Here is a 57,671-nt window from a genome sequence, read left to right as displayed (position 1 = left end):
CGGCACTTCGCGAGCTGAGCCAGCACCGACGAACGATGGTCGCGCCTTACGCCCGAGTACGGACGCGTACTGCGGCGTAACGAGCGACTGTCGCGCCTTCGTGCGCGGGCATGACGAAGCCCCTCAGCCGCGAACGGCTGAGGGGCTTCGGTTCAAGCTGTGCCCTTGCGGGCGAGGATCACTTGGTGATCTTGGTGACGCGGCCTGCACCGACGGTGCGGCCACCCTCACGGATCGCGAAGCGAAGACCCTCGTCCATGGCGATCGGAGCGATGAGCTCGACCGACATTTCGGTGTTGTCGCCCGGCATCACCATTTCGGTGCCTTCCGGCAACTTCACGACACCGGTCACGTCCGTGGTACGGAAGTAGAACTGGGGACGGTAGTTGTCGTAGAACGGCGTGTGGCGGCCACCCTCGTCCTTGGACAGGATGTAGACCGACGCCTCGAAGTTGGTGTGCGGGGTGGTCGTGCCCGGCTTGGCGATGACCTGACCGCGCTCGACGTCCTCGCGCTTGATACCGCGCAGCAGGAGGGCGGCGTTGTCGCCGGCCTGGCCGCTGTCCAGCATCTTGTTGAACATCTCGATCGAGGTGACCGTGGTCTTGACCGCAGCACCCTCACGAAGGCCGACGATCTCGACCTCCTCGTTGACGTTCAGCACACCGCGCTCGATACGACCGGTGACGACGGTTCCACGACCAGTGATCGTGAAGACGTCCTCGACGGGCATCAGGAACGGCTTGTCGGTGTCGCGCTCCGGCTCCGGGATCGCCTCGTCGACGGCGTCCATGAGCTCCAGAACGGTCTTGCCCCACTCCTCGTCGCCCTCGAGCGCCTTCAGAGCCGAGACCTTGACGACCGGCAGGTCGTCGCCCGGGAACTCGTAGGAGGACAGCAGTTCGCGGACCTCCATCTCGACGAGCTCGAGGATTTCCTCGTCGTCCACCATGTCGGCCTTGTTCAGGGCGACAACGATGTAGGGAACGCCGACCTGGCGAGCCAGCAGGACGTGCTCCTTGGTCTGCGGCATCGGGCCGTCGGTGGCGGCGACCACGAGGATCGCGCCGTCCATCTGGGCCGCACCGGTGATCATGTTCTTGACGTAGTCAGCGTGACCCGGGCAGTCGACGTGCGCGTAGTGACGCTTTTCGGTCTGGTACTCGATGTGCGCGATGGAGATCGTGATACCGCGCTGCTTCTCTTCGGGAGCCTTGTCGATCTCGTCGAACGCGAACGCCGGGTTGACGTCCGGGTACTTGTCGTGCAGCACCTTCGAGATGGCAGCCGTCAGCGTCGTCTTACCGTGGTCGATGTGACCGATGGTGCCGATGTTGACGTGCGGCTTGGTCCGCTCGAACTTGGCCTTAGCCACTGCGGGTCCTCCTAAGGACTTGATTGCTGACGCCGGGGCGGCGTCGGTGATTACTTGATTCTGGTGGAAACTAGCGGGTCAACCGATGAAGGGACAAATCCCTTATCACTCGCCCCGGACCTTCTTGATGATCTCTTCCGCGACGTTCCGGGGAACCTCGGCGTAGGAGTCGAACTGCATCGTGTAGTTGGCGCGACCCTGGGTCTTGCTTCGCAGGTCACCCACATACCCGAACATCTCGGACAGCGGCACGACGGCGCGAACGACCTTCGCACCACTGACGTCCTCCATGGCCTGGATCTGGCCACGGCGGCTGTTGAGGTCGCCGATGACGTCGCCCATGTAGTCCTCGGGCGTACGCACTTCGACGGCCATCATCGGCTCGAGCAAGCAGGGGTCCGCCTTGCGGGCGGCTTCCTTGAATGCCATCGAACCGGCGATCTTGAACGCCATCTCCGAGGAGTCGACGTCGTGGTAGGCACCGTCGACCAGGGTGGCCTTGACACCCACGACCGGGTAGCCGGCGAGGATGCCGAGCTGCATCGCGTCCTGGATACCGTGGTCGACCGACGGGATGTACTCGCGCGGGACGCGGCCACCGGTGACGGCGTTGTCGAACTCGTACAGCTCGCCCTCGGCGGTGTCGAGCGGCGCGATCGAGATCTGCACCTTCGCGAACTGACCCGAACCACCGGTCTGCTTCTTGTGCGTGTAGTCGAACTTCTCGACCGACCGGCGGATGGTCTCGCGGTAGGCGACCTGCGGAGCACCGACGTTGGCCTCGACCTTGAACTCCCGCTTCATGCGGTCGACCAGGATGTCGAGGTGGAGCTCACCCATACCGCCGATGACGGTCTGGCCGGTCTCCTCGTCGAGGTGGACGGAGAAGGTCGGGTCCTCCTGCGCGAGGCGCTGGATGGCGGTGCCGAGCTTCTCCTGGTCACCCTTGGTCTTGGGCTCGATGGCCACGTGGATGACCGGCTCCGGGAACGTCATCGACTCCAGAACGATCTGCTCGCTCGGGTCGGACAGCGTGTCACCGGTGGTGGTGTCCTTCAGACCGATGGCGGCGTAGATGTGACCCGCCACGGCCTCGTCGACCGGGTTCTCCTTGTTGGCGTGCATCTGGAACAGCTTGCCGACGCGCTCCTTCTTGCCCTTGGTCGTGTTGACCACGGCGGAGCCGGCGGCGATGCGTCCGGAGTACACACGGATGAAGGTGAGCGAACCGAAGAACGGGTGCGCGGCGACCTTGAACGCCAGGGCCGAGAACGGAGCGTCCTTGGACGGCTCGCGGGTGATCTCGGTCTCCTCGTCGCCCGGCTTGTGGCCGATCATCGGCGGCACGTCGAGCGGCGACGGCAGGTAGTCGACGACGGCGTCCAGCATCGGCTGCACACCGCGGTTCTTGAAGGCCGAGCCACACAGGATCGGGTAGACCTCGGAGTTGACGGTCAGCTTACGGATGCCGGCCTTCAGCTCGTCGATGGTGAGTTCCTCGCCACCGAGGTACTTCTCCATCAGGTCGTCGTCAGCCTCGGCGACGCGCTCGACGATGCGGTTGCGGTACTCCTCCGCCTTCGCCTGCATGTCGGCCGGGATCTCCTGGACCTCGTACTTCGCGCCCATGGTGACGTCACCCTTGGCGTCGCCCGGCCACACGAGTGCACGCATGTAGAGCAGGTCGACGACACCGATGAAGTCGGACTCCGAACCGATCGGCAGCTGGAGCACGAGCGGCTCCGCGCCGAGGCGGTCGATGACCGTCTGCACGGTGAAGTAGAAGTCGGCACCCATCTTGTCCATCTTGTTGACGAAGCAGACGCGCGGGACGTCGTACTTGTCGGCCTGGCGCCAGACGGTCTCGGACTGGGGCTCGACGCCCTCCTTGCCGTCGAACACGGCAACGGCGCCGTCCAGGACGCGCAGCGAACGCTCCACCTCGACGGTGAAGTCGACGTGACCCGGGGTGTCGATGATGTTGATCTGGGTGCCCTCCCAGAAAGAGGTCACAGCAGCGGAGGTGATCGTGATGCCACGCTCCTTCTCCTGCTCCATCCAGTCGGTGGTCGACGCACCGTCGTGGGTCTCACCGATCTTGTGGTTGACGCCGGTGTAGAACAGGATCCGCTCGGTCGTCGTGGTCTTACCGGCGTCGATGTGCGCCATGATGCCGATGTTGCGGACCTTCTTCAGGTCGGTCAGCACGTCCTGTGCCACGGTGTCTGCCTCGTTCTCTCGGTATCCCGAGTTAGGAGATGAGTTCTGGGGTGCCGGGCGGACCCGGCGGGTGGTGCATCAGGTGCACCCCTGGTGCGTGAGGCGGATAGCTGCCCCACGCACCGACGGGGATTACCAGCGGTAGTGAGCGAACGCGCGGTTCGACTCGGCCATCTTGTGCGTGTCTTCACGACGCTTGACGGCGGCACCGAGACCGTTGGACGCGTCCAGGATCTCGTTCATGAGGCGCTCGGTCATCGTCTTCTCGCGACGCTGACGGCTGTAGCCGACCAACCAACGCATGGACAGCGTGGTGGCGCGGCCCGGCTTGACCTCGACCGGAACCTGGTAGGTGGCACCACCGACGCGGCGGGACTTCACCTCGAGGCTCGGCTTGATGTTGTCGAGCGCACGCTTCAGCGTGACGACCGGGTCGGTGCCCGTCTTCTCACGGCAGCCCTCGAGCGCGCCGTAGACGATGCGCTCGGCGATGGACTTCTTGCCGTCCAGCAGGATCTTGTTGACCAACTGGGTCACGACCGGCGAACCGTAGACCGGGTCGACGACGAGGGGGCGCTTCGGAGCAGGGCCCTTACGAGGCATTACTTCTTCTCCTTCTTCGCGCCGTAACGGGAACGAGCCTGGTTGCGGCCCTTCACGCCCTGCGTGTCGAGGGCGCCGCGGATGATCTTGTAGCGGACACCGGGAAGGTCCTTCACACGGCCGCCGCGCACGAGCACGATCGAGTGCTCCTGCAGGTTGTGGCCCACACCCGGGATGTACGCGGTGACCTCGATGCCGGAGGTCAGCTTCACACGAGCGACCTTGCGCAGCGCCGAGTTCGGCTTCTTCGGGGTGGTGGTGTAGACGCGGGTGCAAACACCGCGTCGCTGGGGGCTGCCCTTAAGTGCCGGCGTGGTGACCTTGGTGGTCTTGTCCTGCCGACCCTTACGGACGAGCTGGTTGATAGTAGGCAACCTGTTCTCCGTACTGATTCGTAGTCTTGTCTGCTCGATCGCGCCCATGACGCACACCGGCCGAACTCCTTGGATTGACCGCCCGCCACAACCCGAGGTCGGGAGTGTCGAAGCGGCGCTCTCCCCCGCACTTTCGCACTGCAATGATGCGAACAGGCGACTGCCCGGCGAGAGCGTGTGGTGGGCCTGGTGAACCCGGCGCGACCTGGGGCCGATACCGAAGGCAGGGCAGAGCCCACGCACGAGCGTCAAGACTACCGGGCACACCGAATGCGTCCAAATCATGCAGAAGTGGCTGCCCCGGAGCTCCGGGGCAGCCACTTCGCGGCAGAACGATCAGCGCGTCGGGCGGGCTGCCGCTCGAGCGACGACCTGCTCGGCCGCCTTCTGCTTGGCCGCGAACGCGGGCAGGTCGATGGTGAGGCCGAAGTACGCGGTGCGGTCGACGATGACGTCGGTGGCCGCGGCGGCGTTGTAGATCGCGAAGCCCGGGTCGGAGTCCTCGGTCTGCATGCCGTAGGAAAGCGTCATCCCGTTGGCCCGGTTGACGCCCTTGACCAGGTTGAGGCTGGACGTCGTCGGACGGTACGGGTCACCGCCCCACGCGGTGAGCCAGGTCGTACCGAGCGGCGCGGCACCGGTGATGGTGCCCTCGAAGCCGAGCGGGAAGATCCAGTCCAGCTGCGGTGCGGCCTGACGGATGGTTCGTCCGGCGGCCACCTTCGCCTTGGGTGCGCCGACGCCGTACCGGGTGTCGATGATCCGCGAGGGTCCGGTGGGGATGCGCACCGAGAAGGGCCCGTCGGTCGACGTGACGTACAGACCCTCGATGTCGACGAGTGCATGCATCGTGGTGTTCGAGGTGTTCTTGACGGTGAACCCGTATTCTCCGGCGCTGTCCTTGCTCAGCGCGACGACCGTCGAGTTGGGCGAGACCTCTCCCTTCACGACGTTGACAGTCGAGGTCGCGGGAGCCGCCCCCACGCCGCTCCAGGTCGCCAGCCAACCGGACGCCGAGGACGACAGGGCGGTGACGTTCGTACGGACGGCGCGCGGCACCATTGCGTCGGTCGTGTCCCAATCCCCCAAGGACACCCGCACCGACTGTCCCGGACGCAGTGCGACCGTCTCGCGGGTGTCGACCATCCTCGTGCCGTCCATCGGGACGAAAGACGCACCGGCGGCACCGGTTCCGGACGCGCTGCCGTAATAGCCGATGATGTCGACAGCCAGGTCGAGCGATCCGGTGACGTCCAGCTTGATCCGTCCGTCGGCGCCGACGTCGACGGTGGACGTCGTCGCTCCGGTCCAGTTCGCACCGAAGTTCAGGCTCGAGGTATTCGGCTTGGCGGTGCGCGACGCGTACGCCGTCACCCAGCCGGAGGTGGAGGTCTTGATCGCGGTCAGGTTGACGACGACGGCCGACACCCCGGTGGCGGGCACGCCCGAGCGACCCAGGACGGGGATCGAGACCGATGATCCGGTCACCAGCCGCGCCTTCGGCATGCCGCCGGTGCCATACCGCGAATCAGCGATGCGACCGGGGGTGGCGTTGTAGTAGGTACCGGAGTTCTCGGCGCCGGCAGCCTGTGCCGGCGCGGCCGTCAAGACGGTGCCGGTGAGCACGGCCGCGGTGCAGACGGAGACGACTGTGGAGAGCTTCATGTTGATCTCTTCTCGAGGGTTGGGTTGATTGCTCAGTTGAGGATGTGGGGTTTGCCGGCGACCGGAGCGAGCGACGGCGCTGCACCGCTGCGAGCCGGTGACTGGGTCTTGACCTGCGCGATGGCCTCGTCGGTCAACTCGAAGCGTCCGGTGATGTCGAGGACGAGGTCGACCGAACCGCTCTGATTGAAGACCGACAGCCCTGGCGTGCACGTCGTCGCGCCGGACGGGGTCAGGCAACCGGGGATGGAGACGAAGGAGTTCGAGCGGTTGTGTGCCGCCTTCGTGTTCAGCGTGCTGGTCGTCGGCCTGGCCTCGCCGGCGCCGAAGAGGGTGAGGAAGGTCGCCCGGGTGGGGTTCGCGGCGGTGAGGACGCCCTCGAAGGAATGCGTTCGGTCGGAGTCGACCGTGCTCGGAACCGCGGCACTGACGGTCTGCTGCGCGCCGACCTTTGCCTGCGGGAAGCGCAACCCGGTGCGGGTGTCGCCGATGCGGGTCGGCCCGACCGGCACCCGCACGGTGCCGACGTTCCCCGGGTCGGTGACGAAGCTGCCGACCGCGTCCAGGATCAGGTGCGCGCTGGAGTTCGAGGTGTTCTCGAAGTGCACCGCGTATTGGCCGTAGCCGGGCCTGGCGGAGTCGGCACCGATACGGCGGACGGGGACGGTGACCAGATTGGCCGAGGTCTCCGCCTCGACGAAGTTCACCGACGAGGTCGACGGCGGCTCGCCCGCACCGCTCCACGCGGTGAACCAGCCCCTGTCGTATCCGCCGGTGGCGGTCATGTTGAACTGCATGGCGGTCAGGCGACGGCCGCCGGATTCGTTGAGCGACAACGGGATTCCGATACCCTCACCCGGCGCGAGACGGGAGCCACCGACCTCGTAGCGGCTGTCGAACCAACGCTCGGGCTGGTTGACGGTGTAGAGCGATCCCGCGGCGACGGTCGAGGACGAAGCGGCGAACCAGCCGAGCACGTCGACGGCCAACTGCACCGATGCGCCTCCGGCGGCGAGTCGAATCGTCCCGTCCGCACCGACCGGGACCGTGGCCGTCGTCGCGCCGGTCCAGCCCTTCGGGTAGGTGAGAACGGAGGTCCACGGCTTCGTCGCGCCGCCCGCGTACGCGGTCACCCAACCGCCGGACGTCGGGTCGATCGCGGTGATGTTGACGACGACCGCCTGCACCCCGGAACCCGGGACCCCGCCGCGGCCGGCCACCGCCAGCGAAGCGGACGTGTCCCGCCGCACCCCGCCCATCGGTAGCGCCCAGCCGGTGCGACTGTCGGCGATGCGCGAGGGCGTCACCGGGTGGTACTTGCCGGTGGGGTCGGACGCGGTCGCCCCGGCGTCCGGGGTGGCGGCGAGGAAGGACGTGGCAGCGATGATCGAGACGACGACGGTGGCGAGTTTCTTGGTACGCATGAGGTTCGCTTTCCCTTGAGCGGTCGTCATCCCTGACCGTGACGAACCGCTGAGCATGGCGGACGCTAGTGGCAAAGGCCGGCCGGTGTGCCACGTTTCAGCACAATCGGCAGATCACGGTTCGGGCAGCCCGTTTCATTCGAGGACCCGCCACCGCCGCTCCGGGGAGTCGACCCGCCGATCCGGACGAGGCCGGTTGCTAGGGTTGCCGCGCCTATCCGCCCCCGAAGGAAGCTCGCGACCGTGAACCAGACCCCCGTGCAGCGCTCGCTCTGGGCTCGCTTGGTGGCGCTCGCACCGCAGCTGATGAGGTTCGGGGCCATCGGCCTGCTCGGGCTCATCGTCGACGTCGGCGGCTTCAACGTGCTGCGCTTCGCCGGACCGGGCGGCGAGGGCGTGATGCACGAATACGTGCTGCTGGCCAAGGTGTTGTCGTCGTTCGCCGCGACGGTCGTCGCCTGGACGGGCAACCGTTACTGGACTTTCCGTCAGACTCGCCGGGAAGAGAAGCACCACGAGTTCGCCTGGTTCTGCGGCGTCGCGCTGATCGGCATGGGCATCGCCCTCGGCTGCCTCTGGGTCTCCCACTACCTGCTGGGCTTCACCTCACCGATCGCCGACAACATCGCCGCCAACGGCGTCGGCCTGGTGCTCGCGTCCGGCTTCCGTTTCTGGGCCTACCGCAAGCACGTGTTCAACAACCGCTGACCGCCGTCGACCGACGAAGCAAGCAACGCGCGCGAGACCCGGTGCGGTCAGCGATCGACCTGCCCGGCGCGAATCTTGTTGCGCTTCAACCGCATCCTGGCCGCCAGGCCCATCATCTCGAACCCGAGATCGAGCGTCTTGCGGAAGTCGCCGGTCACCGAGGACTCCCCCACCCGCGGCAGGTAGTTGACCGGCACCTGCACGTACTTGTGCCCACTCATCACACCGATGAGCAGCATCTCCAGACCGAAGGCCGAGCCGTCGAGGGTGGCGCGCTCGAGCACGTACTCCTTGTGCCGGCGGGTCATCACCCGGAAGGTGCATCCGACGTCCGAGAGGTAGGCGGAGTTGTACGACACCTCGATGCCCTTGGCCACGGCCCAGTTTCCCCAGCGCAGAAACCAGCCCATGTTCGAGCCGTCCCAGATGAAGCTCTGGACGGTGCGCGAACCGACGACGAGGTCGCATTCGGGAACGAACGCGAGCAGCTTGCGGATGTCGTCCGGGTCGAACGTGCCGTCCGGTTCACACACGGCGACGAGGTCGGTGTCGGCCTCGCGCAGTCCGCGCTGGATCGCGGCGCCGTAGCCCTGCGTGGTCTCGATGACTTCGCGTGCACCGGTGGCGGCGACCTCCTCGGAGGTGCCCTCGGCGGCGTTGTTGTTGACGACGATGACCTCGTCCACCTCGGGAATCGCCTCGAACCTGCGGATGCACTCCGCGATGCTGTCCTTCTCGTTGTAGGTCGGAAGGACAACGGAGAGCGTCATGCCGTTGTACACGCGAAAGTCCTTGTCGAATTCGGTTGTCAGTCTTCGGGATTGGCCACGACGAGCATCTGCCCGGCGAGCGGCTTGATCGGTGACCGCAGGTACCACGGCACAAGGAAGGTGAGGTTCGCGCCGGACGACTTCATCGTCAGCGGCATGAACTTGGCGTGCATCTCCTCGATGGCGTAGCCGCGAGAGACGAGGTAGTCCGACAGCGACTGGTCGGTGAAGATCGCGACGTGGGTGTAGTCGTCGAAGTACCGGCCGGGGTTGAGGCGGAAGTTCGGCTGCATGAGCATAAGTCGACCACCGGGACGCAGCACGCGGCGGGCCTCGTCCAGCAGACGGTTGGACTGGTCACGCTCAAGGTGTTCAACGAGGTTGGAGGCGAACACGACGTCGAAGGAGTTGTCCTCGAAGCGGCTCAGGTCGGTGCAGTCGCCGACGGCGGTCTCGACGTGCGCAGCAGCAGCACGCTCGACGACGGCGTCGATGTCCATGGCGACCACGCGGCGGGCCTTGATCTTGTTGGAGAAGTCGCACCAGCCGGCTCCGAGTTCGAGCACGTCGTGGTCGGGCTGCACCCAGGTGGCGAAGTGCTTGGCGAGGTGCACCCACACCTTCTCGCGGTTGGCGTCCTGAGCCAGGCGGGTCTCGAAGTAACCCTTCTCGTAGACGCCTTCGGGCGTCGAGGCGTCCTGCGCGTTGGTCACAGCAGAGGTCCTTGTCGGTGTGTGCTTCCGCGCCGGCCTGCGCGAAATGCGATGCGACTCTAACAAGCACCTGCGGGAATGCAGCGCCGACAACAAGCACCTGCGGGGATGTAGCGCCGACAGACCGTACGATGGCCGCGTTCTCCGCGGGCCCACGCTGCCCGCACCAGCCCATCGCACCCCCTTGCCGGAGGCACCTTCACGTGACTGCCCGAACGCAGGCAATCCGCACCGGATCCGGCCTCGGCTCCCTGATCACGTACGCGACCTTGTTGCTCGCGCTGCTGGGTTGGATGACCTGGGCGGTGATGGACCAGTTGCCGATCGGCAGCCTGGTGAAGGCGGTGGCCGCGACGGGTGTGTTCCAGGTGCTGCCGGGTGCGATGGTCTGGCGTGCGATTCGCCCGCGCAACGGCTGGCTGCTCGAGGACCTCGCGATGGGCTTCGCGATGGGCTTCGCGATCGCCGTGCCTGCTCAGACCATCGCCGGGCTGATGCACTCGCGCATCCCGGCGTACGTCGTCCCGCTGCTGTTCGTGGCGGTTTTCGCCGCTGTCCCCGTGCTGCGTCGCCGGGTGCTGGAAGCGCGCTGGTCGCCGCTGCCGTGGTGGCTGGGACCGGCCCTCGGGTTGATGACGCTCGCGGCCTACCCGCAGACCGAGTGGTACTTCAAGCAGAACCTGCTGTGGTCGGACAAGCCGTGGACGCCGTACATCGACACCTACCTCCACCAGGCGTTGGCCGCGCAGATCCTGACCCGTGGTCCGGTGAGCTGGCCGACGGTGGCCGGTGAGGACCTCGGCTATCAGTGGTTCGCGCACGCCTGGATGGCGCACGTGACGGCAACGTCCGGCGTCCCCCTCGATCACGTCCTGATGCGCTTCCTGCCCGCGATCATGCCGATCGTCGCAGTGGCGAGCATCGCCGTCCTGGGCCTGCGCCTCAGCGGCAGCCCGGGGGTCGGCGCGCTGTCGGCCGCGTTCTCTATGCTGGTCGGCAGCGGTCAACCGTGGGGCCTGCTCGGCCTGCAACTGCCGATCACCCCCCTGTCGCCCACCCTCGGCCTCGGCATCCCGACCCTGGTCGCGATGGTGCTGGTGCTTGCCACCAGATGGCGCGGCGAAGCACTGCGGGGTGCCTTCTGGTTGATTCCCTGGCTGACCGTGATCGCGACCGGGACGAAGGGGTCGACCTCCCCTGTGGTGATCGCCGGCCTCGGCCTCGCCGCAGCCGCAATGCTGATCTGGAACCGGCCGATGTTCTGGCCGGTGGTTCGCGACGCCGTGGTCATCGGGGTCTCGCTCATCGTGACGATGGTCGTCGTCTTCCACGGGTCGGTGGCCGGTCTGAAGCTCGGTGTCACCAACTCTGCGAAGCAGACCAGCCTGTCGTCCGTCATCGGTGGTGTGGCGTCGCGCGAGCAGGTGCTGTTCGTCTCCGCCGCCGTCATCATCGCGGGCCTGACCCGGGCTGCGCTCGCCTTCGCGTTGCCGTTCCGCCGCGAGAGCCGGCTGGACCCGGTCTCCTGGGTGCTCATCGGAGCCGCCATCGCCGGAGCCGCCGCTCTCGGTCTGTTCTCCCACCCCGGACGCAGCCAGAGCTACTTCACACTGACCGCAATTCCGTTGGCTGCCACCGGTTCTGCCATCGGTGCGCGTCACCTGTGGCTGGCGCTCGGACGCCGCCGCGCACTCTTGCTCGGAGCCTTGAGCGCGGTCGCAGCGTTCGTGTTCTTCAAGGGCATCCTGATGTGGACCGGACGCATCGTGCCGCGCAAGTACGACCAGTTCTGGCAGATCACCACCATCGCCGCGGTCGTCGTCCTCGTGGCCGCTGTGATCGGCGCGTTGGTGGTGCGGCGGCAGTGGTGGCGTGGCGCGCTGACGACGGTCGCGCTGATCGGCCTGTTCGCGGGCGCCGGTTCGTGGATCGACACCTATCGCACGTCGGTGCCGGTGCCGGACGAGCGGCCCGCGACTTTGACGTCGCAGAACGCGACGACGGTCGGCATGCTGCGTGCCGCGCGATACATCCGGGAGCACTCCGAGCCGACCGACCTGGTGATGACCAACCGTCACTGCACGACGGTGCGTGAGCCGCGCGGGGGGTGCGACAGCCGCCGGTGGCTGGTCAGCGCTTTCAGCGAGCGGCAGATGCTCGTCGAAGGATGGACCGCCACGCCGCGAGCCACGAAGATTGCTCCGAACGGCCGGGACTCGATCACCGTCGACTACTGGAAGCCGGAGATCCTCGAACTCAACGACACCTTCATCGCGGCGCCCACGGCGGACGCACAGCGCAGGTTGTGGGACCTCGGCGTGCGGTGGGTCTATGTCGAGACGACGAGACCGCACGCCGACGATCTAGCCCCGTACGCAACCCTCGGAATCCGTACGCCCACTGCTGCTGCATGGAAGCTCAGTCCGCCGCGATGACAACCAACTTCGACAGGAGAAAGAGCGGACGCCGGCGTTCACCACTGATCGGTCGGCTGTCCTCACAGCGGGGGCCGTTGCTTCGCGTCGTGCGCGACCCGAAGACGGCGTTCCTGGTGGTCGGCCTGATCAACACAGTGCTCGGCGTAGCGCTGTTCGCCGGCTTCGACCGGCTCTTCGGTCCGAAGCACTACCTTCTGACGTTGCTGTGCATGCACGTGGTCTCGGTGATCGTGGCCTTCGTGCTGTACCGACGGCTGGTCTTCCGGGTGCGCGGCAACCTGCTGCGTGACGCGCTGCGTTTCGAGAGCGTCTACCTGACCGGGTTGGCAATCAACGTCGTGCTGCTGACCGCGACCGTCGAGTTGCTGCACTGGCGTCCGCTGGCCGCGCAGGTCGCCATCGTGGCGTTCAACGCATTCTGGAGCTGGTTCGGACACGGACGGTTCTCGTTCCGTCGTCCGGGATCCTCGGGTGACCCAACCCCGGTGACCACCGGCGGCGCCCCTCAGGCCGAGTCGGAAGCCGCCACCGGGTCGAAGGTCACGGACGCCGAGCTCGAAGCACCAGGCTGACGCCCGGCAACTTGTCGACCGGCAGGTAGCGCTCACTAGCCACGATCATCCGAAGCCCTTGATTCACAACGGGATTCAGGTCATCGAGGTCGCTGCCACTCGATTTCTTACGGCGCCAGGCGGCGATCGGACGCAGCAGCACGTTCCACGAACCGACGGACTCGATCTCGAAGCCGGCACCGTCGAGCAGGTTCACCAGTTCCGGACGCGTGTAGCGGCGGACGTGGCTGACCGCGACGTCGTGTGCCGACCACAGCTTCGGGTCGGCCGGCACGGCGACCAGGAATGTGCCGCCGGGACGCAGAACACGGAACACCTCGGACACGGCGCGACCGTCGTGCGGGATGTGTTCGAGCACGTCGAACGCAACGACCATGTCGAGCGACGCGTCCTCGAAGGGCAGGCAGGTCGCGTCTCCGCGCAGCACCTGCAGTCCGCGTTCGCCGGCGACCTCCGCTCCTTCAGCGGTGTACTCCAGGGCGACGGCCTCCCAACCGTTCGCACGAAGGACCCGGGTGTTGCCGCCACCCGCGGCGCCGACATCCAGCACCTTGCCGGGCTTCATGCCCTTGATCTGACGGGCGAGCAACGAGCGCCGCTCGGCGTACCACCAGTGCTTGTCCTCGAGGGCGGCCAGTTTCCGGATCTCAGTTGCTTCCACGCCGCCAATAGTGCCCGCCCGCCGCCAAACGTGCAGCACAACCGCATGGCGAGTTGCGGTGTCGCCACCCCGAAGCACTACCGTTTGGCGACCGCCTCAGCCGGAAGGACACCTGATCTCGTGACCGTCGCGCACCCCGCGCCGTCGTTTTCCTCCCGATTTCGTGCAGCGAACGGCAACGGGGGGCCCTTCCTGGCCCTCGCCTACCTGCTGTTCTGCGCCTACGCGGTGTCGTCGGGCATGTCCCTGCTCAGCGTCGTCACGGCGTCGCTCGCAGTCGGGATCTTCCAATTGTTCCCCGGCGTGCTCATCTGGCGGCTGGTACGGCCACAGCGCGGTTGGCTGTTCGAAGACCTCGCGTTCGGATTCGCCTGCGGCTTCGCATTGTCGGTCGTCATCCAGTGCATCGCGGGTCTGCTCGGCAGTCGCCTGCTGAGTGTGCTGCTCCCACTGTTGGTAGCCGCAGCGATCCTCGCCGTGCCGCGCACCCGCGCACGTGTCCGTTCGGCCCGGCGCGAGCCAGTGCCCGCCTGGTTGGGTGCGGTCATCGCAGTCTCGACGGCCTCCGCCGTCCCGAGCGTGATCGGCTACTTCCGGCAGAACCTGCTCTCCTGGTCCGGATACCGGGCACCGCACGTCGACCAGTACTTCCAACTGGCGATGAGCAAGCAATTGCAGCTGCGTGGCCCGGTGAACTGGCCACTGCTGGACAACGAGGGCCTCTACTACCACTGGTTCACCCACGCCTGGATCGCACATGTCGCGCAGACCTCCACCGCGTCCGCAGACGAGGTGCTGCTGCGTTTCGCGCCGATCGTGGCACCGTTCCTGGTCGTGCTCAGCGTCGCGAGCCTGTGCCTACGTCTCACCGGAAAGGCGCTGGTCGCAGCCCTGGGGGTCACGCTGACGATGATGGGAGGCGCCGCGTCCGTCTGGTTCGGTTTCGCGTCGGCCCCACTCAACCCCGAGTCGCCCACGCTCGCCATCTCCGTACCGGCACTGTTGGCGATGGTGGCGGTGATGGCGATGCGCTGGCGCGGCGAGGACATCCGTCTGCCGCTCGTCCTGCTGGGCGTGTTCGCGTTCGTCGCGGCCGGCACGAAGGGTTCGACCACTCCGTTGATCATCGCCGGTTGTGCGCTCACGCTCGTGGCGATGCTGCTGTGGCGTCGGGAGATGGCGAAGGTGGTCGCCATCGACCTCGCCGTGGTCGTCGCGGCACTGCTGATCAGCATGATCGTGGTGTTCCACGGGTCGTCCAACGGTCTGGTGCTCGACCCGGCGGCGGCATTGAAGTCGAGCTGGCCCTCGTCGTCGACCCGCAGTACCGACATTTGGGTACTACTCATCGGCGCAGTGACGATGCTGTTCACCGGGCTGTCCTGCGCCGCGTTCGGTTTCGTTGCCCTGCACCGTGATTCGAAGGAGTCCGGACGTCGCGACCCCGTCCTGTGGATGCTGCTCGGCGCGACCATCGCCGGTGCTGCCGCTCCGTTGGTGTTCGTACAGCCCGGCAGCAGCCAGTTCTACTTCCGCCTGTCGGCCATCCCGCTGGCCGCGACCGCGTCCGCCATCGGCTTGGTGGCCTTGTGGGAGGAGCGCGACGCCCGACTGCTCAGGCTGCTTTGGCTCGCGGCCGGTTTCGGGCTGCTCGCGTGGTGGCTGCCGAAGCAGGTCGTGCCTGCCGGCAAGTTGTCGGGCGTGCAGATGTTGACGGTGCTCGCGATCGGTGGGCTGCTCCTCGCGGTCGTGCCGCTCATGGCTGCCGTCGTCCGAGCCGGGCACACAGCCGTGGCGGCAACGATCGCAATGGCCGTGCTTGTCACGGGGGTCGCGTCCGCCGTCCACAACCGCACCTCCGACCTGCCGGAGCCGGGTCCGGTGCGGCAGGAAACGTACGGAGCCATCGGCGCCGGTCAGTTCCAAGCCGCTCGCTACCTCGGCAAGCACGCCGACCCCGATGCGATGGTGATGACCAACCGGCACTGTCGCCAACTGCGCGGCAAGGTCTGCGACAGCCGCTACTTCATGGTGTCCGCCATCAGCGGACGCCGGATGTTGGTGGAAGGATGGGGCTACTCCCCGACCATCGCCGCCAAGTACCCCAAGGGTCGTGAATCCATCACTGCGCCGTTCGGCGATCAGGCACTTCTGCGCCTGAACGACGGATTCATCGCCCGACCGACAGCCGACGCTGCCAAAGCCCTGTGGGACAAGGGTGTTCGCTGGATCTACATCGACAAGTCGCGCCCGTTCGCTCAGACCCTCGCGCCGTACGCGACACCTCAATTCAACAACGACCAGGCACAGGTATGGAAGCTGAACTCGCCCCGCACATGACAGTCCCGCACGACGATCCGTCGGCGCCCGAACTGTCCGTCGTCGTCCCCATGTACAACGAGGAGGACGTACTCCCGCTGTTCGCCGACCGGCTGCGTCCGGTGCTCGACGGCATGGGCGTCACCTACGAGGTCGTCGCGGTCGACGACGGCTCGATGGACAACACCGCGCTGCTGGTGCAGAAGCTGCGTCGAGAGTGGCCCCAGTTGCGACTGATCTGCCTGCGGGCCAACTCCGGCCACCAGGCGGCGATCTCCGCCGGACTGGGCCTGGCTACCGGGCACTGGATGGTGACGATCGACGCCGACCTGCAGGACCCGCCCGAGGTCATTGCCGAGATGCTCGACACCGCGCGCGCCGAAGGTGCCGACGTCGTCTACGGCGTGCGCACCGACCGCAGCACCGACACCGTGTTCAAGCGGCAGACGGCCGGGCTGTTCTACCGGCTCATCCGTCGGCTGTCCGGGCTGGACGCCCCTTTGGATGCGGGCGATTTCCGACTGATGTCGCGCGCCACGGTTGAGGCGGCACTGTCGCTGCCGGAGCACAACCGCGTGCTCCGCCTGACGATCCCCTCGCTGGGCTTCCCGTCGGCCGAGGTCGGCTATCGCCGCGAGGCACGAGCGGCGGGCGAGTCGAAGTATCCGCTCGCCAAGATGCTGCGTCTGACCGCCGACTCGATCACCGGATTCAGCGTCGCGCCGCTGCGGTTCGCGACCTGGTTCAGCCTGCTCGGTTTCCTGTTCGCAACGGTGCTACTGGCATATGTGCTCGGTAGCTGGATGACCGGGCATACCGTGTCGGGATGGACCTCGATGATGGCCGTGATCGTCGGATTCTCCGCCGTCCAGCTGCTGTGTCTGGGCATCCTCGGCGAGTACGTAGGACGGGTGTTCAGCGGTCAGCAGGCGCGTCCCACGTTCTACGTTGCGTACGACTCGGCCGCCGACCGCGCCCGCTGACGCTCTGGACAGAGCGCTCTTATTCAGTTCGTTCGTCATCACCGCAATGGTTGCGCACACGATGGACGCTGGAACATAAGATCGCCTCTGCGTCGCGGGCTGAGTTAATGGACCTCGCCGTCGAACTAAGCGATCACGGCACGACAGTGACTCGTAAGGTGTCGCCGCTGCGGCATGTTCAGCTCATCGAGGCAGTGAGCGACCACCTGGCACCACCCGCCCCCCAAGATCACATCAACGGGTGGCGCGTCGAGCGTCAGCCGCCTGAATGAACCCAGGGTCGCTACAAGGCAGCGTTGAGGCCGGCATGCACTTCACATCTGCGTTGGGACATGTCAACTTCCCGAGTCCTCGGGATGTTCGAATGGCCGGATGAGCGCATCGCACACCCGCCGCCCGGTGACCCACGCGTCGGCGGGCACTGACGTCGCTTGGGTGGTGGTGTCGGCGATCGTCACGATCCTGGCGACCCGCGCCCTACCTCGTCGCCACCGGCTTCCCCCAGGTCGGCGGCAAGATCATCCACATCGCCCACGCCGTATGGGGCGGATTGCTGCTCATGATCGGTCTCGCGATCGCACTGGCCTTGTCGAACCGGTGGACCGGCGCGCTCGCTGCAGTCCTCGGCGGCGTCGGCGCCGGACTGTTCGTCGACGAGATCGGCAAGTTCATCACCCAGGACAACGACTACTTCTTCCCGCTCGCTGCCCCCATCGCGTATGCCGTCCTTGCAGTCTTGGCTTACCTCGCCTACCGCGTCGGGCAACGCCGTCGGCGCAGCGTCCGCGCCCATCTGTACGCCGCACTCGAACTCATGCAGCCGGCGCCCGACGGCCCACTGAACCAGCACCAGATCGACCTCATCGACGAACACCTCTGTCGTGCAAGTGAATTCGACACCGACACCCAAACCGAAGCGATCATCGAAGGTTTGAACCATGCTCTCGACGAAGCCAAGCAACATGTCGTCGCCGCCGACACCGCCTGGGCCGGACGCCAACTCACCCGTCTGCAGTCACTAGAGGAACGACTGCTGCCGACCGACCGCGTCCGCCGCCTGACCCGGTTCGCGCTTGCCGTCCTCGGGACCGTCGGCGTCATCGGCGGCCCGGGTGTGTGCGCGCTCGCCCTGTGGCACCTGTTCGGTCCGCCGTCGCTGCAGGGCAACAACAGCCTGCTCGGCGACGACTTCGGCCCTGTCGCCTGGACGGCCGTCGCGGTCACCGCGGCGATCGGACTCGCTGCGGGCGTCCACGCCTGGCGCGCCGTGCGCAGGCTGGGCCCGGACGGCGACGAACACCGATCCGGCACCCGCTCCGGCGTCGGTTCGGTCATCCTGCTGCTCGGCGGCGTTAACCTCATCAGCGCCTACTTCAACCAGTTCCTCGTGCTCGTGCAGGCCACCGCGCAAGCTGCCGTGCTGGCGGCACTGGTGCGCCTCGACCACCGAACCGGGTCACCGCCACACATCTCGGACCTTGGGGCTCCAGCACCAATCCACCGTCGCCAAGATCCAGGATTTTCATCAGCATCGCCATCTGTTTCTGGACCTCGGCGCCATCGTCCACGTCACTGAGCCAGAGATCCGTTGCTTTACACCAGTCCTCGCAAAATATGTCGACTCGCAACTGAAGTACCTCGTCGAACTGGTTGCAGTGGATCAATCCACCAACTGGCGGCTGTACGAAGTGAAAACGGTCGAGCGCCTGACGCGCGCGCTGGTGCAGAATCCCATCGGGAGAGGGTAGGGGACCTAGGGACCTTCCGAGATGCACATGGAACCTCCCCCCACCGCCTCGAACTTTGCCAAGTCCATACCGACTGCTGGTTGTGCGCCAGAACGTTCGTGCGCGGCAATGGACCGTGACCCAGGGGCCGATCACTCATCCAGGTTTCGTCGCCGGTCGAGCGCAGGTGACTGTTCGGGCCGCCGACGCTGAGAATCCCGTCCACTTCGTCCGCTCGCACCTGCAGCTCGAGCTCGGACGGTTCTGGATCTGGCCGACGCAACTGTCGTCGTATCCACGGGTGTCCATCTACGAGGCCACGACGCGATCGCTGCTCATCGCCTGCGCTGTGATCTGTCTGTCGCTGGCCGCAGCGTCCGGGCGACCGTCGTCCGTAACTGTTGCGTTGGGCATCGTGCTGCTCGGTTCGTTGCTCGTGATGGCGCGTCGTGCGACCCGCGTGTTCGGGATGGCCGGACTGTTGCTCGGCCTGTGCTTGACGCCGCTCGCGGGTTTCGCCAACGCATCGCAACTCGTCGGACTCGCGTTCGCCCTGATCGCCTCGCAACTTCGCATCGTCCCGGCTCTGGTGGTGCTGACGACCTGGTTCGGGTGCTTCGTCGCGGCGTACCTGAGCTCGCCGTACGCCGCCGACACCGCCATGCTCGTCGACCACGGCGTGCTGAGCCTGGGGTGCATCATGGCCATCGCCATCTGCCACCACCTGCTGGTGCACAGGATCGTCCGGCTCGATCGGGTGCGCTCGCGGGAGTTCGAACTCGAACTAGCCCAACGATTGCGGGACGACGAGAAGCGGGCCGGTGAATCCGCGCGTCGGGTGCTGCACGACCAGGTGCTGTTCACGCTGATCCGTATCGCCGACTCCGGAGGCGTGGAGTGCGATGTCGTCCAGCGAACGCTCGGCGCGTTCGATCTGCCCGTTCGGGCGCGTGGTGATGTCGCGGTCGATTTGTTGTCGCTCGTCGACTCGTGCGTGCCGTCGGGTGTGAGTGTCACGCCGTCACCCCGTGCTCGTCGTCCGGTGCCGACACACGTTGCTGATGCATTGCGGCGCGCGCTGGGTGAAGCGCTGCGCAATGCAGCCAGGCATGGCAACGGACCGGCGCAGGTGGAACTCGCGTTGCGCGGCGACGGCGTCGAGATTCGAGTGCGCAATCGGATTGCGTCGCCGGGCTCGCTGCGGCCGGGATGGGGTTGGCGCAATTGCGTTGAGCGCGAGTTGAATTCAGTTGGTGGTAGCGCTTCGCTGCGGCGCGATGGTGCGGACGTCGTCGTGACGTTGGCGTTGACGGCACCTTGGTTTCGGCGCGGTGGGAATCGCAAGCTCATCCCACCGGCTCAACCAGCGGAATCGTCGCCCCAACCAGGGGGGCCGTCGCCTCGACCAGCGGAATCGCCGGACCGGCGAACGGGATCGCGGGCTCGACCAGCGGCATCACCGGCCCAACCAGAGGCGGTTTGGGCGGCGTGGCCCGCGCTGATCGCGCATACCTTCATCGCGTGGCGGCACACGCCTGGTCCGCAGTTGGCGGCGCAGTCGGTGGTCGTCGCGGCTGTCTGGCTGATGACGTGGTGGCTGACCCGCGCCGTGGCGTCCGGGCGTCTCACTCGGGTGAACATGGCCGCGGTCGCAGCGGCGTCCGCGGCGTCCGCGTCCGCATCGCTCGCGATCGCCGGCCCGCAGTCGCTGCACACGTACGCGTCCTGGGGCCTGGGCATGGCCGGCGTCCCGTTGTGCGTGATCGCATTCTTCGGGTCGGCGCGGCGCGTACTGTTCCTGACCGTGTGCGGTCTCGCGCCCGCATTGGCAGTCGTCGGCACCCACCCGGAGATCACCTGGATGTCCGCGGCCGGCGCCTTGATGACGGGCCTGTGCCCGTGGCTCACCTACGCCATCGGCCGCGGACTGCGCCAGGTGCAGACCAAGGCCGACCGGGACGAGGCCGCCGTGCGCGAGCGCCTGTCCGTCGCAACCGCGGTGTGGTCCGAGGAGCGGGTGAGCGACCTGTTATCGTTCACCAAGCGCACGGTCCGACCGTTCCTGCACCGCATCTCGACCGACGGACTCCAGGCTGCCGACCGGATCACCGCGGGCCGGCTCGCGGCTCAGGTGCGCGACGAACTCAACCTTCCCGGCGTGCTCGACGCCGCCCTGCGCGACCGCATCGCGACCGCCCGCGAGCTCGGCGCCGAGATCACCATCCACCCGGCCGTCGACCCCTGCCCCGACCGCTGCGCCGTGCTGCTGCGAGTGCTCGACCGACTGTTGGACGACGCAGCCGCCACCGACCGGTTGGAGCTTCGTCTCGGCGGCGCCGGTGAACCCTGCACCGTCTCGCTGTTGGCGCCCGACGCCGAGCAACGGCTGCGTGCACTCGCCACGCTGACCGGGTCGACTCCTGCCCGCCTGACCCGGGATGCGTTCGCAACCACCCTCGTCCTCGGCCCCTCGCCCGATCACGGGATGGCCGCGTCCACCACGGTCGGGTAGGAAGAACGCATGTCGGCCCTCGCGCGTCCGCTGTCCGTCGTGGTCATCGACAACGATGAGAACCTCCACCGCTCCCTGCAGGTGCTGCCACTCAGCCACCCCGCGGTAGTTCGCATCGTTACTGTCGCCGCCTCCGTCGACGAACTAGACGACGGGCCACCCCCGCAACCCGACGTCGTCGTGTTGGACTTCTGGCTCGGCCGCGACTGCCGCAGCAGCGTGGACGACATCGGCCGGCTGGTGCAGTGGAACGCGCCGATCGTGCTCTACACCTCCGAGGAGCGCCCGTACCTGATCCAGAGCGCGGTCACCGCCGGGATCACCGCGCTCTGCCTCAAACACGACGGGCTGGACGCGCTCGTGCGCACGTTGGCGAGCATCCGCGACGGCGAACTGCGCCCTTCCCGTCAGCTGGCCGCCGCGCTCGCCGACCTGCCGCCGTTGCGTGCGCGCCTCACCCCTACCGAGGCGACCGTGCTGCGCGGCCTGGCGTACGGGCTGTCCGCGTCCGAGATCGCCACACGGTTGTGCGTCAGCGTCGACACCGTGCGCTGCCACACCAAACACATCCACGAGAAGTACCGCGCGGTGCTCGGCGACGGTCCGGTGAACCGGCAGCAGACGCTGCGGGCCGCACTCGAGGACGGTTACTGGGACGCGCGCGAGTGGGGCGAACCGTGGAATATCCCCTGAACTGGGGACGCGTCCGCCGACATGCGAGCGACAACCTGATCGGGCGATCGTCGATCGCGATCCGGGTTCGAATGAAAGGTCTCACCTTCATGAAATCGTCCATTCTGCGCACCACCGCCATCGCCACCGGACTCGCCGCCACGGCCACCGGGGCGTTCGTCACGGCAGACACCGCGAGCGCCGCCCCGCGCACCGCGACCGTGATGGCCGCCAGCACCCAGGGCCAGACCGGCCCGTCGCTCAACTTCGCCCGTAATCGCTCGTTCAGCAAGGGCAAGGTGCTCACGCTCGCCTGCTACGACCGCGGCCAGGCGGTCAGCGGTTACTACTCCTCGTCCGTCACGGGCGGCACCTCCGACATCTGGTACCAGACCAGCGGGGACGGCGGCGTGTGGGTGCCCGACATCGACATCAGCACCGGCAGCAACGCCCCCGTCGTCGGACGCTGTGCGCCCAACCTGCCCTGGACCGAGGGCCGCGGCTACGTGGTCACCCAGACCCCGGGCGGTTCGTACAGCCACGCGAATGTCTACAACCAACATTCGATGGACATCGGGCTGCCCTCGGGGACGCCGTTGCGCGCGGCCGAGACCGGAGTCGTCGCCTTCTCCGGATGGAATCCCGGGGGCGGCGGGAACGTCGTGATGGTCAAGCGCCCCGGCACCAACAACTGCATCCAGGTCGCCCACCTGTCAACCCTTAGCGTCGGTGTCGGTGCGCGCGTGATTCGCGGACAGGTGATCGGCTACTCCGGGGCCACCGGCGGCGTGACCGGCGCCCACCTGCACCTCGGTGTCGTCAACTGCACAAGTTGGTACAGCCAGTACGTGCTGCCCACCCAGGAGCGCGGCACGTCTTATCCGCAGGGGGCGTTGCTGACGTCCTGGAACGCGCGGTAAGTCGGCGCTGGTCGAACGATGGGAGGGACGCGGCCAGGTGGCTGCGCAGGTTACGTACGAGGGAGCACGTTATCTCCGGGTGCGCACGTTATGACGTGCGCACCCGGATGCAGCGCCAGGCACCTGTACGTAACCTGCGCATCTGTACCTATGGTGCGCATCGTCGCCGGCCGCGAAGGCGTGGGCGAACGATGCCGCCAGATCGTTCTTATGTGACGTATTGACGGCAGTTCAGACGAACGCCAACGTCGATCTTGCAGGTGCACTGGCCGGCTACTTGCGGCCTGCCTGCCACTGCAAACCCCAGCCGTACTTCAGGTCGAGGTCACGCTGGCTGCCCTGCACGTACTCCACCTCGCGGGTGACTGTGATGCCTTGCGGCGTGTTCTGGATGAGCGCGATCGAGCAGATGCGTGCGGAGTTGTTGGCCGAGTCGAGCTTCACCTCGACCTGCGGGCCCGACGTGGGAGAGAGCGTCACGACGCCGTCGACGGCCGCCCAGTTGGGTGCGCCTTCGTAGATCATCGCGAAGATGAGGATGCGCCGGAACATGTCCGGCTGCGCGAGGTTGATGTGCATGTTCTCGCCGCCGGTGACGGCACCCGACCGGTCGTCGCCGTCCAGCTGGATGAACGGCGGGGCCTGCAACGCACCGAAGCTGTTGCCGAGCGCCTGAATGACACCCTTCTGCCCGTTGGACAGCTCATACAGGCAGCCGAGGTCGAGGTCGACCGCGCCGCTCGCCTGCGCCGCTGCCGCCAGCTTGCTGAACAGTCCCTTCTTCGCCGGCGCAGCCGCGCCCTGCGACCAGTTCAGGTTGACGCGCATCGCGCCCTGGCTTTCACCACGCTTGGCGAGGCTGACGGTCGGTGCGCTCTTGCTCAGGGTGATCTTGCTGAGGTTCACGCCGCCGCCGGCCGGTCCGCTCTGTGCAGACGGGCCGTTCGCAGACGGGTGGGTTCGGGTGAAATCGATCGCCATGGGGCGCCCTCTCATGGTGACGCGGCCCTGGGGTCGCGTCGGTTTCTTCCGTGTCTCGACTCACGCTAACCAAGTCACCGCTCGACCCCCCGTTCGCTAGCTCGCCCGCGACCGGCGGCGCACTCGCCACAACCTCCAACACCACCTCGAGATGGCCGGTCCGACCTCCACGCCGGCGGACCTCGGTCACATTGCGGACGACTCGAATTCAAGTGAACGCAGCGGCCACTTCCCTCGACAGGCAGTAGCACATCCCCGCGCAGCACGGCGAGCGGTTGTGACGCCGGTAACACCCGCTTCAGACCCCGCACCTCACCGCACTGGATAGTCTCAGGGGCTGAGACTCTTACGCAGTACCGCACACGGTGCGTACAGTGATCGCGGAATTGAGTCGGGCACATAGCATTCGCTTGTAGCTGCACCATCGGCATATCTATGATCGGTGGCAACCCGACTGCGTTTTGTGGCGTCTCAGTGCCGGACAAAATCACAGGCCGCCCCCCACTGATGGGCTTGCGGACAACTCGACGTATCGCGGCGTCGCACTTTCGCATGGGGGAAAGTTCAATGACGACAACCGAGAATCCCGCGCCGGCGGGTGAACACGCGGCCGGCACCGGCAGCGCCGACGCGCGAGGCCAATTGCGTGTGCTCGTCACCGGCGTCTCACGCCCAGTTGGCCTGTCGGTCGTGCGGCAGCTCGTGCACCGCGGCGTTTCCGTCATTGGCGTCGACTCCGAACCCGTCTGGCTCTATGGTGTCGACGCCGTGCACCAAGTGCCCGAGATCCGCGACAAGGAGCGACTCGGCGTGCTGCGCCGCATCATCGAGGAGGAACGCGTCACGGTCGTGGTTCCAACCCGCAGCGCCGAACTGCCCGACCTGGCCGCCGCTCGAGCCGGCTTCGGCCCCGGCGTCGATATCGTGGTGGCGGGCCCCGGGCCGGCCGCCATCGCCAATGACCAGCTCTTCACCACCTGGCAACTGCAGGCCCGGAGCGTGCCGACCCCACCCACTGGTGCGGCCAGTGAATTCTCCGACAGCACAGCCGTATTCGACGCCCTCGGCGGTCCGGTGATCGTGCGCCCGCGCGAGGAGAACGGCTCGCGCGGGGCGCTCGTGGTCGCGCACGACCCAAGCGAACTCGAAGACCTCGAGCCCGCGTCCGGCTTCATGCTGCAGCGGTTCGTGCCCGGCACCGAGTACCGGGTGGTGCTATACCGTCCGCGCAACAAGCACGACGGCAGCCCGCTGCTCGTCGTCCTCCAACGCTCCGCCGAGCCCGGCACCGCCGGCGGTCAGACCTTCCGGCTGCACCGCGTCACTGGCGCCGACGCCTCCGAGGTCGGCCGTGTCGCCGTCGCGTCGATCCGCGCTGTCGGCCTCATTGGACCGTCCGAAGTGACAGTGCGGGTCGGCGAGGACGGCGTCGCGTACGTCGTCAAGGTGCGCGCCCGGGTCGGCCTGAGCAGTGAGGCCGTGCCCGAATTGCTCGACCGCGCCCTGGGATGGGCACCCGCCGAACCGACCCAGCGTCCAGGGACGAGCTAGAGGTTTGCACCGCTGGGAAGTCTGTGCGTATTGTGTACGCAACCAGACCCCGGCGATGCCACTGCACCGCAGTTATCGCTGAATCCGCCGCTTGGTCTGCGGCAGCCACCCGGCCGGAACACCGTACGCCGAGAATGCTCGCTCGTCCGTTCCTGAGGCGTTAGGTCAGCTGCCGATCATCGTGAGCCCTTCGGGCGCCGCGGGTTCGACCCGATCGTTGTTCGTATCTGTCAACCCGTTGCGTCCACGCAACGGGTCTGCGACGGCATGCGCTGCCACCTTCCAGACATTCCGCGTCCGGCCACCCGACAGGTGTGGCCGGGCACTTGAACGACCGCGGCCAGGTGCCGCGCCGGGCCGGGGGCTTCGACACGTCATGAACCACACTTACGACACCGCCGTGACCAGCGGAAACGGTGCGTCGCGGTCACCAACGAACCCGTGCGGGCCCAGGCACCTGCGCCGTCCACGACACCTGGCCGCGGGGCGAGCGGTACCGCTGGCGAGCCATTCCTCGCCTGCGTCGCCGCAGGAGTTGTCGGGGCTGCGCGTGCTGGTGATTGTGCCCGCGCACAACGAGTCCGAGCAGATCGCCGACACCATCGAGTCGGTGCTCCAGCAGAGCCTGCCCCCCACCCAGGTCGTCGTCGCCTGCGACAACTGCACCGACGACACCGCGGCGATCGCCGCGCGCTACCCCGTAACCGTCATGGAGACCGTCGACAACCGCGCCCGCAAGTCGGGCGCGATGAACCAGGCGTGGCTCGCACACGGGCAGGACGCAGACTTCGTGCTGACGATGGACGCCGACACCACGCTGGCAAACGACACTCTCGAACACCTGCTCGTCGGGCTGCTCGACGGACGCCGCCGCGCCGCCGTCTGCGCCCGCTACTGGGCCAAGGACAGCACAGGGCTCGCGTGGCGGTTGCAGCGGCTGGAATACGCCCGCTACGACGACACCCGCGAGTTGCGCGGCTGGCGCGTGCAGGTGGCATCCGGCGCCGCTTCGCTGTACCGCGGAAGCGTATTGCGTTACGTTGTAGCCGAATTCGACCGGCCCGGGCCGTGGGACGAGCATAGCCTCATCGAGGACTACGGGCTCACTCTCGACCTGAAGACCCTCGGGTACGAGGTGCGGGCCGCGCCGGGCGCGACCGTGCTGACCGACACCCCCGACACCTTCAAGGAGTTATGGCAACAACGACAGCGTTGGGGACGCGGCGGGGTCGACGAATGCCGCAAGCGCGGCTGGACGCCGGCCACCCGACGCGACCTATTGGCCTACATGCTGTTCGGGTTCGGTCTCACGATGCGACTGCTCTGGGTGTTCTACGTCGTGCTGATCCTCGTGCTCGCGACCGGGTTCGCCTTCTCGCTGCTCGGCCTAGTGCCGCTTGCCGTGATGTGGGTCGAGCGGGTCAGCTCGGCCTGGCGGGTGCCCGGTCGCACCTGGGTCGACCTCACCATCGCCGGCACCGTCCTCGTCGAGGACGTGTACGGAATGTTCCTCGAGACCTGCACCTCGGTCTCGATCTTCAAGAGTCTGCGTTCCTCGCAGCAAGTTTGGTAACCACCACTTTCCCAATTCACAACTGATTCAAGGAGATTTCCATGTACCAACCGCCCAAAGGCCCGGTCGTCGGCACCGGCCTGGTCGCCGCGAGCGCAATGACCACGATCCACTACATACTGCTCGTCGTCACCCTGCTGTTCACCTTGTTCGTGCTCACCCGCATCGTGCGCCGCGGCTTGAACGGCTTGAGCAAGTGATCACCCGCCGGCGGGCGTCGACTGCGGCAGTCGCCGCAGTCGCGCTGTCGGCGCTGGCGTGCGCGCCGGTCGCCGAAGCCAACCCGTCGCGCGCCGGCACCCCGGCCCATCGTGGCACTCCGACCAGCACCCGACCGATCGTCGCGCTGACCTTCGACGATGGCCCGAGCGCGCTGACCCCGCAGGTGCTGCGGGTCCTGGCGAAACACAACGTGAAGGCGACCTTCTTCATGCAGGGTTCGCACGTCGCGGCCAACCCGGCCCTCGCCCGCCGAGTAGCCAGGGAGGGCCACACGATCGGCAACCACAGCTACAGTCACCCCAACTTCACCTCGCTCACGCCCGAGCAAGCCGACACCGAAATCACCAGCACCAATGCGGTGATCCAGTCGGTTACCGGGGTAAAGCCGGTGCTGTTCCGGTACCCGTTCGGGGTCGAAACCGACTCCGGCAACGCCGTGATCCGACGCGAGCAGATGTGGGGCGGCGTGATGTGGCACTGGGCGACGTCCGACCCGGGCGACTTCGAATGCCCGGGCCGGCGCGGGGTTGTCGAGTACGTCGTCGGCAACGCGGTCGACCAGGCGCTCATCCTGTTGCACGACGGCAACGACGTGCTCGACTGCGGTGCGCGGCAGGTGCGTTTCCTCGACGCCGCGGTCACCAAGCTGAAGGCGAGGGGTTTCCGGTTCGGCGTCGTCGTGCCGGCGGACGGCCCGTCGACCGTCAACGACCAGTCGTGGGTGCAGGTCGTCGAGCCGACTCGCGCCACGCGCAGGTAACAGCCCTTGCCGTCGGCCACCCGTCGCGACCTGCTCGCACTCGCCTGCGGGCTGAGCGCGGCCGGCGCACTATGGCGTTGGGGGACACCGGAGTCCGGCGGCGGTGCCGCGTCGCCACCTCCGGTGTCGACCCCGGACGCGTCGTCGTCCGGCGCCTCCGGAGCCGGGCCGGACGGCACTGGAGTGCCCGCGCGGCTGGTCATTCCAGCGATTCAACTCGACGAACCGGTGGCCGCTCTCGGCCTCAACTCCGAGGGGCAGATGGTGCCGCCGGCGAACACCGTGCAGTGGTACACCGGGTCGGTCGCCCCCGGCCGACCCGGCATCTGCGTGATCGCCGGCCACGTCACCTATTCCGGCCCCGATGTTTTCCACCGCCTGCCGTCGCTGCGAGTTGGCGATCTGGTCGCGGTCACGGCGCGGACGGGTGAGGTCACCCAGTTCGCGGTCACCCGCACCCGGCAGGTCGACAAACAGGAACTCACCAGCGACCCGTCAGTGTGGGGCGACACCGACGAGCGAGTGCTCGCGTTGATCACCTGCGACCCCGACTCCCCGGTCCGCGAGGGGCACCTCGCCGGCAACTTCGTCGCCTGGGCGAGCCCGGTGTCACACCGTTGAGCTTCCGATCGACTCAACCAGCTGGGAAGGTCGGCTCAACCGGCGACGCTGAGCCGAGGCGGCGGGAGGAAACCCATGCGGCAGTGACGGCGTCGAGGTATTGCTCGAATTGGATCGCAGGGTCTTCGACCATCGTGGCCCGCCGCGCTTCCAAGCAGAGCTGGCCGACCAGCGCTGCCCAACCGACCATCGTGACCGACACCGCCGCCGAGGTCAGCGTTTTACCGTCGGCGTCGACCAAATCGGGTGTCTTGCGGAGTTCGACGCCGCGCGTCGTCGGCACGAGTTGACCGGTCGCGAGCGCCTTCTCGATCACGCTGCCGACGATCGTTCCTGCCCGCGCACGCTCCACGAATACCGGTCCCGACCAGTTGTCCTCACCGGGTGCGGGCGAGTTGTAGAGCAGGCCGAACTCGTCCGGCTTACTCAATGACCATCGCCGGAAAGACCGTGCCATCGAACGGAACTGGGACCGACGGTCGCGTGGATTGGCGGCGTCGCCTCCGCCCACCAACTGCTCGCACAGCCCGGCATAGGCGTTGACGCGCAACTCTGTCATCAGCGCGGCATGGTCGGCGAAAAGCGGTAGAGGCTTGAGGCGGGCATGCCCAGCGCGCCGGACCGAAGGACTCGAGCGCATTCGTACCGGCCAGTAGATTAACGTGCCCGCCGCCGTCGTATTCAATACGAGACGCCTGCTAGCGCCACAATCCATCGCGCAAAGCCACGCGGCTCAAGACCAGGTCGGCCGAGACGCCTTCCGGCGAGCGACCTGCCGCCGGCCCCGTCCTGCCCGGCCGCGTACGCAACCTCACCCGATGAGGCCGGCGCCCACCGTCACACCACTGGCTTGGTCGATCAGGATGAACGACCCGGTGGTGCGGTTGTCGATATACGTATCGGTGACCAGTTGCTGCGACAGCCGCAGCGACACCTCGCCGATCTCGTTGAGCTGCAACGCCTCCGGAGAGCCAACCGGCTCGAGCGTGTTGACGTCGAGCTGGTGGGCAAGGCCTCGGACGATGGCCCGCCCGGTGCGCGTCGTGTGCTTGAAAGCCAGCTTCTGACCCACCCGCAGCGGCTCCGGGGCCATCCAACAGACGGTCGCGGACACGTCCTTGACCACCTGAGGCGCGTCGCCGACGGGCGCGATCACGTCACCGCGGGAGACGTCGACGTCGTCGGCCAGACGGAGCGTGACCGACAGTCGGTCGGGTGCTTCGGCCAGCGACTTGTCGAACAGGTCGATCGCCTCGACGGTGCTGCGCTGCCCGCTCGGCAGCACCACGACCTCGTCGCCCACCCGGAAGGTGCCGCCCGTGACGCGTCCGGCGTAGCCCCGGTAGTCGTGGTGTTCGTCGGACTTCGGACGGATCACGTATTGCACGGGTAGCCTTGCGGCGTCACGAGATTCGTGCAGCACCTCGACCGACTCGAGGTACTCCAGCAGCGCCGGACCCTCGTACCAGGGCATGTTCGCCGAACGGTCGACGACGTTGTCGCCCTGCAACGCCGACACCGGAATCACCCGGATGCCCGGCACGTCGAGCTTGGCCGCGAAGGCCGTGAACTCCTCGTCGATGCGGTCGAAAGTGGCCTGGTCGAAGTCGACGAGGTCCATCTTGTTGACCGCCAGCACGACATGCGGCACCCGCAGCAGCGACAGCAGCACCGCGTGCCGGCGCGACTGTTCGGTCAACCCCTGCCGCGCGTCGACCAGCACGAGGCCGAGGTCGGCCGTCGACGCACCGGTCACCATGTTGCGCGTGTACTCCACGTGCCCCGGGGTGTCGGCGATGATGAACTTGCGCTTCGGCGTCGCGAAATAGCGGTAGGCCACGTCGATCGTGATGCCCTGCTCACGTTCCGACCGCAGTCCGTCGGTCAGGAGCGCGAGATCGGTGTAGTCGTATCCCTTGGTGCGAGAAGTGTGTTCGACCGCTTCGAGCTGATCCTCGAAGATCGCCTTGGAGTCGAGCAGCAGGCGTCCGATGAGCGTCGACTTGCCGTCGTCCACCGAGCCGGCCGTCGCGAAACGAAGCAGATCCATCAGAAGTAGCCCTCTTTCTTGCGGTCTTCCATCGCAGCCTCGGAGAAGCGGTCGTCTCCCCGGGTGGCGCCACGCTCGGTGACGCGCGCGATCGCGACCTCCTCGATCACCTCGTCCAGCGTGGACGCCGCGCTCTCGACACACCCGGTCAGTGTCAGGTCGCCGACGGTGCGGAAGCGGACGGTGCGCTCGGCCGCCGTCTCGCCGTCACTGCACGGGTTGAACTCCGACTCGCTCAGCAACATCCCGTCGCGCTCGAACACGCGGCGCCGGTGGCTGAAGTAGATCGACGGGATCTCGATCTGCTCGCGGGCGATGTAGTGCCAGATGTCGAGTTCGGTCCAGTTGGACAGCGGGAAGATGCGCATGTGCTCCCCCGGCTGGATGCGGCCGTTGTAGAGCGACCAGAGTTCCGGACGCTGGTTCTTGGGGTCCCACTGGCCGAAGTCGTCACGGTGGGAGTAGATGCGTTCCTTCGCACGGGCCTTCTCCTCGTCGCGGCGTCCGCCACCGAAGGCCGCGGTGAAGCCGTTCTCCTCGATCGCGTTGAGCAGCGTGCCGATCTGCAGGCGGTTGCGACTGGTCTTGCCGTCGTCGACCACGACGCCGTCGGCGATCGCCTGCTCGACCGAGGCGACGATCAGCCGGACGCCGAGGCGGTCGACCCAATGGTCGCGGGTGGCCAGCACCTCGGGGAAGTCGTAACCGGTGTCGACCTGCATCACCGGGAACGGGATCTTCGCCGGATAGAAAGCCTTCTCCGCCAAACGCAGCATGACGATCGAGTCCTTGCCACCGGAGAACAACAACACCGGCTTCTCGAACTCCGCAGCGACCTCTCGGATGATGTGGATCGACTCCGCCTCGAGCAGGTCGAGCTCGGTCAGCCGGTTTGGCGAACCGGTGGCGGCGCGGGCGGCCTCGGCATCGACGGTCACGTCTCACTCCTCGGTGCTGGACTTTGCTTCCAAAACTTCGCGTTATGTTATCGGTAACTTTGATGGATGCTCGGGGCGTCCACATCGCAGACCCGCCGCGAAAGGACTTCCCACGTGACCGCTGTTCGGTTGAGTGCCGAGGAACTCGATGAGCTGATGTTGGTGCGGGACGGCTTCTGCTCGGTGTCCGAGGTGTCGTTGCCCTCCTTTGCTCAGGACGACGAGGTCGTCGATCTCGAAGGAGCCGTGGTTGCTCGGTTCGTCGAGGGCGAGTTCGAGTTCGCGGACGGGGACTCGCGGCCGTTCGCGTGGCTGTACGGTCAACGCCGGTCGAGTAGTGAGGGAGCGCTAGCGACCGAGCGCGATCGAGACCAGGTGACGCCCGCCGCAAACGCAAGCACGGGTGGTCGGGATCTCGTCGACTCTCCCGTTGGTTTCGGCACCTGCGAATTCGTTCCTCATTCGCAGGGCTCAACCAGCGGTGCGGCGCAGGGCCCAACCGGCGGTGCGGTGCGGGGCTCAACCAGCGGTGCGGTGCGGGGCTTGACCAGCGTGTGGTGGATCGACGGGGCCTCGGAGCGGATCGCTGAACTCGCCGAACCGGGCGCGCTCCTCGTCGTGCCCATGTCGCCGAGCCACCAGCCGGGACACCGCGCGCTCGCCGCTCTCCGATCAGCGATTGCCGCTGCGCGCGAACGCGAAGACCTGCGCGTCCTCGCCGTCCCGGTCGACCTCGACGCTCACCCCGAACGGCGCGAACTCCTCGAACGCGCGCTCGACGCCGACTCGTCGTCGACCATCAGCGACCACGAAGCCTCCTCCGCTGCAGGCGTATTCATCCTGCTCACAGGACTTTCCGGCTCGGGCAAGTCGACCATCGCCCGCGCACTTCGCGAAGAACTCATCATCCGCGGCCGGTCGGTCACGCTGCTCGACGGCGACCAGGTGCGCCGCGAACTCTCCGCGGGACTCGGCTTCTCCCCCGAGGACCGCGACACCAACGTCCGCCGCATCGGCTGGGTCGGCGCCGAAATCGCAGCACACGGCGGAGCGGTTGTCGCGTGCCCGATCGCGCCGTACGACGCCACCCGCAAGGCGGTGCGCCAGAAGGTCGAACACGCAGGCGCACGAATGGTGCTCGTGCACGTCGCCACTCCCCTGGCCGAATGCGAGCGCCGCGACCGAAAGGGTCTGTACGCCAAGGCTCGTGCCGGCGAGCTACCGGATTTCACCGGCATCAGCGCTCCCTACGAAGCACCCGAGGACGCCGACCTGGTGATCGACACCAGTGAGGTTGCGGTCGCGGACGCCGTCGCGCGCATCGTCACCGAACTGGATCGGTGACCGGTCCGGTGCTCACAGACCTGTTCGGTGGTCAGTTCCCCGAGCTGCTCACCGTGGCCTTCCTCGTCGGCATCGTCGTCGGCCTCACCGGTATGGGCGGCGGCGCGCTGATGACGCCCGCGCTGATCTTCCTCGGCGTGCCCCCGACCACCGCCGTCGCGAACGACCTCGTCGCCGCCGCCGTGAACAAGAGCGTCGGCGCCGGCGTCCATTGGCGCACCGGATCGCCAGACCTGCGCCTGGTGAAGTTCCTCGTCATCGGATCAGTACCAACGGCATTGATGGGCGGCTGGATCGTCGGACTCCTCGGCGAGGACGAAGCACAACAGTCCGCGCTCAAGCTGATCATCGGCATCACGCTGCTCATCGCGGCGATCAGTTACGGCACCCGCATCTACCTCGACATGACCGGCCACATCGGACGCCGCCTCGGCGCCGAGACCGTCATCCGTCCACTACCCACGATCGCGGTCGGCGCGTTCGGTGGGCTGCTCGTCGGCATCACCAGCGTCGGCAGCGGTTCGTTGATCATGGTCGCGCTCGTCCTGCTCTACCCGACGCTGTCGGCCCGCAAGCTGGTCGGCACCGACCTCGTCCAGGCCGTCCCGCTGGTGCTGGCCGCGGCGATCAGTCACGTCATCGCTCAGGGCATCGACTGGAGCGTGCTGATCCCGTTGATCATCGGTGGGACGCCCGGCACCTACCTCGGTGCCAAGCTCGCCCGCCGGGTCGCGCCGTCCGTGCTGCGCGGCGGCATCGTCATCGTCCTCAGCCTCACTGGACTCACCATGCTGAAGGTGCCGCCGGTCGTCGTCGGGATCCTCGGGTGCGCGGCCGTCATTCTGTGTCCGCTCGTGTGGGCGTTGCTCAAGCAGCGGCACGAACGACGAGCGAGGTCGGCGCTGGAGACCGAGCACAGCTACACGATCTGAGCCGTGCGGCCTGTGGTTGGCTCTTCGTCGCCGTCACCGTTGTGAGGTGAGGACCCGCGCGGCGTTGGGCGAGAGCTCGGACGGTCAGCTTTCGAGGGTGAGGGCGCGGATGACCGGGGGCATCACGCGGTTGATGTGAGCCGCCATCTGGGCGAACACCTCGGGATCGCGGCGGAAGGGGTCGACGATCACCGACTCCTCCTCCGAGATCGGGTGGATGTCGGTGCGGCGCTTGCCGACGTGGTCGACCAACCGGCCGACGAACGAGTCGTCCGCGGGACCGAAGAAGCCCCGTTCCGCCGGCGGCACCGCGGCGATGCCGTCGACCATGTGGCTGAAGTCGGCCAGCGCGAACGTGTACTTCAGCGCCTTCGGCTGCAGCGTCACGACGTCCGCTCGGTGGTCACGGGTCGCGGTCAGGATGAGGTCGGCGTCCGCCGCGATCTGCGGGGTGAGCTGACGCGACCGAAACCCGCCGTCGTCGATCCCGAGTGCCTGCAGGTGGGCCAGGCTCTGCGGCTCGATCGGGTGGTTGATCAGGGCCCGGGTGCCCGCGCTCTCGACGTCGTACCCGCGTCCGGCGAGATGGGTCGCCAGCACCCGCTCGATGTACGGGGACCGGCAGATGTTGCCGGTGCAGACGACCAGGATCCGCGCGTTGCTCACGTAGGAGAGACTAACCAGTTGCCGCGGTGCAACAACCCCGAGCAGTCGAGCACGGGTCCACGCACCAACATCACGCCCGCTGCCCGCGCGGGACGCCGACCGTTCGGTCGTGCAGACTCGGAGCAGGGGTGCCGTCCACACCGATCGGACGGCTGAATGATGGACGACCGGTTCCTGTACTTCGCACTCAGCGATCCCGATTTCTTCGACGTGCCGTGGCCGGTCGCACAGGAGTGCTACGACCTCGGCCCGATGCTGCCGCCGGGCTGGGTCGCTGCGCACCGACACGCCTGGCAGACCTTCGCCCCGGCCGACGCGCGGATCCCGGCGAGCGGCTGGAAGGTTCACGTCACTGCGTCCGAAACCGAGGCGGAGCTGGCGCTTCGCCGATTCGCGCAGATGTGCATCGAACACGACGTGCCGTTCAAGATCCTGCGCGGTCCTCGGTCGGTTCGCGCGGCACACCTGAAGTACACGCCGAGCAGCATCAGCACCAAACTCGGCACGGCCTACCCGTCCGGCAACCTGACCGACTTCGTCCACCATCTGGCGCGGTCGCTGGACGGTGTCACCGGGCCGACGTTCGTGGGTGAGCACCAGCACCGGACGGCGCCGATCGGCCTACGCCATGGCGCTTTCGAAGCGACCTGGGTGGAGGCTGCCGACGGCCGCAGCGTGCCCGGCAGACCGGCCGGCGACGGCGCCGAACACGACGACCGCGAACGTGGCCGCGACACCCCCGTCCCGCCCGAACTGGCGGACGTGTTCGCGCCCCGCCCGGAGGATCCCCTGCCCATCGAGCAGGTGCGACTGCTGCACCGCACCAACGCCGGAGGGGTCTACACCGCGACGCTCGCCGACGGCACGCCGGTCGTGCTCAAGGAGGCCCGCCGGCACACCGGGCTGGACGCGGACGGTGTCGACGCTGTAACCCGTCTGCGGCACGAACTGCTCGTGCTGCGGCACCTGCAGCAGACCGGCGTCACACCCCGAGTGCTCGATCATTGGCAGCGCGCCGACGCCGAGTTCCTGGTGCTCGAACACGTCGCCGGCGAGAATCTCGCCACGCTGATCAGTCGTCACCATCCGGCCGGACATATCGATGCGTCACCGGCTGAATTCGACGCGCTGGCAACGACCGTCATGCGTGGACTGCACGAGGCAGTCGCCGTCATGCACCGCCACGATGTCGCTCACCTCGACCTGCAACCGGCCAACGTCGTGGTAGGGGCGGACGGGGTCCGCGTGGTCGACCTGGAGAGTGCGTCGGTGGCGGGCCGCACCGCGACCACCGCGGTGGGCACGAGCGGCTACGTCGGCGGCGGCGGCGACCCGTTCGAGCGGGACGCGTTCGCTCTCGAACGCATCGCACTGACTCTGCATGAACCTGATTCGCCTCTGGCACAACGCCGCCCGGATATCGAGGACGAACTACGCACCGGCACACCCGACACGTCCCGGCTGCCGCTGTGGCGCGCACGGCTCATCGAAGGGATCATCCGGCGGGCGACTCCCGCCCGGGAGGATCGACTGTTTCCCGGTGGCATCGAGACCTTCACGACGCCGCTGGGTGGGCACAGCCTGGCCAGTGGGGCGGCCGGCGTGCTGAGCGCGCTGAACGCCCTCGGCCACGCCCCCACCGAGCAACACCTCACCTGGCTCGCCGACGTGCCCGCTCACGCCCGATCGTGCCGGGGATTGTGGGAAGGGGTCGACGGGGTCGCGGCGACCCTGGCACGCCTCGGACGCCCCGACGAGGCCGTCCGGCTGGCGTCCATCGGCGACCTGCCGCGCGGGCTGTCCTGGGCGCGCGGACGTGCCGGAATCGCCCTGGCCGCAGCGGAAACGGCCCACCTGACCGACGATGCCCGGCTGCGAGCACAGGCGAACGTCGTGCTGGACGGTGTGCTGCGCGACCTGCCCGACGCCGACCTCCGGACGACCGGCCTGCTCACCGGCTGGGCGGGTGCGGCGTTGGCGATGCTGCGGATCGGTGAACTGCTCGGCCGCGATCTCACGACCGCGGCCGACCTCGCGATCTCCCGCGAACTCAGCCTCCTGGTCGAGCAGGACGGGTGCCGGATCGCGTTGCCCGCCGGACGGGTTCGCACCGGCCTGGGTCACGGCTCGGCAGCGGCCGCGGTGGCGCTGGACGCACTCGCCGCAGCCGCGGCACAGGACATCGAGCGTCCGGCGTTCGAGCAGATCGTCCGGGGCATGACCAGGGTGGCCTCGCCGGTGGCGGGACTGATGGACGGGCTGGCCGGCCACGTGCTGGCGTTGTCCATCGCCGGCGACCTGACGTCGTCCCGGCAGGCCGCCGGGCGTGCCACCTGGCACTGCACCCCCACATCGGCCGGCTGGTCGGTGCTCGGCGCCGGCCGGCTGCGCTGCAGCGACGACCTCGCCTCGGGCAGCGCCGGACTGGCCCTGGCGCTCGGTAGTGACCAGGACGGTCTTGCCGGACTGCGCCGCGTGTTGCACCTGCCCCGAGCCACCGACGCGGACTGTCATACCGGCCCATGACGGGTGTCATATCGCAATAGTGCGACCTGACACTCCCCGCACGGGCCCGGCCTCGGGTTGAATCGAGACACGCACTTTCCACAGGCGGGTACCGACCGGGAGGGTCGGCACCGCCACACCGAGAGGAAGAACCTGATGAACGTTCAGGACATGCGACAGCTGCACACCGACGACGAGAGTGGCGACACCGATCTCACGGCTCCCGTGGGGTCTTTGTCGTTGTTCATCTTCGGGTGCTGACCGCGAGGGACCACTGAGCACCTCCTCGACCACACCGTCGGTCGCCGCTGCGGATCCCGCAGGGGCGACCGACCGTTTGCACGTCGGGGCCCTGCGCCTGAGCGGACGCAACGTGCTGCTCGGCAGTTGGGTGGCGTCCGCCGCGCTCGTGGTGTTCACCGCCGTCCAGCGTCTGTCCGACAACCCGCCGTCCGGTGGAACGGCGCTGGCCGGACAGATCGGTGGCCTGATCGCGCTGGCGGCCTGCGCGGCCGGCTTCGCGCGCACCCAGTGGCTGTTGTTCCGCGGGATCACCCGCAGCGGCTTCATTTACACACTGCTCGGCCTCGGCCTGCTGCCCGCCGCCTGGGCCACCCCGAACGCCGCACCGGCCTTCGGCCTCGCAGCCGCACTCGCCGCCTTCGGACGAGCGCGCGCGGCGATCGTGTGGGTGTGGGGCGCAGCACTGTTCGTGGCGCTGTACCGCAGCGGTGGCCGCTCTTCGCAGGTGCCGGTGACCAACGCGCTCGCCGAGATTGTCGTGATGGCCGTCATCTTCGCCACCCTCACCCACTTCGCCGTCACGCTCGACCGACTCGAGCGGGCCCGCGAGCAGCTCGCGCGGCACCGCATCGACCAGGAACGCGAGCGCGTCAATCGCGATCTGCACGACATCATGGGACGCACCCTGGTCACGGCGGCGCTGCGCACCCAGACCATGCTGCGGACATTGCCGGACACCCAAACGGACTCACCATCACTTGCACAGTCACACGCCCGGCGCGAACTCCTCGCCGTCCAGGACGCGTTGCGCAGCGGGCAGGAACAGGTGCGGGCGCTGACCGCGTCTGCGACGCTGTCCGACTGGCACGACGAGATCGAGGTCGCCCGGGTGCTGTGCGACCGGGTCGGCATCCGCTTCCTGATCGATCCGCGGGTGACCCCTGGCCCCGAGCACGCGACGACTGCCGGGCTGGTGGTGCGCGAGACGGTGACCTTCGCCCTGGCGCACAGCCGGGCGGGTTTCATCGAGGTCACCGGCACCCGGCAGGACGACGCGACGATCATCACGATCCGGCACGACGGCACCGCCCCCCTGGAGCAGGATCAGGCACTGCCGGCGCGGGTCCGGGAGGCCCTGCGCCGGTCGGACGCGCGGGCCACGGTGATCGACGACGGCGCGTACCGCGAACTGCGACTCGAGTTGCCCGACCGGCGGGAGGGCACGTCGTGACCCCGACCCCCGGACAGTCCACCGGCGCCGGGCACCTGACCGCCGCGATGGCCCGGGCGGACGAACGCACCGTCCTCGACGGTCCGCTCGTGCCGCGGGTGCTGGCCATCCTCATCGTCGGCCTGCTGGCCGCTCGGCTCAGCCCGGTCGGTGCCGATCTGGCGATCAACGGCCTGTGCGCGGTGGCGTTCGGCGCGTGGCTGATGCTGCGCCGCCGGTGCCCGGCCTGGGTGGGTCCGGTGCTCGGTGTCGCGTTGCTGGGTTTCGGCATCCTGGCCTCCCCCGAGTCCGTCGACGTCCGCACGATCACCGGCACCACGGTGCTGCTGCTGTCCCTGCCCGCCCGTTGGTCGTTCACGCTCATCGTGATCGGGTGGATCCTGAGCACCACCGGCCGGGCCGGGGACGAGGGTCCGTTCGCGATCATCATCGCGATCGGTCAATCGCTGCTGGTCGCCGTGGTGCTGTGCCTGTTGGAACTCACCGCGCAGACCACCGAGGAGTTGCACGACGCCCGCGGCGAACTGCTCGAGGAGCGCATGCAGGAGGAACGCCTGCGGCTGGGTCATCAGGTGCGTTCCCTGCTCGGCCGCACGTTCGCCACCGCCCAGCATCACCTCGATGCCGCCCGTACCCACGTGCGGGACGCCGCCCTCGATGGCGAGTTGCAGGAGGTCGGCGGCATCCTCGGCGACGGCCGGGAGCAACTGGGACGGCTCACCTTCGAGGCGCAGCAGACCTCGTTCCCCGAGGAACTGCTGGCGGTGCGGGAGGTGTGTGACCGGCTCGGGGTCAACCTCATCCTCAGCATCGACGACATCCCCGAACGCGAGATATCCGACGCGGCCGCGCTCGTGCTGCGCGAGGCGATGACGAACCTGCTCAAGCACGCCGACCCGACCCGCTGCGTCATCGCGGTGCGTCGTTCGGACAGTGAGACGGTGCTGGCGATCACCAACGACGGGGTGCGTGCATCCGCTCCGGCGTCGGACGCCGGCACCGGTCACCGGCGGTGGCGAGAATCGCTGAGGCCCATGGGTGCTCACCTGGACGCCGGTCCTCTGTCCGATGGCCGGTATCGCGTGACGGTTCGCTTCCCGACCGGCGGGTAGGGACCCGTGACGGCGGCGAGCGCGTCCGACCCCCGATAATCGACGGGTCGGACCGGGTCGGACCTTGCTGAGAAGGGCATGCCGTGTTGAAACTGTTGATCGCCGAGGACCTGGATCTGGTTGCAGAGGCGTTCGTCGCGCTGCTCAACACCGAGCCGGAGTTCGAAGTGGTGGCCCGCGTCAACCGCGGCGACCGAGTCGTCGAAGCGGCTCGCGAGCATCGCCCCGACATCGCGCTGCTCGACGTCGTGATGCCCGGCCTGACCGGCATCGAGGCCTGCAGGCAACTGCGTCAGGCGCTGCCCGACTGCAAGGTGATGCTGCTGACCTCGATCCCCCGCAGCGGACACCTGGCGACGGCGCTGGCGGCCGGGAGCTCGGCCTACCTGCCCAAGACCTCTACCGCCGAGCAACTCGTTGAGGCGATCCACACGGTGGCCGGCGGCGGAGTGGTGCTCGACCCGGCGATCGCGGCCGAGGCGCTGGTCGCCGGCCCCAACCCGCTCACCGACCGGGAGCGCGACACGCTTCGCCTGGTGCACCAAGGGCTGCGAACCACGCAGATCGCCGAGGAGCTGTTCCTGTCCAGCGGCACCGTCCGCAACTACCTGTCCAGTGCGATGACCAAGATGCAGGCGACCTCGCGCACCGAGGCGGCACGAGCGGCCAGGCGACGCGGCTTCATCTGAGCGCGCGTCGCCTGCGTCCGACCGCTCACCTGATGTTGACCCGGCGCACGTACCAGGTGCCCACCATCGCGGCGGCGAGCATCAAAGCGGTGAAGTAGATCCCCGAACCGCTTGCGCCCCAAGTGAAGTCGATGCCCTGGTCGCTCAGCCCGACGTAATGCCGAGCGTTCGCGAACGGCAGCAGCGCGGCGATCCGCTCACTGCCACCAGGTAGCATCGAGGGCAGCAACGGCTCCAGCACCAGCGGCCACAGGACGATCACCGCGACCACCGCCATTGCGTTGCGCACCACGGTGGCCAGCGCCACCGCGGCCGCGGCGGCCAGACCGACCACCAGCGCCGTCCGCAGGCAGATCGCGAGAGTCTGCGCCGACAGGGGCGAGATCTTGTCTCCCGCGCTGCCGGACACAGCGACGAACACCAGCCCGGAGGTCACCGCGCTGACGAACGCCAGCACGAACGCCAGTGCGCCGACCAGCAACGACTTGACCGCCATCAGCCGGCCGCGGTGCGGGGTCGCCAGGAAGGCCGTGCCCAGCGTCCCGTAGCGGTACTCGACCAGCACGGTGGTGGCACCGAGCAGCATCAACGTGATCAGACCGGCACCCGGCGTCCCGTCGCCGAGGATGCCGGCGGTGACGATGCTCTCCGAGGGCGCCATCGGCGGTTTCGAACAACTCTTGCCGGGCTGCTCGCAATAGGTGTTGGCCTGGTTCATCGCCAGGCCGATCAGGGTGGTGATGAGAATCGACAACCCCACCGCGGCGGACCCGTAACGCAACGGGATCCCGATGCTGCGCCACTTGGTCCACTCCGCGCGGGCGATGTTCGCGGCGTTCGAGAACACGGTGTTCATCTGCTCGCTCCTTCCTCAGCGGCCGATGTAGTCGGCTCGAGTGGCGGTGAGTCGTCCGTACAACTGCTCCAACGAACCGCTCTCCTGCACTCGGCGCAGGATCAGCGGGGTGTCGGCCAGGGCGGTGGTGACCTGCTCGACCTGCGCGCCGCGCAGCAGGTAGCCGGGTCCACCCGTGCCGGCGGGCAACGGCTCGACGCGCCAGCCGTGGTCGGCGGCCAGGCGGTGGACCAACTCGTCGGCGTCCGGATGCTCGCGCACCCCGATCTCGACGGCCGATTCGCCCGACTCCAGACCGTCGGTCGGTCCCTCGTACAGCACCGTGCCCTGGCCGAGCACGATGATGCGGTCGGCAGTGTGCTCCACCTCCTGCAGCATGTGGGTCGACAGCAGCACGGTGCGTCCCTGCTCGGTCTGCCGCGCGAAGAAGTCGCGCACCCAGTGCACCCCCTCCTGGTCGAGGCCGTTGAGCGGTTCGTCGAAGACGAGCACTCGCGGGTCGCCGAGAATGGTCGCGGCGATGCCCAACCGTTGCCGCATGCCCAGGGAGAAAGTGCCGGCCGACTGGTCGGCGACACCGCTCAGGCCCACCTCGGCGAGCGCTCGGGTGACGTTGTCGGTCGCGATGCCGGACGCCCGGGCGATCCAGGCCAGGTGATCGCCGGCCGACCGCCTGGGGTGCACCCAGGACGCGTCCAGCAGGGCTCCGATCCGTTGTACCGGATGGTCGAGCGTGCGGTACTCGCGACCGCCGATCAGCGCGCGGCCGCTGGTGGCCCGCTCGAGACCGAGCAGCACGCGCAGCGCGGTGGTCTTGCCCGACCCGTTCGGGCCGAGCAAGGCCGTCACCGAACCGGGCCGGACCCCGACGTCGAAACCGTCGAGGACGGTGCGAGCGCCGTAGCGCTTGGTCAGTGCCTCGAAGGTGATGCGCGATTCGTTCGTCGAACCGGCAGTCATGTCATCACCCCTGTCGGCCCAGTTCCCGCATCCGAGAACGATCGACCCGCAGGAAGACCACGGTGCACGCGACGAGTGTCACGAGCGCCGCGAACACGGCCATCGGGACCTTGTCCTGGCCCACCAGCGCTGCGGTGAAGATCACGCCGAGGGTGAGGACCCATCCGTACCGTGCCTGGAAGAAGAAGTACTTCATACGAGCGAACATGTCCGGTTCCTCTCTTGCTGTCGGTTTTCTGTCAGGTCCTGCTCACCGGTCGCCCGGGCGACCGCGTCCGCGATCTCCTGGGCGTCCGACAAGGCGGCGTCGAGGCCGTGCAGCAGATGAACACTGCCGACGTTGAGCACCACCTCGTCCACGCCGGATCGGAAGTACTCCAGGATCCGGGCGGCGATCTCGTCGGGCGAGCCGTACAGGAACAGTCCGGCTCGCACCGTTTCGCGCAGGTCGTGCGGTACGTCGCCGGTGATGTCGACGCCGGCGCCGCGCAGCATCTGCGCATAGTGCGGAAGTTGCATGTGCTGGCCACAGCTGATCGCGGCCATCGGGATGGGCGGGTGATCGGCCCGCCGGACGGCGGCGGGAACGATGCTGACCACGCGTGGCCGCGGCCGCGCCGCCTGCTCGGCCCCGGCGTCGAACGCGTCCATCAACGTGCTGCTCAGGTAGCCCAGCGGGGTCAGCCAGGTGACGGCGAAGTCGCAGACGGTGGCACTACGCCGTGCCATGCCCGGACGCAGGACGCCTGCGCCGAGCGAGACCCGGCTGCCCATCGAGCCCTCGTCCTCCTCGGCGCGGAAGTCGCCGATTTCCGACACGAAGTCGCGCACGTAACCGGCCGGGGCGGACAACGGATGCCCGAGCAGCGCCTGCGCCGTGGCCATCGTGCCGATGCCGTACCCCGCACAGACCGGACGCTCCATCAGGTGCGCGACCGAGCGCGCCTGCACCCACGCCAGCGTCGGCGTGAACAGGGGTGCTACCGCGACGGCGAGGCCGGTCTCGATGCGTACCCCGCGTCCGGCGATGCCCGCGAGCGCGACGTGGGTCTCGATCATCGTCGACTGACCGAGCCACAGGCGACGGTCGTCCTGCTCGCACCATCGTCCGTACTGCTCGAGCACGTCGAGGCATTCGACCTGGAGGCCGAACAGCAACGACAGACGTCCGGTACTCACGCCGCCACCTCCATGCCGTCGTCGCGGCGCGAGTGGGCGAAGGCGACCGGCACCCACACTCGGTGACCCGCCAGCGCATCGCGCAGCAGCAGTCCCGTGTCGGCGATGCCGGACCACCCCAGGAAGTAGCCGAGCAGCCCCTGGCGAGCCGGGTCGCCGGTGACGTAGCCATGGGTGCGGGCGTGACGGGCCGCCCGGGCCCAGTGCTCGGCGGCGAGTTCGGTCGCCCAGCCCAACCCTCGTTCCTGTCCCAGGTGCACCAGGGACTGCACCACCCCGGCCGCCCCGTGGCAGACCGACAGGTCGACCGGCCGACCGGGTTCGGGCAGCGCGACAGCTCGCCGCGCGTGCCAGCGCACATCGTCCTCGTCGGCTTCGATCTCGGCGGCGACCAGGCACGCCGCGGCGTGACCGTGACACCACCCCACAGGTGCCTGTGCCCGCCCCGCCAGGGTGGTCGCGAAGTCGGCCTCGGCCGCCCGCACGTCCTGTTCCCGGTCGAGCGCCCGGCCGACCCGATGGGCCGCCCAGGTGAGTCCGAGCGGGCCGTGTGCGAGGTCGAGCGGTCCGGACCCTTCGGCCGTCGTTCCCATCCGCGCGGCGACCTCCGCCAGGTCGATGCGCGACACGTCCGGGAAGGTCGACAGCAGCGCGGCGGCTCCGGGCATGCCCTTCATCGTGTCCGACCGGCCGAGTTTGTCCTCGTCGTCGCACAGCGGGCTGACCCGAAGACCGGTGCGGTCGTGTCCCAGCGCGTACCGCAACGACAGGGTGCCGGACGCGATCGACCACGGCAACGACTCGAGCCGCTCCTGGTAGACGCGTGCCAGTCCCAGGACGCCGCGCTCGGCCTCACGGGCCACCTCGTCCCAGGGCCCACCGGCGCGGGCGAACGGCACCACGATGCCGCCGCCGTCGTGGAAGGAGATGCTGCTACCGGGATCGAACGTCGCCAGGGTGGGAGCGAACGCACCAGGCACCCACCCGCGTTCGGTGCCGTCGATGCCCTGCACACAGACCGACACGTCCACCAGCCGGTGCAGCACCGCGTCCGGGTCGACGCCCTCGTCGGTGAGCAGGCGGCTGCCCCAATCGGCTTGCGCGCCAGGGGTGTACGACGGTTCGTGCGTGCGGCGCACGGCTCGCAGCTCGGCGAAACCCTCCTCGACGAGCAACTCCTCGAAGATCGTCGAGGTGTCGTCCACACTGCGCAGACCGAAGGCTGCGCGGTCCCGCGGCGACAGGTGCGCGATGGGGGCGGAAAGGCCCCTCTCGGACCGGGCCCGCAACTCATCGGAACGAACGGTGAAGTACGGGACATCGCCGCGTGCCAAGGCCTTTCGTTCGGCGTCGACCACGAACGAGGCGACGAACCCACTGTGCAGACCCTGCGGCGCACGCAGCATCCCGACGATGCGGTCGAAGTCGTCCTGCCGGCCCAGGTTGTCGGGATGGGTGGCCGCGTCGAGCACCCGCCCGTACACCGCCGTCGACCGGAAGATCTGCCGCAACTCGATCGGGTTGTGGTCCAGGTGGTCGATGATCTGCTCGCGACGGGCGCGCACGGCGGCCCATCCCTCCCGCAGTCCGCGCAACAGGTGTTCGCGGTGGTCGAGCAGGTCGGTCACCTCGCCGTCACTGTCGTGCAGCACGTTGTGCGTCTGCGCGAAACCGAAGGTGCGCTGAGCCAGGTCGACCGCATCGGTGTCGCGATTGACCATGACGTACTCGGTGCGGGACGACTGCTGCTCGTACGGCACACCGATCCCGCCGAGCAGCACGCTGTACGGGCCGCTCGGCAGGCGTTGCGGAAGCAGCAGGGTGTTGGCAAGCGACAACTTGAGACGGTTGCTGATCGCAGCCGAAAGGTCATGCGCCCGCAACGACGCGGACGCGTGCAGCACGGTCTCCAGGTCGAGCGCCACCGGGTGGTCGCCGACGGCCAGCACGTTTTCGTGATGCATGTCCATCGCACCCAAGGCGCCGAGCACCGCGCACAGCACACCCATCCGGCGGTAGAAGACCGCGACCTGGTCGGCGTCCGCGGCCGGCGTGGGGTGTATCTCCTTCTGCCAGCCGTACACGCCGCGGTCCAGGGAGGTCGGGGCGCACATCGACACATCGATCTCGAGAGCACCACTGACGATTCCCAACGCCGTGCGGGTGAACTCCTCCGCACCCAGGCTGCGCGGTTTGTAGATCACTCGCGAACCGTCCGACAGCCGAACCGCAGCGACCGTGCGGCCGTTCTGGTGGGCGTCCGATCCGAGATGGTCGATGCCCGTGAGGGAAAGCCCGGGTACGCAAAGCCCTTGTGCCGCAATCTCTTCGCGGTCGATCTGCCAACGCTGCGCGATCTCCGCGACGTGGTCGCCGAGGGCGTCGACGACCCCGTCCAGCAGCGTGCTCAGAGCTGGGTAACGCTCGAACCATTCCACGATCGTGTGGGCGCCGAACTGCTCCAGGTAGCGATCGACAGCGACGCTCGAGGAGGCGTCCACCGGGTAGCCCCACTCGTGACGGGCACGGTGGAACTCCACCACGTACACCCGCGGGATCAGCAGTTGCAGCCGCTGCGCGAGGCCGTCGATCACGGCGTCGACCAGCAGGCTCGCGTCGATGCCACCGATGTCGTGCTGGCGTTCCTCGATGCGTGCGCGGTAGTGGTCCACCACGGCGCGGGTCACCTTATCCATGGGACAACTCCTTCTGCGCCGACCCGAACAGGCGCGCGTACGCACCCTCCTGACGGGACAGCTGCTCGTGGGTGCCGAACTCCTCGACCCGCCCGTTGGCGAGCACCAGGATCTGGTCGGCAGCCAGGACGGTCGACAAACGGTGGGCGATGATGATCTGCGTGCACTCCAACTCGGCGATGCACTCGTGCACCCGGCGCTGGTTGGCGTTGTCCAGGGCCGAGGTGGCCTCGTCCAGCACCAGGATGCTCGGCCGGCGCAGCAACGCCTTCGCGATCGCGACCCGTTGCCGCTGACCGCCGCTGAAGTTGGCGCCCATCTCCGAGATCACCGTCTGGTATCCCATCGGCAGGGCGTCCACGAAGTCCATGAACGGCAGCTCCCGGCAGAAGGCGATCGCCTCGTGCTCGCCCGCACCGGTGCCCAGGACGAGGTTGTCCACCAGCGTCCGGTTGTGCAGGTAGCCCTCCTGCGGTATGTACCCGATGCGCTGCCGCAACGCGTCCAGGTCGTAGGAGTCCAGTGGCACGCCGCCGAACCGGATCTCCCCCGATGTGGGGCGGTACAGCGAACAGATCAGTTTGCCGAGCGTCGTCTTGCCCGAGCCGGACTCGCCGACCAGGGCGACCACGGAGCCGGGAGCGATCGAGACGCTGATGCCTTCCAGTACCTGCGCCGAGTGGTCGGTGTAGCTGAACCCGACGTCGTACAGGTCGATGCCGCTGTCGGCGAGGCGGGTGACCGCGCCGGAGGTGTCCTCCACCGGGCAGGCGAAGATGTCGTCGGCCCGCTCCAGGTAGCGCCCCGCGACCGTCGCCTCGGTGTAGCTCTGGAAGACCGACGAGCTCAGCCCGAACAACAACGCCGCCACGCCCTGCACGGCAACGGCCTCACCGACGCTGATCCACCCGTCGCGCGACCATGTCAGCCCGGTGATCAGCACGGCCACCGGCGCGAACGCCTGCACCGCACCGATCAGCCCGCCGACCCACCCCTGCTGGATGCGCATCCGACGGCCCATCGCGGCGAGCGCCTCGCGGTAGTTCTCCCGCCAGTCGTCCAGGTAGGTGGACGCGTACCCACCGATGCGCAGGTTGGTGATCGAGACGACGGCGTCCATCTGGACGCTCTGGGTGCGGCCGTTGTGGTGCACCTCGTTGTCGACCGTCTCGCGCACCAGGCGCTGGCTCAGGATCAGCAGGGTGAGCACCGTCGCGGTGAGGGCCGTGATGGCCAGCCCGAGCGGGAGCGACACCCAGAACACGTACCCGAGGAGCACCAACGCGGTCAGACCGTCCAGAATCCCCTGAACCATCTTGGTGGCGATGATGTCGCGCACCTGGTTCATGCTGTTCAGCCGATACATCAGCTCGCCCGGCGGACGGCTCATGAAGTACTTGAGCGGGAGTCTGATGAGGTGTTCGAAGACGCCGTTGAGCAATCGCCAACTCACCGCCTGCACCAACCGGGTCGCGACGAAGGTGCGCATCACGTGCACCAGGAAGAAGCCCACGGCCACCAGCCCGATCAACCCCAGTGCTTCCCACAGGTCGATCCGGTCGCGCACGGCTCGATCGACCAGTCGCTGGGTCAGCAACGGGATGGCGAGCGTGAAGCCGAACAGCAGAAGGCTGAGTCCGACGAGCCCGCCGTACAACCGGCGCTGGGCTTCCGGCCAGATCGGCTTGCCCCGCCAGGCGGCGAAGCGCGGGCGCACCCGGCGCACCAGTTGCTCACTGGGTCGCGCGACCAGTACGTGACCGGAGAACTGCTCCGCGAGCTCGGTGCGGGTCACGCGGGTGCGGCCCACCATCGGGTCCATGATCACGGCATGGGACGCAGTCACCTTCTCCACCACGACGAAGTGGTACCCCTTCCAGTGCGCGATGAAGGGCGTGTCGATGATCTCCAGCGCTGCTGCCGCTTTGATCCGGTAGATCTTGACGTCCATCCCCCGCACCCTCAGCAGCTGCGAGATCTGCCGCAGGCTCAGGCCATCACGCCCGGGTTCGAGGACGGTCCGCAATTCCGACGTGGATACGTCATGGTCGTAGAAGGCGAGCAGCGAACGCGCACACGCCAGACCACATTCGGTCTGTGCCACCTGCAGGGTGACAGGAACCTTAGGCATCGAGGATCACCTCGCCCATGTCGAGCGGCGAGGCCAGTTCGTGACCGGTCCGCGACAACATGTGCCAACCGACACCGGCACGCCCGACCATGAGGCACGGTCCCTGGCTGTACCGGCTGTCCGGTGAATCCAGGAAGCGCCGTAGTCGTTCGGGAGCCAGGTAGCCGGCCAGTCGATCCTGCAACGGGCGTGCTTGTTCGGGGGCGTGCGCCGCGGCGATGCCGAGTGCTCCGTACAAACCCAGGGCGCCGTGGCACAACGTTGCCGATGTGGCGATCGAAGCATCAGCCAGACCGGCCACCATCGACTGCACTCGATCGGCAGTGACCAGACCGGCTGTTGCAGCCGAACTCATCGCGATCAGCACCCCGGCCGAGCCGTTGCACCAGCTGTCGCTCTCGTTGGCGGGTCCGGTGCGCGCTGTCCGGGGCGCCCCGGCGCCGCGGCCGAACACGGTGTCGAGCTCGTCGATCACCCCAGCCGCGAGTTCGGCGGCGACCGGGTCAGTGGTGATCGCATGGGTTCGCGCTGCCAACTGCAGCAACCCGGCGAGTCCGTGGGCCAGGCCCGAGTACTCCATCCGCTGGATCAGGCCCGTCGAGAGCGCGACGTCACATGCGTGGACTGCCTCCGCCGCGCAGTCTCGACCGAGCGCCATTCGCACGAGCAGCACGCCGACGTCACCGGTGATCAGGTCGAACCAACCGTCGTCCTGCCCAGGCTTTGCCGGACGAAGGAACTCCAGCGCGTCGATCGCCGACACCGTCAGGTCGGGACGGTCGAGGTGGCGGCCGGCCAACGCCATCGCCCAGAGCGCACCGGGAAAACCGGCGTACGCGCCGTTGCCCGACCGAGCGATGCTGCGAGCCTCGTACGACCCTGCGTCGAGGATGCGTGCCGAGGGCTCGAACACGGCGAGGGACGCGGCCTGCATCGACTCGTCCGACAGGGCGCGCCCGAGAGCAGCGAGCGTCAGGGCCGGCCCGACGCGTCCGGTGTACAGGTCGTAGCCGAGCACCCCCGGCGGCCACGGACGGTTCGCCACGGCCGTCGCGACCGGCCCGATCCACGTCTGCGGCAGATGCGCGTAACGATCCTGAACCATGTCGCGCACGAGTCCCTCGCCCACGTACCGGGCGAGGTCGAGTTGCGCTTCGCCGCTCGAATCCTCTGGTGCCGCAGCGCCACTGAGCACCTCAGCAGCCGGTGCCATCGTGTGCGGATCAGCGAGCTTGGCGTTGAACGCAACCCTGATCAACCGGACCTGTGCCTGCAGATCATGCTCATCCATCGCATCCACCTTCGCGACGCACTGAGCCAGCGGGCTGCGATCGAACTGCGCGACGGGGCGGCGCTCGACGCCGTCGGTCATCACATCGCTGTCCGCACGCACGAGGAAGTACGGGATGTCGGTCTTCCACAACTGCTGGCACTCGGCGTCGATCAACCGACGGTCGGCGCCACGGCTGGCGATGCCGATCCGCTTGATCAGTCCCTTTGCCAACTCGGCGTCCCTGCTGGGTGAACTGGCGGTCAGGACGCGCAGGCACTGGGCGTACTGGACGGTGGCGTTGTGGACGTAGCGCAGTTCGGCGCCGGCGAAGCAACGCCGCACGGCAGCCGCAAACGCCGCTTTGTGCTCAGCGATGAGCCGGTACACCTGGGTGAAGCCATTGACCATGCGTGCACACGAGTGGCGCACGACGGCGGCCGTGGTGTCCAGACCGTCAAGAGCCTGGACCGCCGTTCGCTGCTCAGGAGCCCACGACACTCGCACCCGTGCGCTGAAGGGGTCCTCGACACGGAACTGGCGGAACGGTCCGGACCCGTGCACTTCCCCACCGCCGAGGTAACCCACGTCGGCGTATCCGTCGTGTCCCTCCCGGGTGACGATCATCGGCAGAATGCCGATGCCGAAGACCGAGACAGCGAGCTTCTGGTAACCGCTGTCGGGGGTCTCGATCGTGCCCTGCGACTTCTGCCGCAGCGGGTGCAGCAGCGTTTCGAGATCGACGGGCACCGGACCGCGTGCGGTGTTGAGGATGTTGGTGAAGTGCATGTCGCGGGCGTTCAGCGCGTACATCAGGGCACCGAGCCGGCCCACGTCCCGCAGGTCGATGTCGGCATCGTCATCCACCTCGACGAATTCGACGTATCCGTAGCCGGTGCGGGCAAGCACCTTCGCGGCCGGAAGGTCGAGATCGAGATCACTACGCAACTCTTCGACGAGGCGGGAGTAGCCGGCTTCGCAGTCAACCGGGCGCGGCTTGTGAACCAGTTTGAATCCGTCGTCGTACTCGATGACCGAGACCGTGCGTCCACCACAGTGGGTGTCGCCGGCCATGCCGATGGACACGATCTGCGCGTCGGCGTTCAACCCGAGTTCCTGCTGCAGGTCGCGGCGATCGGCCGCCAGACGATCGAGGGTTTCCCGCAAAGCGTCCAGACGGCCGACCAGGCGCACCTGCAGGCGTTCCCACAACACCGGGAACTCGCCGGCGAAGGCGGCGAGGCCGTGCGCACACAGATCCGCGCAGAAGGTGCGGTACGTCAGGTCGTCCGGGACACCGTCGCAGGGTCGGACACTGTCGGCGAGCGGACGGATCAGGAGCTCGGCTATGTCATCGGTGAGCGTCCGCGACAGGTCCAGACCGAACGCATCCAGGTCCTGGACGCCGGTGTCGAAGGTGGCGGGGTGAGCGGCGATCGCGGCATCCGCGATGTGCCGGCAAACTCGCTCGAAGGTGTATCGCTCGTTTCCGGGACCGAAGTCGTCCGGCGTGGCGGCGAAGGAGGGCACGTCCAGGACGCCACGTCGTTCGGTCGCGTCGCCGAAGTGCACCGGATCGATGATCTCGGCCACCTCGGATGCGGTGAGTTCGGGATACAGATCCTGCGTGCGCATGTCTCTCCTTGTCCGTGGGTCTGCGATGATCGGTGTGTACCGGTGGGTTGCGGGCGTCCTCTTCACGCCCGCAACCCACCGACACACTCAGGGGTTCACGCTGCTCAGCAGCTGTCCGTGCATGCCGTGGTCGGGCAGGTCTGCGACGAGATGAGCGTGGTGATCGCGCAGGACCAGGTGGTGCCGCCGTGGACATCCCCTTCGGCGAGTTCGAACAGTTCCTCGTCGCTGTAGCGGCCGAGTTCGAGGTCGTCGTGCATCTTCTTGTTCCTTTCGATCTGTTCTCCGCCGGACCGGTCGGCCGGCGGCGTGTTTCGGATGACGAGTCCGCAGCCTCAGCTACGGATCAGTTGCACCAGCCCATGCACTCGACGGTCGCGGTGCACCAGTTGCCGGTGTTGCCGTAGTGGTCGCTCAGCGAGAAGGTGTTCGTCGTGCACGCACCGAACGCCTGCGCATCGAACGACTGCTCGCTGATCTCCTCGATCCAGTCGAGGCTGGTGTCCTGGGAGTTGTTCATCTGGCTCTCCTTCTGATGGGCGGAAGCCTTCTGCTTCCGGGCCGAGCTCTTTCGCTCGAGCCATACCCATCGTTGCTTCGGCCGCAGCGCACTCGGCAGGGCCGAAAGACACCTGATGGTGGTGACAGGTGTCATACGTCCGGCGCTCGCGAAGCAGCTCCGTATGGCGCGACCCGGTGAAGATCGTCCAGGTTGTCCACAGCGCCGCCTGCGCGTTCGCCCGAGATGGAGCACGCTGACGCCATGAACCCCGCCCTCCTGCAGTTCACCGGACCACGCACGCTGCGCGCTGAAGCGCTCGACCAGGACGCGTGGACGCAGGTGCGGCACGGGGCGTTCTACCCGGCATCCGAGTGGGAAGCGCTGGACGCCGGTGAGCGGCACGCACTGCTGGTACACGCCGGCGTCCCGAAGTGGGCGGAGGATCGGCTCGTCTCACACTGGTCTGCGGCAGCGCTGCACGGCCTGCCGACCATCGGCAGGTGGCCGAACCGCGTCGACGTGATGGTCGCCGGACGCGGCCGCACCTCTCAACACGTCCAGCGCTTTCACCGGGTCAAGGAACTTCCGACCCCTGTGCAGATCAACGGTATTCGCGTGACCGATCCGTTGCGTACGGTCGTCGACCTGGCCCGGTGCACATCGCTGCGCAGTGCGCTCGCCACCGCGGACGCAGCGCTGCGGAAGAAGATGTTCGCCATCGAGGCCCTACGGCAGGCAGTGAGCGAGCTCCCGACCGGCGTCCGCGGCAAGCAGACTGCGCTGCTCGTCGCCCAGCTCGCCGACGAAAGGGCGGAGTCCCCGCTTGAGTCGATGAGCCGCGCGGTGATGTTCCAGGCCAGGCTCCCCCGTCCCGAGCTCCAGGTCGTCGTGCGCGACGGCCGCGGGTTCATCGGACGCTGCGACTTCGGCTGGGACGGTCTGCTGGGCGAGTGCGACGGGAAGATGAAGTACGGCGCGGACCTGACCGACGACCCGTCCGCGGCCGTGTGGCGCGAGAAGCAGCGCGAGGACCGGATCCGCCGAGTGACAGACCTGGCCAGATGGTGCTGGGACGACGCGTACGCGGAGGGTCCGATGCTGCGGATCCTGGCCGACAAGGGCGTACGTCCGCGTCCGGGTCAGCAGTGGATCGCGTGAGGGCACTCGAAGTGCACGAGGGCACTCCGTATACGGAGTGCCCTCGTGCACTTGGCGTCACCTCGACGTCGAGGGACGCCGAAAGGCCCCGGTCCACGAGGAACCGGGGCCTACTCGAGCACCGTGGGTCAGCTGTCGGAGAAGCCGAGGGCTTCGTCGTCGAGGCGGATGGCCTCGCCACTGCCCGGGCCGAAGACCGGGTAGTCGTACGGCTGGTAGTCCGGCAGGGCGTACAGCGCAGCCTTGGCCTCTTCGGTGGGCTCGACCGACAGGTTGCGGTAACGGGGCAGGCCCGTTCCGGCCGGGATGAGCTTACCGAGGATGACGTTCTCCTTCAGGCCCAGCAGCGGGTCGCGACGACCGTGCATGGCGGCCTCGGTGAGCACGCGGGTGGTCTCCTGGAAGGACGCCGCCGACAGCCACGACTCGGTGGCCAGCGACGCCTTGGTGATACCCATGAGCTCGGGACGACCCGACGCCGGACGTCCGCCTTCGGCGACCGCCTTGCGCGAGGAGTCCTCGAAGCGACCACGCTCGGCCAGCTCACCCGGGAGCAGGTCGGTGTCGCCGGCCTCGATGATCGTCACGCGACGCAGCATCTGGCGCACGATGACCTCGATGTGCTTGTCGTGGATCGACACACCCTGCTGGCGGTACACACCCTGGACCTCGTCGACGAGGTGCTTCTGCACCTCGCGCGCGCCCTGGATACGCAGCACCTGCTTGGGGTCGATCGCACCCTTGACCAGCAGCGCGCCGACCTCGACGTGCTGACCGTCCTCGACGAGCAACTGGGCGCGCTTGCTGACCGGGTAGGTCTGCTCCTCGCCACCGTCGTCCGGGGTGAGCACGATCGTGCGGGACTTGTCGTCGTCCTTGATCTCGACGCGTCCGGCAGCCTCGGCGATCGGGGCGACACCCTTGGGGGTGCGCGCCTCGAACAGCTCGACCACACGGGGCAGACCCTGCGTGATGTCGTCGGCCGCAGCCGCACCACCGGTGTGGAAGGTACGCATCGTCAGCTGCGTGCCCGGCTCACCGATGGACTGGGCGGCGATGATGCCGACGGCCTCACCGATGTCGACCAGCTTGCCGGTCGCCAGCGAACGTCCGTAGCACATGGCGCAGGTACCGACGCGGGACTCACAGGTGAGCACCGAGCGGACCTTGACCTCTTCGACGCCGGCCGCGATCAACTTGTCGAGGTTGACGTCACCGAGGTCGGAGCCGGCCTTCGCCAGGACGTCTCCCCCCACCTCGACGTCGACCGCGAGGTTGCGGGCGTACACCGAGGACTCCACGTGGTCGTGCTCGACGAGCTCGCCGGACGCGTTGCGCTGGGCGATCGGCATGACCAGACCGCGGTCAGTGCCACAGTCGGACTCGCGGATGATGACGTCCTGCGACACGTCCACCAGACGACGGGTCAGGTAACCCGAGTCGGCCGTACGAAGCGCGGTGTCGGCCAGACCCTTACGCGTACCGTGCGTGGAGATGAAGAACTCCAGCACCGACAAGCCCTCACGGAAGTTGGACTTGATCGGACGCGGGATGATGTCACCACGCGGGCTCACCATCAGGCCTCGCGCACCGGCGATCTGACGGATCTGGAACCAGTTACCACCCGCGCCCGAGGCCACCATGCGGTAGATCGGGTTCTTCGGGTCGAAGTTGGCCTGCATCTCCTGCGCGACCTCGTCGGCACCCTGGCGCCAGATGTCGGTCAGCTCGTCACGACGCTCCTGGTCGGTGATCAGACCACGGTCGTACTGACCCTGGATCTTCGCCGCACGCACGTCGTAGCCGGCCAGGATCTCCTTCTTGTTGCTCGGGGTCTGCACGTCACCGATGGCGACGGTGCATCCCGAGCGGGTCGCGAAGTAGAACCCGGCGTCCTTGAGTGCGTCCAGCGACGCGGCGACCTGACCCTTGGGGTAACGCTCGGCGAGGTCGTTGATGACCGCACCGAGGCCCTTCTTGTCGATCGCACGGTTCAGGAAGGGGTAGTCCTCCGGAAGCGTCTCGTTGAAGAGCACACGGCCGAGGGTCGTGGCCAGCTTGTAGCCGGACGCGCGGCCCAGCTCGTCGACCTCGAAGCCCTCCGGCAGGTCGAAACCTTCCGGCGGCACCTGGTCGAACAGGCGGATGCTGACCAGCGAACCGAGCTTGATCTCGCCCAAGTCGTAGGCCATGCGGGCCTCGGCCGCAGTCGAGAAAGTGCGCAGCTCACCGGCTTCCCCACCCTCGGCAGCGATTTCGCCGTCCTCGGACGTCAGGAAGTAGATGCCGGTGATCATGTCCTGGCTCGGCATGGTGACCGGGCGGCCGTCGGCCGGCTTCAGGACGTTGTTGCTCGACAGCATCAGGATGCGTGCCTCGGCCTGCGCCTCGGCGGACAGCGGCACGTGAACGGCCATCTGGTCACCGTCGAAGTCGGCGTTGAACGCGGTGCAGACCAGCGGGTGGATCTGGACGGCCTTGCCCTCGACCAGCTGCGGCTCGAAGGCCTGGATGCCCAGACGGTGCAAAGTGGGTGCACGGTTCAGCAGCACCGGGTGCTCGGTGATGACCTCTTCGAGGACGTCCCACACCTGCGAGCGCTGACGCTCCACCATGCGCTTGGCCGACTTGATGTTCTGCGCGAGGTCGAGATCGACCAGACGCTTCATCACGAACGGCTTGAACAGCTCCAGCGCCATCTGCTTGGGCAGACCGCACTGGTGCAGCTTCAGCTGCGGACCGACCACGATGACCGAACGGCCGGAGTAGTCGACGCGCTTACCGAGCAGGTTCTGACGGAAGCGACCCTGCTTGCCCTTGAGCATGTCGGACAGCGACTTCAGCGGACGGTTGCCGGGGCCCGTGACCGGGCGACCACGGCGGCCGTTGTCGAAGAGGCTGTCGACGGCCTCCTGAAGCATGCGCTTCTCGTTGTTGACGATGATCTCCGGCGCACCGAGGTCGAGCAGACGCTTGAGTCGGTTGTTGCGGTTGATCACGCGGCGGTACAGGTCGTTGAGGTCGGAGGTCGCGAAACGGCCACCGTCCAACTGCACCATCGGACGCAGGTCCGGCGGGATGACCGGGACGGCGTCCAACACCATTGATGCGGGGCTGTTGGTCGTCTGCTGGAAAGCGGTGACGACGCGCAGACGCTTCAGCGCACGGGTCTTGCGCTGACCCTTACCGGTGGCGATGGTCTCGCGCAGCGACTCGGCCTCGGCCTCGAGGTCGAAGGACTCCAGGCGCTTCTGCAGTGCAGCCGCACCCATGCCGCCCTCGAAGTACAGACCGAAACGGTCACGCATCTCGCGGTACAGCGTCTCGTCACCCTCGAGGTCCTGGACCTTGAGGTTCTTGAAACGGTCCCAGACCTGGTCGAGGCGCTCGATCTGCTGGTCCGCACGCTTGCGGATCTGCGTCATCTCACGCTCGGCGGACTCACGGGTCTTGCGACGGACGTCGGCCTTCGCGCCTTCCTTCTCCAGCTCCGCGAGGTCGCCCTCGAGCTTGGTGGCGCGGGTGTTGATGTCGCCGTCGCGGCGGTTCTCGATCTCCTTCTTCTCGACCTCGATCTGAGCCTCCAAGGACGGGAGGTCCTTGTGGCGCTGGTCGGTGTCGACGGAGGTGATCATGTAGGCCGCGAAGTAGATGACCTTCTCCAGGTCCTTCGGGGCGAGGTCGAGCAGGTAGCCCAGACGCGACGGAACACCCTTGAAGTACCAGATGTGCGTCACCGGGGCGGCGAGCTCGATGTGGCCCATGCGCTCACGACGCACGGCCGAACGGGTCACCTCGACGCCGCAGCGCTCACAGATGATGCCCTTGAAGCGGACCCGCTTGTACTTGCCGCAGTAGCACTCCCAGTCGCGAGTCGGGCCGAAGATCTTCTCGCAGAAGAGGCCGTCCTTCTCGGGCTTGAGGGTGCGGTAGTTGATGGTCTCGGGCTTCTTGACCTCGCCGTGGCTCCACTGGCGGATGTCTTCGGCCGTTGCCTGGCCGATACGAAGCTCGTCGAAGAAGTTGACGTCCAGCACTTGGTGCTTCCTTCTTTCGTTCTTTCTGGAAGTTTTGTCTCAGTGATCGCGGAGTGCGGGGGCGCGTGGTGCGCCCCCGCGTCCGGATCAGACTTCGTCGACCGAGCTCGGCTCGCGACGGGACAGGTCGATGCCGAGTTCCTCGGCGGCCCGGAAGACTTCCTGGTCCGCGTCCCGAAGGTCGATGGTCTGGCCGTCGCTGGACAGCACCTCGACGTTCAGGCAGAGGGACTGCATCTCCTTGATGAGCACCTTGAACGACTCCGGAATACCCGGCTCGGGGATGTTCTCGCCCTTGACGATCGCCTCGTAGACCTTCACGCGGCCGGTGACGTCGTCGGACTTGATGGTGAGCAGTTCCTGCAGTGCGTAGGCGGCGCCGTACGCCTCCAGGGCCCACACCTCCATCTCACCGAATCGCTGACCACCGAACTGCGCCTTACCACCGAGCGGCTGCTGGGTGATCATCGAGTACGGACCGGTCGAACGGGCGTGGATCTTGTCGTCGACCAGGTGGTGCAGCTTCAGGATGTACATGTAACCGACCGAGATCGGCTCCGGGAACGGCTCACCCGAGCGGCCGTCGAACAGACGCGCCTTGCCGCTGCTCTCGACCAACTGCTGACCGTCGCGGGTCTTGTTGGTCGACTCGAGCAGGCCGGTGATCGCGGCCTCGGACGCACCGTCGAACACGGGGGTCGCGACGCGCGAGCCGGCGGGCGCCTCGTGGGCGTCCTTCGGCAGCTGTGCGGCCCACTCCGGCTCGCCCTCGATGTTCCACCCGCGGCTGGCTGCCCAGCCCAGGTGCAACTCCAGGATCTGACCCAGGTTCATACGACGCGGCACACCGTGCGGGTTCAGGATGACGTCGACCGGCGTCCCGTCCTCAAGGAACGGCATGTCCTCGATCGGCAGGATGCGGGCGATGACACCCTTGTTTCCGTGGCGGCCGGCGAGCTTGTCACCGTCGGTGATCTTGCGCTTGTTGGCCACGTAGACACGCACCAACTGGTTGACGCCCGGGGGAAGTTCGTCGCCTTCTTCGCGGTCGAACACCTTGACGCCGATGACCGTGCCGGTCTCACCGTGCGGCACCTTCATCGAGGTGTCGCGGACCTCACGCGCCTTCTCACCGAAGATGGCGCGCAGCAGGCGCTCCTCCGGGGTCAGCTC

Annotated in this window: 47 protein-coding genes (2 of these 47 running past the window's edge); 22 read left to right on the top strand and 25 right to left on the bottom strand. The window is 67.6% G+C overall.

Going from position 1 to position 57,671, the window contains the following annotated elements; all coding sequences use genetic code 11:
* Positions 1–18 carry the 3' end of an endonuclease domain-containing protein gene (locus tag FB459_RS05090; protein ID WP_141927681.1) on the top strand. The gene continues 873 nt to the left of window position 1, outside the view, so the window shows 18 of its 891 coding nt (coding positions 874–891); its start codon lies beyond the left edge, outside the window; the stop codon is at positions 16–18.
* 160 nt (positions 19–178) lie between these two features.
* Here the strand turns inward: FB459_RS05090 and tuf are convergent, their stop codons facing one another.
* From tuf to FB459_RS05060, 6 genes are all read right to left on the bottom strand, one after another.
* Entirely contained in the window at positions 179–1,375 is a 1,197-nt protein-coding gene (gene tuf / locus FB459_RS05085; RefSeq protein ID WP_129626042.1) for an elongation factor Tu, read from the bottom strand.
* Between the two features lie 105 nt (positions 1,376–1,480).
* Positions 1,481–3,595: an elongation factor G gene (gene fusA, locus FB459_RS05080; RefSeq protein ID WP_129626040.1), complete on the bottom strand. Its 2,115-nt coding sequence runs from the start codon at positions 3,593–3,595 to the stop codon at positions 1,481–1,483.
* A gap of 132 nt (positions 3,596–3,727) precedes the next feature.
* Entirely contained in the window at positions 3,728–4,198 is a 471-nt protein-coding gene (gene rpsG, locus FB459_RS05075) for a 30S ribosomal protein S7 (RefSeq protein WP_129626038.1), read from the bottom strand.
* Complete coding sequence (gene rpsL, locus FB459_RS05070; protein WP_129626036.1) at positions 4,198–4,572, bottom strand: 30S ribosomal protein S12; 375 nt, start codon at positions 4,570–4,572, stop codon at positions 4,198–4,200. The genes rpsG and rpsL overlap by 1 nt, the downstream gene beginning before the upstream one ends.
* A gap of 336 nt (positions 4,573–4,908) precedes the next feature.
* The gene (locus FB459_RS05065; RefSeq protein WP_141927680.1) at positions 4,909–6,237 is read right to left on the bottom strand and encodes a hypothetical protein; all 1,329 of its coding nucleotides are present in this window, start codon (positions 6,235–6,237) and stop codon (positions 4,909–4,911) included.
* A gap of 32 nt (positions 6,238–6,269) precedes the next feature.
* Positions 6,270–7,661, bottom strand: a complete 1,392-nt coding sequence (locus FB459_RS05060; RefSeq protein WP_141927679.1) for a hypothetical protein — start codon at positions 7,659–7,661, stop codon at positions 6,270–6,272.
* Between the two features lie 243 nt (positions 7,662–7,904).
* On the opposite strand from FB459_RS05060, the gene FB459_RS05055 reads away from it, so the two are divergent.
* The gene (locus tag FB459_RS05055) at positions 7,905–8,369 is read left to right on the top strand and encodes a GtrA family protein (RefSeq protein WP_246092325.1); all 465 of its coding nucleotides are present in this window, start codon (positions 7,905–7,907) and stop codon (positions 8,367–8,369) included.
* A 47-nt stretch (positions 8,370–8,416) separates the two neighbouring features.
* Here FB459_RS05055 and FB459_RS05050 read toward each other — a convergent pair whose 3' ends face one another.
* Both FB459_RS05050 and FB459_RS05045 read right to left on the bottom strand, forming a co-directional pair.
* Positions 8,417–9,151, bottom strand: a complete 735-nt coding sequence (locus tag FB459_RS05050; protein WP_141927678.1) for a glycosyltransferase family 2 protein — start codon at positions 9,149–9,151, stop codon at positions 8,417–8,419.
* Between the two features lie 26 nt (positions 9,152–9,177).
* Positions 9,178–9,852 carry a class I SAM-dependent methyltransferase gene (locus FB459_RS05045; protein ID WP_141927677.1) on the bottom strand — a complete coding sequence of 225 codons (675 nt, stop codon included), beginning with the start codon at positions 9,850–9,852 and terminating at the stop codon, positions 9,178–9,180.
* Between the two features lie 203 nt (positions 9,853–10,055).
* Between FB459_RS05045 and FB459_RS05040 the strand changes: the two genes are divergently transcribed.
* Both FB459_RS05040 and FB459_RS05035 read left to right on the top strand, forming a co-directional pair.
* Complete coding sequence (locus tag FB459_RS05040; protein WP_141927676.1) at positions 10,056–12,287, top strand: hypothetical protein; 2,232 nt, start codon at positions 10,056–10,058, stop codon at positions 12,285–12,287.
* Entirely contained in the window at positions 12,284–12,862 is a 579-nt protein-coding gene (locus tag FB459_RS05035; RefSeq protein WP_129626025.1) for a GtrA family protein, read from the top strand. The genes FB459_RS05040 and FB459_RS05035 overlap by 4 nt, the downstream gene beginning before the upstream one ends.
* Here FB459_RS05035 and FB459_RS05030 read toward each other — a convergent pair.
* Positions 12,831–13,523: a class I SAM-dependent methyltransferase gene (locus FB459_RS05030; protein ID WP_141927675.1), complete on the bottom strand. Its 693-nt coding sequence runs from the start codon at positions 13,521–13,523 to the stop codon at positions 12,831–12,833. The genes FB459_RS05035 and FB459_RS05030 overlap by 32 nt on opposite strands.
* Before the next feature lie 120 nt (positions 13,524–13,643).
* Between FB459_RS05030 and FB459_RS05025 the strand changes: the two genes are divergently transcribed.
* The 6 genes from FB459_RS05025 to FB459_RS05000 all read left to right on the top strand — a co-directional run bounded on the left by FB459_RS05025 (position 13,644) and on the right by FB459_RS05000 (position 22,656).
* Entirely contained in the window at positions 13,644–15,863 is a 2,220-nt protein-coding gene (locus FB459_RS05025; RefSeq protein ID WP_141927674.1) for a hypothetical protein, read from the top strand.
* Positions 15,836–16,825 carry a glycosyltransferase family 2 protein gene (locus FB459_RS05020; protein ID WP_246092323.1) on the top strand — a complete coding sequence of 330 codons (990 nt, stop codon included), beginning with the start codon at positions 15,836–15,838 and terminating at the stop codon, positions 16,823–16,825. Before FB459_RS05025 ends, FB459_RS05020 begins: the two co-directional genes overlap by 28 nt.
* A gap of 559 nt (positions 16,826–17,384) precedes the next feature.
* Entirely contained in the window at positions 17,385–18,401 is a 1,017-nt protein-coding gene (locus FB459_RS05015) for a hypothetical protein (RefSeq protein WP_141927673.1), read from the top strand.
* 254 nt (positions 18,402–18,655) lie between these two features.
* The gene (locus tag FB459_RS05010; RefSeq protein ID WP_141927672.1) at positions 18,656–21,064 is read left to right on the top strand and encodes an ATP-binding protein; all 2,409 of its coding nucleotides are present in this window, start codon (positions 18,656–18,658) and stop codon (positions 21,062–21,064) included.
* A gap of 9 nt (positions 21,065–21,073) precedes the next feature.
* Complete coding sequence (locus FB459_RS05005) at positions 21,074–21,757, top strand: helix-turn-helix transcriptional regulator (protein ID WP_129626015.1); 684 nt, start codon at positions 21,074–21,076, stop codon at positions 21,755–21,757.
* Between the two features lie 89 nt (positions 21,758–21,846).
* Positions 21,847–22,656 carry a M23 family metallopeptidase gene (locus tag FB459_RS05000; RefSeq protein WP_141927671.1) on the top strand — a complete coding sequence of 270 codons (810 nt, stop codon included), beginning with the start codon at positions 21,847–21,849 and terminating at the stop codon, positions 22,654–22,656.
* Between the two features lie 273 nt (positions 22,657–22,929).
* On the opposite strand, the gene FB459_RS04995 is transcribed toward FB459_RS05000, so the two are convergent.
* Positions 22,930–23,637 carry a TerD family protein gene (locus tag FB459_RS04995; RefSeq protein WP_141927670.1) on the bottom strand — a complete coding sequence of 236 codons (708 nt, stop codon included), beginning with the start codon at positions 23,635–23,637 and terminating at the stop codon, positions 22,930–22,932.
* A 435-nt stretch (positions 23,638–24,072) separates the two neighbouring features.
* Between FB459_RS04995 and FB459_RS04990 the strand changes: the two genes are divergently transcribed.
* The 5 genes from FB459_RS04990 to FB459_RS04975 all read left to right on the top strand — a co-directional run bounded on the left by FB459_RS04990 (position 24,073) and on the right by FB459_RS04975 (position 28,364).
* Positions 24,073–25,188, top strand: coding sequence for an ATP-grasp domain-containing protein (locus FB459_RS04990; protein WP_141927669.1), 1,116 nt, complete (start codon positions 24,073–24,075; stop codon positions 25,186–25,188).
* Between the two features lie 550 nt (positions 25,189–25,738).
* Positions 25,739–26,761, top strand: a complete 1,023-nt coding sequence (locus tag FB459_RS04985) for a glycosyltransferase family 2 protein (protein WP_170221727.1) — start codon at positions 25,739–25,741, stop codon at positions 26,759–26,761.
* Positions 26,762–26,802: 41 nt separating this feature from the next.
* A complete protein-coding gene (locus tag FB459_RS17190; RefSeq protein WP_170221725.1) occupies positions 26,803–26,961 on the top strand; it encodes a hypothetical protein in 159 nt (52 codons plus the stop codon).
* Positions 26,958–27,743 carry a polysaccharide deacetylase family protein gene (locus FB459_RS04980; protein ID WP_170221723.1) on the top strand — a complete coding sequence of 262 codons (786 nt, stop codon included), beginning with the start codon at positions 26,958–26,960 and terminating at the stop codon, positions 27,741–27,743. The genes FB459_RS17190 and FB459_RS04980 overlap by 4 nt, the downstream gene beginning before the upstream one ends.
* Before the next feature lie 6 nt (positions 27,744–27,749).
* Entirely contained in the window at positions 27,750–28,364 is a 615-nt protein-coding gene (locus FB459_RS04975; protein ID WP_141927666.1) for a class F sortase, read from the top strand.
* 13 nt (positions 28,365–28,377) lie between these two features.
* Here FB459_RS04975 and FB459_RS04970 read toward each other — a convergent pair whose 3' ends face one another.
* From FB459_RS04970 to cysD, 3 genes are all read right to left on the bottom strand, one after another.
* The gene (locus FB459_RS04970; RefSeq protein WP_141927665.1) at positions 28,378–29,049 is read right to left on the bottom strand and encodes a TetR-like C-terminal domain-containing protein; all 672 of its coding nucleotides are present in this window, start codon (positions 29,047–29,049) and stop codon (positions 28,378–28,380) included.
* A 126-nt stretch (positions 29,050–29,175) separates the two neighbouring features.
* The gene (locus FB459_RS04965) at positions 29,176–30,414 is read right to left on the bottom strand and encodes a sulfate adenylyltransferase subunit 1 (protein WP_141927664.1); all 1,239 of its coding nucleotides are present in this window, start codon (positions 30,412–30,414) and stop codon (positions 29,176–29,178) included.
* Positions 30,414–31,352 (bottom strand): sulfate adenylyltransferase subunit CysD, encoded by a 939-nt coding sequence (gene cysD / locus FB459_RS04960; RefSeq protein WP_141927663.1) that lies wholly within the window; start codon positions 31,350–31,352, stop codon positions 30,414–30,416. The genes FB459_RS04965 and cysD overlap by 1 nt, the downstream gene beginning before the upstream one ends.
* Before the next feature lie 114 nt (positions 31,353–31,466).
* Here cysD and cysC point away from each other — a divergent pair, with 114 nt between their 5' ends.
* Both cysC and FB459_RS04950 read left to right on the top strand, forming a co-directional pair.
* Positions 31,467–32,696: an adenylyl-sulfate kinase gene (gene cysC, locus FB459_RS04955; protein WP_246092321.1), complete on the top strand. Its 1,230-nt coding sequence runs from the start codon at positions 31,467–31,469 to the stop codon at positions 32,694–32,696.
* The gene (locus FB459_RS04950; RefSeq protein WP_246092320.1) at positions 32,693–33,628 is read left to right on the top strand and encodes a sulfite exporter TauE/SafE family protein; all 936 of its coding nucleotides are present in this window, start codon (positions 32,693–32,695) and stop codon (positions 33,626–33,628) included. The genes cysC and FB459_RS04950 overlap by 4 nt, the downstream gene beginning before the upstream one ends.
* Before the next feature lie 84 nt (positions 33,629–33,712).
* Here FB459_RS04950 and FB459_RS17185 read toward each other — a convergent pair whose 3' ends face one another.
* Entirely contained in the window at positions 33,713–34,294 is a 582-nt protein-coding gene (locus FB459_RS17185) for an arsenate reductase/protein-tyrosine-phosphatase family protein (protein WP_170221721.1), read from the bottom strand.
* A 156-nt stretch (positions 34,295–34,450) separates the two neighbouring features.
* Between FB459_RS17185 and FB459_RS04940 the strand changes: the two genes are divergently transcribed.
* The 4 genes from FB459_RS04940 to FB459_RS04925 all read left to right on the top strand — a co-directional run bounded on the left by FB459_RS04940 (position 34,451) and on the right by FB459_RS04925 (position 40,074).
* A complete protein-coding gene (locus FB459_RS04940; protein ID WP_141927661.1) occupies positions 34,451–36,820 on the top strand; it encodes a class III lanthionine synthetase LanKC N-terminal domain-containing protein in 2,370 nt (789 codons plus the stop codon).
* A gap of 316 nt (positions 36,821–37,136) precedes the next feature.
* Entirely contained in the window at positions 37,137–38,273 is a 1,137-nt protein-coding gene (locus FB459_RS04935) for a sensor histidine kinase (protein ID WP_141927660.1), read from the top strand.
* Positions 38,270–39,385, top strand: a complete 1,116-nt coding sequence (locus FB459_RS04930) for a sensor histidine kinase (protein ID WP_141927659.1) — start codon at positions 38,270–38,272, stop codon at positions 39,383–39,385. Before FB459_RS04935 ends, FB459_RS04930 begins: the two co-directional genes overlap by 4 nt.
* A gap of 83 nt (positions 39,386–39,468) precedes the next feature.
* The gene (locus tag FB459_RS04925; protein WP_141927658.1) at positions 39,469–40,074 is read left to right on the top strand and encodes a response regulator transcription factor; all 606 of its coding nucleotides are present in this window, start codon (positions 39,469–39,471) and stop codon (positions 40,072–40,074) included.
* A 25-nt stretch (positions 40,075–40,099) separates the two neighbouring features.
* Here the strand turns inward: FB459_RS04925 and FB459_RS04920 are convergent, their stop codons facing one another.
* From FB459_RS04920 to FB459_RS04885, 9 genes are all read right to left on the bottom strand, one after another.
* Positions 40,100–40,930, bottom strand: coding sequence for a hypothetical protein (locus FB459_RS04920; RefSeq protein WP_141927657.1), 831 nt, complete (start codon positions 40,928–40,930; stop codon positions 40,100–40,102).
* Between the two features lie 15 nt (positions 40,931–40,945).
* Positions 40,946–41,890, bottom strand: a complete 945-nt coding sequence (locus FB459_RS04915; protein ID WP_141927656.1) for an ABC transporter ATP-binding protein — start codon at positions 41,888–41,890, stop codon at positions 40,946–40,948.
* Positions 41,891–41,894: 4 nt separating this feature from the next.
* On the bottom strand, positions 41,895–42,098 hold the full coding sequence (locus tag FB459_RS04910) for a hypothetical protein (protein ID WP_141927655.1): 204 nt from the start codon (positions 42,096–42,098) through the stop codon (positions 41,895–41,897).
* The gene (locus tag FB459_RS04905) at positions 42,083–43,069 is read right to left on the bottom strand and encodes an LLM class flavin-dependent oxidoreductase (RefSeq protein ID WP_141927654.1); all 987 of its coding nucleotides are present in this window, start codon (positions 43,067–43,069) and stop codon (positions 42,083–42,085) included. The genes FB459_RS04910 and FB459_RS04905 overlap by 16 nt, the downstream gene beginning before the upstream one ends.
* Complete coding sequence (locus tag FB459_RS04900) at positions 43,066–45,765, bottom strand: DUF4135 domain-containing protein (RefSeq protein ID WP_141927653.1); 2,700 nt, start codon at positions 45,763–45,765, stop codon at positions 43,066–43,068. Before FB459_RS04900 ends, FB459_RS04905 begins: the two co-directional genes overlap by 4 nt.
* Positions 45,758–47,896 (bottom strand): peptidase domain-containing ABC transporter, encoded by a 2,139-nt coding sequence (locus FB459_RS04895; protein WP_141927652.1) that lies wholly within the window; start codon positions 47,894–47,896, stop codon positions 45,758–45,760. Before FB459_RS04895 ends, FB459_RS04900 begins: the two co-directional genes overlap by 8 nt.
* On the bottom strand, positions 47,889–50,801 hold the full coding sequence (gene lanM, locus FB459_RS04890; RefSeq protein WP_141927651.1) for a type 2 lanthipeptide synthetase LanM: 2,913 nt from the start codon (positions 50,799–50,801) through the stop codon (positions 47,889–47,891). The genes FB459_RS04895 and lanM overlap by 8 nt, the downstream gene beginning before the upstream one ends.
* A gap of 104 nt (positions 50,802–50,905) precedes the next feature.
* Positions 50,906–51,061: a class II lanthipeptide, LchA2/BrtA2 family gene (locus FB459_RS17180; protein ID WP_170221719.1), complete on the bottom strand. Its 156-nt coding sequence runs from the start codon at positions 51,059–51,061 to the stop codon at positions 50,906–50,908.
* An 86-nt stretch (positions 51,062–51,147) separates the two neighbouring features.
* Complete coding sequence (locus FB459_RS04885) at positions 51,148–51,321, bottom strand: plantaricin C family lantibiotic (protein WP_141927650.1); 174 nt, start codon at positions 51,319–51,321, stop codon at positions 51,148–51,150.
* Positions 51,322–51,564: 243 nt separating this feature from the next.
* On the opposite strand from FB459_RS04885, the gene FB459_RS04880 reads away from it, so the two are divergent.
* Positions 51,565–52,461, top strand: coding sequence for a type IV toxin-antitoxin system AbiEi family antitoxin domain-containing protein (locus FB459_RS04880; RefSeq protein ID WP_141927649.1), 897 nt, complete (start codon positions 51,565–51,567; stop codon positions 52,459–52,461).
* A 128-nt stretch (positions 52,462–52,589) separates the two neighbouring features.
* On the opposite strand, the gene FB459_RS04875 is transcribed toward FB459_RS04880, so the two are convergent.
* On the bottom strand, positions 52,590–56,498 hold the full coding sequence (locus tag FB459_RS04875) for a DNA-directed RNA polymerase subunit beta' (RefSeq protein WP_141927648.1): 3,909 nt from the start codon (positions 56,496–56,498) through the stop codon (positions 52,590–52,592).
* Between the two features lie 87 nt (positions 56,499–56,585).
* On the bottom strand, positions 56,586–57,671 hold the 3' portion of the coding sequence (gene rpoB, locus FB459_RS04870) for a DNA-directed RNA polymerase subunit beta (RefSeq protein ID WP_141927647.1). 2,400 nt of this gene lie beyond the right edge of the window; only the last 1,086 of its 3,486 coding nucleotides appear in the window; its start codon lies off the right edge, out of view — the gene reads right to left on this strand; its stop codon occupies positions 56,586–56,588.

Source organism: Yimella lutea (assembly GCF_006715095.1).
GTDB classification, from domain to species: domain Bacteria; phylum Actinomycetota; class Actinomycetes; order Actinomycetales; family Dermatophilaceae; genus Yimella; species Yimella lutea.
This window is presented reverse-complemented; position numbering and strand designations above follow the sequence as displayed.

What these genes read in the sequence shown, in the direction of transcription:
- rpsG (WP_129626038.1), bottom strand. Translation starts at nt 4,198, where the DNA reads ATGCCTCGTAAGGGCCCTGCTCCGAAGCGCCCCCTCGTCGTCGACCCG.
- FB459_RS05065 (WP_141927680.1), bottom strand. Translation starts at nt 6,237, where the DNA reads ATGAAGCTCTCCACAGTCGTCTCCGTCTGCACCGCGGCCGTGCTCACC.
- FB459_RS05060 (WP_141927679.1), bottom strand. Translation starts at nt 7,661, where the DNA reads ATGCGTACCAAGAAACTCGCCACCGTCGTCGTCTCGATCATCGCTGCC.
- FB459_RS05035 (WP_129626025.1), top strand. Translation starts at nt 12,284, where the DNA reads ATGACAACCAACTTCGACAGGAGAAAGAGCGGACGCCGGCGTTCACCA.
- FB459_RS05020 (WP_246092323.1), top strand. Translation starts at nt 15,836, where the DNA reads ATGGAAGCTGAACTCGCCCCGCACATGACAGTCCCGCACGACGATCCG.
- FB459_RS05015 (WP_141927673.1), top strand. Translation starts at nt 17,385, where the DNA reads ATGATCGGTCTCGCGATCGCACTGGCCTTGTCGAACCGGTGGACCGGC.
- FB459_RS05005 (WP_129626015.1), top strand. Translation starts at nt 21,074, where the DNA reads ATGTCGGCCCTCGCGCGTCCGCTGTCCGTCGTGGTCATCGACAACGAT.
- FB459_RS05000 (WP_141927671.1), top strand. Translation starts at nt 21,847, where the DNA reads ATGAAATCGTCCATTCTGCGCACCACCGCCATCGCCACCGGACTCGCC.
- FB459_RS04995 (WP_141927670.1), bottom strand. Translation starts at nt 23,637, where the DNA reads ATGGCGATCGATTTCACCCGAACCCACCCGTCTGCGAACGGCCCGTCT.
- FB459_RS04990 (WP_141927669.1), top strand. Translation starts at nt 24,073, where the DNA reads ATGATCGGTGGCAACCCGACTGCGTTTTGTGGCGTCTCAGTGCCGGAC.
- FB459_RS17190 (WP_170221725.1), top strand. Translation starts at nt 26,803, where the DNA reads ATGTACCAACCGCCCAAAGGCCCGGTCGTCGGCACCGGCCTGGTCGCC.
- FB459_RS04965 (WP_141927664.1), bottom strand. Translation starts at nt 30,414, where the DNA reads ATGGATCTGCTTCGTTTCGCGACGGCCGGCTCGGTGGACGACGGCAAG.
- FB459_RS04940 (WP_141927661.1), top strand. Translation starts at nt 34,451, where the DNA reads ATGATGGACGACCGGTTCCTGTACTTCGCACTCAGCGATCCCGATTTC.
- FB459_RS04920 (WP_141927657.1), bottom strand. Translation starts at nt 40,930, where the DNA reads ATGAACACCGTGTTCTCGAACGCCGCGAACATCGCCCGCGCGGAGTGG.
- FB459_RS04915 (WP_141927656.1), bottom strand. Translation starts at nt 41,890, where the DNA reads ATGACTGCCGGTTCGACGAACGAATCGCGCATCACCTTCGAGGCACTG.
- FB459_RS04910 (WP_141927655.1), bottom strand. Translation starts at nt 42,098, where the DNA reads ATGTTCGCTCGTATGAAGTACTTCTTCTTCCAGGCACGGTACGGATGG.
- FB459_RS04900 (WP_141927653.1), bottom strand. Translation starts at nt 45,765, where the DNA reads ATGGATAAGGTGACCCGCGCCGTGGTGGACCACTACCGCGCACGCATC.
- FB459_RS04895 (WP_141927652.1), bottom strand. Translation starts at nt 47,896, where the DNA reads ATGCCTAAGGTTCCTGTCACCCTGCAGGTGGCACAGACCGAATGTGGT.
- lanM (WP_141927651.1), bottom strand. Translation starts at nt 50,801, where the DNA reads ATGCGCACGCAGGATCTGTATCCCGAACTCACCGCATCCGAGGTGGCC.
- FB459_RS17180 (WP_170221719.1), bottom strand. Translation starts at nt 51,061, where the DNA reads ATGCACGACGACCTCGAACTCGGCCGCTACAGCGACGAGGAACTGTTC.
- FB459_RS04885 (WP_141927650.1), bottom strand. Translation starts at nt 51,321, where the DNA reads ATGAACAACTCCCAGGACACCAGCCTCGACTGGATCGAGGAGATCAGC.
- FB459_RS04880 (WP_141927649.1), top strand. Translation starts at nt 51,565, where the DNA reads ATGAACCCCGCCCTCCTGCAGTTCACCGGACCACGCACGCTGCGCGCT.